Below are 43,233 nucleotides of genomic sequence, written 5' to 3'. Positions count from 1 at the left end.
ACGCGGCTTGTTGGTGATTGCGACTTTGACAGTTGCGCGGCGGTGGCCGGGGCGATCACGCCGGTGCCGGGTGGGGTCGGTCCGATGACCATTGCCTGCCTTCTGGCCAACACGGTGGTCGCCGCGGCGCGCGCCCATGGGCAGCCTGTGCCGGACGGGCTGACCTGAGCCTGATTTTCCATCCTGAACAGAAAGTACTCCTGCCGTGTCCAAATTTGCCCTGACGATCCAATCCCGATCCACGCGCGGCCTTGTGGCTGCTATCGCTGGATACCTGTCCGAGCATGGCTGCAACATCACCGACAGTGCGCAGTTCGATGATCTTGAAAGCGGTACCTTTTTCATGCGGATGAGCTTTTCTGCCGAGACGGGGGCAGAGCTTGGCGCGCTGGCCGAGGGGTTTGCCGCGGTGGCGGAGCCGTTCGGGATGGACTACGCGTTTCACGACGAAGCGGCGCGGATGAAGGTGATCATCATGGTGTCGCGGTTCGGGCACTGCCTGAACGATCTGCTGTATCGCTGGCGGATCGGGGCGCTTCCGATTGATATCGTTGCGGTGATCTCCAACCACATGGATTACCAGAAAGTGGTGGTGAACCATGATATCCCGTTCCACTGCATCAAGGTCACGAAAGAGAACAAGCCCCAGGCAGAGGCGCGCATGATGGATGTGGTGGAAGAGACGGGGGCGGACCTGATCGTGCTGGCGCGGTACATGCAGATCCTCAGCGATGCGATGTGCCGCAAGATGTCGGGGCGGATCATCAATATTCACCACTCGTTCCTGCCCAGCTTCAAGGGGGCGAACCCGTACAAGCAGGCCTATGAGCGGGGGGTCAAGCTGATCGGGGCGACGTCGCATTACGTGACCAGCGATCTGGATGAGGGCCCGATCATCGAGCAGGACACGGTGCGGGTGACCCACGCGCAAAGCGCAGAGGATTACGTGAGCCTTGGACGGGACGTGGAAAGCCAGGTGCTTGCCCGTGCGGTGCATGCGCATATCCACAAGCGAGTGCTGTTGAACGGAAACAAGACGGTGGTCTTCCCCGCCAGTCCGGGAAGCTACGCCAGCGAACGCATGGGGTAGAGCGCAAGGCAAGGGAGGCTCCCGCCCGTCTTCGACATCAAGTGATGTCTCATCCCGTTGGGCCGGGCAGGCTACGCCTGCGGGGGCACGAGGTGGCCTTTGGCGCGTTCTGGCGCGAGGTTCAGGGGCGTCACCAAGCAGAGTGCGTTGCGAGGGGCAGATGCCTGAGTTTCGAGTCACCCGGCTTTTGACTGCACTAAACCACAGGTGCACGGTGTCTGCGTTGGGAGGGCCCGCACCGAAGGTGCTGGGCCCAACGGGATGAGACATGTGTCATGTCGAAGACGGGCGGGAGCCCCCCGGTTCCATACATGTGACCCCCGCCTCAACCTTCTACAATGCGGGGGGCAAATTGTGATGCCACGTTCTGGGCGCAAATACCGGGGTAAAAGATGTGCTATCCGCGTCTTGTTGAGGTGCGATAACCCGCCGTCGGGCCTGTCGTAACGATATTCTCGCATACACAAACGACCCGGCCTCTGGTCATCACGCTCTCCTTGGACATTGGTGCGCCTAAATGGCTATCGGGCTTTTGGGACATGATCGGCTGGATGGGCTCTAGGGCACTCCCGAGGCAATTAACTGTGAGATGGTTGATCTTTACGTTTCGCGCCAACGAGTGCAGACGCGGCGCGAAGGCGGCATCAAGATCACTGAGAATCTATCCAGTCGCACGAGCCCCGGTGTGGGCCGGGCCCTGCGGCAGGTCGGCGCAGTGTTATTGTTCTTGCCGCAGTGCAGCCCCACCGCAATCTCATCGAGATGGCCTTTTCAAAGCGGAAAGCCTTGAAAAGGAAAGATACCGCACGACCAAATGATGAGCACTGGCAATCCGTCGGCCATGCATGCGGCCTATTCATCGAAGAGGATGGCTACAACTTCTTTAAGACCGCTGGATTGTTGGATGTCACTAAGAACTGACCCATCTGCAACCGTGCCTTTGATGGGATGTGTAGGGGGTATTGGAGTGAACGACATGGAATTTATGAGCGTTGTTCGACGTTGGGCGATGCGGGACAAGATGCCTATTCACGAAGTTTCACGGCGGACTGAGCTGTTTCTTAACCCAATCAGGAAGTAACTGGGGGCGGAAATTGTTGAACCGTAGTTTCAGGTGCGAACGCGGCCATGCAAGCTGGACCCCTACGCAGAGAAACTTTCAGGCTGGTTGCTGACGGAGCAGCGCAAATCGCGCCAGGATCGGCGCACGGCCAAACAGATGCATGCTGACTTGGTGCAGTTTGGTTTGGACGGATCGCATGAACGCGCGGCGGCCTTTGCGCACCCGGACGACTGATCGAAAGCAGGTCATGCACATCACTGGGCGCCGGACGTTTGCATCGCCGGTGTGCCCGCCGGGCGGTTCTTTCCAATTCGACTGGAGTGAGGATTGGGCCCATGTCGGCGGCGAGCGCATCAAGCTTCAGGTCGCTCATATCAAACTATCACACAGCCGTGCGTTTCTGGTCCTGACATATCTGTTGCAGATGCATGGGATGCTGTTCGACGCCCACTGGCATGCTCAAAGTGTGTTCGGCGGCATCTTAAGCCGCGACATCTATGATAGCGGGCATTGTCCGCTATTGGTCCAAGGTAAATGGACGCGCAGACAGCAGTGGACAGGGTCAGGCGCGGCAAGCAACGCGATGTGAACGCATGCTTTCTGGCCATGACCAGCCACTGCATTTGATCGCAATCGCTACTCTGTGCCCGCCAGCTTTGCTAACCGCCCCGTCAGCCTGCACATTTACACCGAACGGCTGGTGGTCGTGCTGGAAGCACGCCTTTGGCGCGACGTCGCTGAGGGCTGGTTGGCTGCGAACATCAGCGCATCATTGAACGGTCGCATCGTCAGCTTGGAGCGTTGCGCAACGGCGTGTGCTGCACCAAGATGTCAGGGTGTTCCGTTAATTGCTGTGTCTGATGCTGCGTAAGCCGGGCGGAGATCGTGAAATGGTCGATATCCTGTCGCTGGTCCTGCTTTATGACGAACGCGCCGTGCTCTGGGTCGTGGAAATGGCCCTGGAGGCGGAGGTGCCATTAAAGACCCATGTGCTGCACCTGCTCCACAGATTGGTGGATGGCACGCCGACCGACGGCCGGATGTGACACCGTCGGCAGCCCTCTTTCTGAACAAAGCACCTGAAGCCAATGTCGCGCGCTATGACAAGCGGCGGGGAGGCACACGCCATGCGTCATGATCCCGCCGGAGCCGCCATCGTCATCAAGCTGCGCAGCCTGAAGATGCCCGGCATGGCGGTTGAACGCGCCGGTGCTCATGCATTTCGCTTTACCCCAGCGCGAAGGGTGCGAGTGCGAGGATGGCTTCGTTGCCGAGGCATTGGAATGGCCTGGGCGTTGGGTCCCGTCAGAACCGCGATGGCGTCTGGCTTCATCAAAGCCATGAGGACAGGGTCCGTGGTCCACAAGCCGCCTGTGTAGGTTCCATAGGCGGGCATCACGATGCGCTGCGAATCAATTAAGAAACAGGCCCGGCTTACGGTACCACCTTTGAAGCCGAAGCGAGCTTTGGGGTGAAAATGCCCGGATACTTCGCTCTCGGTGTCCGGCATGGCAATGTGCCGAAAATGCAGCGGTCCGATGTTTGCCGACGGCGCATGCCGTCCCGGCAGGCCGAGAGGACCGGGATCGTGGTTGCCCTCTATCCACACCCAGTCCCGCACCGTGATCAGGCGGGCGAGCCAATCATTCAACTCTGTCGGGAGCTGCGCTGCTGCCGATATGTCGTCAAAACTGTCGCCCAAGCAGATCACATTTTGTGCGGCCGTTTCCGCCAGATCCGCATCAAGCCGGGCCAAGGTTTCATGCCCATCATAGGGCGGTAGAATGTTGCCCGTTCGGCGCGCCACGCGTTCCGACTTGCCGAAATGCAGGTCCGACACGCAAAGCATGCTTTCATCGGGCCACCATAGGGCCCCAGATGGCAAGGCCCGAAGCGCCGCCCCGCGGAACGTGAAAGCATAGTGGTTCATGCTCTGTTCACACATGAATTCTATCGTTTATGCAAGATGAGTATGGATGCGTTTGTTGCTTTTGAGAACAGACCGGGCACTGTCACAAATTCTACCAGCCGAGTTCTAGCAGGATAGTTCTGGCTCCCACGATTTTAGTGAAAAAGGAGCATCCCTCGCGAGATGTACTAAGGACAAGGAACCCGAGAGGAGCGGAGCCGAACAGACTATTCGGCTGCCGATCGTGTATTTTGAAGTCGATACCCGTTGATGTTGGCCCAATCAGAGAGTGATCACGCAGGAAGTCCGGCGGCCTTGATCAACTTTTGCGCGGCTTCGGCGAGTATTCTTTCCTGCCCGGCGCCTTTTACTGGCACGCGGTTTGGTTCCAACATCAAGGGGGCAGCCAACGGCGTAACACGGCCGAGTTGCACATGATCGACCCGCCCGCGCGTGCGAATGATCATGTCTTCGATGCGCCCAAAATCAACGAGACCGCGCCGTGCCTCTTCGCGGGTGATCTGTAGCAACAGGTGATCTGGATCATACTTGCGCAAAGTGTCGTACAGGATGTCGGATGAAAAGGTCGCTTGCCGACCCGTCTTCCGTTTTCCGGGCGATTGCCGGTCAATCAGCCCTGATATGACCGCCGATGCCTTGAATGTGCGTTTCATAACGGCGTTCCCGGCGAGCCATGTTTCGAAACCGGCGCGCAGGTCCTCTCCTTCGAACAGGGGGGCGGGATCATCGATCGGGTCGACTGACCATACCAGCACGGCATAGTCGGTGGCTGTGAACCCCAAGGGACCGAGGCCGAGGTCTTCCATTTTCTGTGTGACCAGCAGCCCGAGGGTTTGCATCGCGTTGCGCCCTGCAAATCCATAAATGCAGGTGTGCGGTCGACCGTCATAGGGAAAGCTCTCGATCAAAAGGCGGTCCCCGCGCGGCAATCGCGAGATGCGTCGTTGCAAGTGGAGCCAGTCGCGGGTGTGACCCGGCAGGCGCGGCCAGTCATCTTGCTGAAACATATCGAGAATACGTTCGGTGAGCCTTGTCGATGTCGCAAACTTGGTTCCCATGAAGGTGGCGATCTTTGGCGTGGTTCCGCCCCGGCGCGACACTTCAACGGTCATTTCTCGCAGGCCCTCATAGCGGACGATCTGCCCGCCAATCAGGAAGGTGTCGCCAGGGGTCAGCGTTGCGGCAAAGGCCTCTTCCACCTCGCCAAGGGGGGCACCACCGCGTCCGCGCATGCGCACTTTCAGGGTGTCGGTGTCCATGATCGTACCGATATTCATGCGTATTTGGCGGGCGGCGCGTGGGTCGCGCAACTGCCATAGGCCATCCGGTCGCTGCACCAGCCTTTGCCACCGGTCATAGCTGCGCAGTGCGTATCCTCCAGTGGCACAAAAATCGAGGCAGGCGTCGAATCCTTCTCTGTCCAGCGACGCATAAGCGCCGACGCTTGTTACTTGGGCAAACAGGGCATCCGCATGAAACGGCCCGGCGCAGGCGGCGATGAGAATGTGCTGACACAGAACATCGCGCGGACCATCGCCGCGCGGCTCGCCATCAAGGGTTCCCTCGCGCACGGCATCTAGTGCAGCGTGACATTCGACCAACTCGAACCGGTTCGCAGGCACCAACCGCGCTTTGGACGGGGCGTTGTACCGGTGATTGGCGCGACCGATCCGTTGCACCAACCGCTTGATGTTCTTGGGTGCGCCAACCTGGATGACCAGATCCACATCGCCCCAGTCGATCCCCAGATCAAGGCTTCCGGTACAGACGATGGCGCGCAGGTCACCGGCAACCATCGCGTCTTCAACGCGTGTGCGCTGTTCACGGGACAGCGAGCCGTGGTGAATCCCGATGGGCAAAGCCTTTGAATTGGCGAGCCAAAGATCATGAAAGAAGAGTTCAGCCTGTGCCCGGGTGTTGTGAAAAATCAGCGTCGTGCGATGCGCTTCGATCGCCTCTAGCACGGCGGGGATCGCATAGCGCCCGCCGCCGCCCGCCCAAGGGGGGCTCTGCGGGACATCCAAAAGCGCAATATCTGGGGTTGGGCCGGGATCGGCCAACAAAACGCGGCAAGGATCAGGGTGATATGCCAGATAGCGAGCGATGGCGTCCGGGTCTTCAACGGTTGCCGATAGTCCGACGCGGCGCAAATCGGGGCAAAGCGCTTGCAACCGTGACAGTGCCAGCATCAATTGATCGCCCCGTTTGCTTTCGGCCAGCGCGTGTATCTCATCCACCACTACCCGTTGCAGCCCGGCAAATATGCGCGGCGCGTCTTCATAGCTGAGCAACAGGGCCAGGCTTTCTGGCGTCGTGAGCAGAATATGCGGCGGGTCGGCGCGTTGCCGCTTGCGCGCGCTGGCGGATGTGTCGCCGGTACGGTCCTCCACCCGGATGGGCAAACCTGCCTCCGCTATCGGGGTTTGCAGGTTGCGGCGAATGTCCGCCGCAAGGGCCTTTAGTGGACTGACGTACAGTGTGTGTAGCCCTGCGCGGGGCTCCGCCGTTAGTTCCGCCAAGGTGGGAAGAAAGCCCGACAGCGTTTTGCCACCACCTGTAGGCGCGATCAAGAGCGTGGCCGGGTCTTGCGCCGCGTCCAGCATTGCTTGTTGATGTGGATGCAGAGCCCAGCCGCGGGCGTTCAGCCACTCTTGCAGAGGGTCGGGCAATGGCGCGGGGGAATGGATCATATCAAGCACTTAGGTCCGATAGGGCGCATTGGCCAGTCGCCGGACATGGAAAACCCCGCCCTTGGAAGGGGCGGGACCAATTCGTGTGCAGAATGAAGGGTGACTAGTCGACTATCGTGGCCTCGGTCGCGGCGCGCAGTTCGTCTTCGGTCACGCCATCGGCGGTTTCTATGATCTTCAGGCCACCTTCGACCACATCAAGCACGCCAAGGTTTGTGATGATCCTGTCCACGACGCCCGTGCCGGTCAACGGCAGTGTGCAGGCCTTCAGAACCTTGCTGTCGCCATGCTTGTTGGTGTGATCCATCACGACGATGACTTTGCCGACGCCGGCAACAAGATCCATCGCGCCGCCCATGCCTTTGACCAGCTTGCCCGGAATCATCCAGTTCGCCAAATCACCGTTTTCGGCAACCTCCATCGCGCCAAGAATGGCCGCCGCGATCTTTCCGCCGCGAATCATACCAAACGATTGCGCACTGTCGAAATACGATGTGCGCGCCAATTCGGTGATGGTTTGCTTGCCAGCATTAATCAGGTCAGCGTCTTCTTCGCCCTCAAACGGGAATGGGCCCATGCCCAGCATTCCGTTTTCGGATTGCAGCGTGATGTCCTTGTCGCCGACATAATTGGCGACCAGCGTCGGGATGCCGATGCCGAGGTTCACATACATTCCGTCTTCGAGTTCCTGTGCCGCGCGGGCGGCCATCTGATTACGATCCCAGGGCATTTATGCCTCCTCGCGCTTGCGCGTCGTGCGCTGTTCGATGCGTTTCTCGTGCGCGCCTTGGACGATGCGGTGCACATAGATGCCGGGCAGGTGGATCCCGTCAGGGTCTAACTCGCCGCGGGGCACGATTTCTTCGACCTCAGCGATGCAAACCTTCCCGCACATGGCTGCAGGCGGGTTGAAATTGCGGGCTGTCTTTCGGAACACCAGGTTGCCAGTGTCGTCTGCTTTCCAGGCCTTCACGATGCTCAGATCAGCAAAAATACCCTCTTCGAGGATGTAATCTTCGCCGTGGAATTGCTTCACTTCCTTGCCCTCGGCAATGACGGTGCCGACACCGGTCTTGGTGTAAAAACCTGGGATGCCGCAGCCGCCGGCGCGCATCCGTTCGGCCAGCGTGCCTTGTGGGTTGAACTCCAGTTCCAGCTCGCCCGACAGATATTGCCGCATGAATTCAGCGTTTTCGCCCACGTAGGACGACATCATTTTTTTCACTTGGCGCGTCTGCAAAAGAACACCCAATCCGAAATCATCGACTCCAGCGTTATTCGAGGCCACCGTGAGATCTTTGGTGCCCGCCTCGCGGATCGCGTCGATCAGAAGCTCGGGGATGCCGCACAGGCCGAAACCGCCAGCCGCGATTAGCATGCCGTCGAACAACAGCCCGTCGAGAGCCTCTGCTGCCGTGCCGTACACTTTCTTCATCAGAATTTTTCCTTCCAGCAATCTGCTGACTTTGTGACGTTGCGCCAATGTGCTGTCAACAAAATGCCGCAGCGCAGCGGCGTTGTGGGCAGCCTGCGCTGCCCCTTTGGGTCACTCAGTTTCTTTCGGCGCAGCCTTCTTTGCTGCCGGTTTCTTGGCAGTGGTCTTTTTTGCAGTGGTCTTTTTGGCGGCGGTCTTTTTCGCGGCCGGCTTCTTCTTTGGGGCGGCTTTTCTTTTGGTGCCAGACTTGGCTGCCCGTTCGGCAAGGATCGGCAATGCCTGTTCCAGCGTAATGCCTTCGGGATCAAGTTCTTTGGGAAGAGTTGCGTTTATCTTTTCCCATTTGACGTAAGGCCCGTAGCGGCCCTTCATCACGTTGACAGCACCGCCATCAGGATGCTCGCCAAGTTCCTTGAGCGGCGTTGTCGGGGCAGGTTTGCCGCGTTTCGGTTTCGACGCCAAAACTTCGACCGCGCGGTTCATGCCGACGGTGAAGACTTCGTCCACGTCTTCAAGATTAGCGTTCGTACCGCCCTTGTGGCTGATCGATTCGGCGTGCTTGAGGTAAGGCCCATAACGCCCGATATTCGCCCAGATGGTGACCCCGTCTTCGGGGTGCGGGCCGATTTCGCGGGGCAGGCTGAGCAATTTTAACGCTTTTTCCAAGTCGATCTGCTCTGTTGGCCAATCCTTGGGGATCGACTGGCGCGGCGGCTTCTTGTTTTCTTCCGTCACTTCGCCGCGCTGAACATAGGGGCCAAAACGCCCTTTGTGGGCATAGATATTGTCGCCCTGATCCTCGCCCAGCAACTTACCTTCTGGGGGGATGCCTCCGGAATCGGTGTCTTCCATTCCGGGGGGGCCAAACGGGCGGGTGTAACGGCATTCCGGATAGCTTGAGCACCCGATGAAGGCGCCCCCGGACCGTGCCGTGCGCATGGACAAGCGGCCCTTGCCGCAGTTCGGGCATAAGCGCGGGTCAGACCCGTCTGGCTTTGGCGGGAACAGATGCGGTTCCAGCACTTCGTTGATCTTTTCCAGCACCTCGGTGATGCGCAACTCAGCCGTTTCCGCAATCGCCGCAGAAAAGTCGTGCCAGAATTGGTGCAGTACTTCTTTATAATCCCGCTCGCCCGCTGACACATCGTCCAGCTGGCTTTCGAGATCGGCGGTGAAATCATAGCCGACATATTTGCGGAAATAGTTGACGAGGAAGGCCGTCACCAACCGCCCTTTGTCTTCTGGGATCAGCCGGTTTCCGTCTTTCACGACATAACCGCGATCCTGAATCGTTGTCACGATCGATGCATAGGTGGACGGGCGGCCGATTCCCAGTTCTTCCATCCGCTTCACAAGCGATGCTTCGGTGTAGCGTGGCGGCGGCTGGGTGAAGTGCTGTTGGCCAAGGACCCCGCCATCATCCGACAGGATCGCGGCAGAGCTTTTGCGGGCCTCGGCCACGGCATCGGTGTTTCCACTGGCCTTGTCATAATCGGATTGAAGCGCACCGCCGAAGGATTTCAGCGCATCGCCTTCGGCGACTTGCGGCAAACGCGCATCGTCTTCATCGCCGACGTCATCGCGGCCTTCTTCATACACTTTGAGAAAGCCGTCAAACATGATGACCTGTCCTGTGGCGCGCAAAACGACCTGTTCGTCTTTGCTGCCGACATCAATGGTCGTGCGTTCCAGTCGCGCAGCAGCCATTTGGCTGGCAATGGTCCGCTTCCAGATCATGTCGTAAAGCTTGCTTTGGTCCGGGTCAGAAATACGCAGATCGGCTGCGTCTTGGGACAAGTCAGTTGGGCGAATACACTCGTGCGCCTCTTGCGCGTTCTTGGCCTTGTTCTTGTAAATGCGCGGCGAGCTTGGCAGATAGCTGTCGCCGTAGCGACCCTTGATCGCGTCGCGCGCGGCGGTTACCGCCTCGGGTGCCATGTCGATCCCATCGGTCCGCATGTAGGTGATATGCCCTGCCTCATAAAGGCGCTGTGCCGCGCTCATGGTGTGGCGCGCGCCGAAGCCGAACTTGCGGCTGGCTTCCTGTTGCAGGGTGGAGGTCATGAATGGAGGGGCAGGGTTGCGGTTGCCCGGCTTTGCCTCGACCGACAGAACAGACAGCGCACGAGAGGACACGGCCTGTACCGCGAGTTCAGCAGCCTCTGACGTCGCCAGATCGAACTTGTCCAGCTTTTTGCCGCCCAGAGTTGTCAGGCGCGCGGTAAATGTTTGGCCGCGAGGCGTTTCCAATACGGCGCGGACAGACCAGTATTCGCGCGGATTGAACGCTTCGATTTCCATCTCGCGTTCGACGATGATGCGCAGGCATACAGATTGCACCCGTCCGGCAGATTTCGCACCGGGCAGCTTGCGCCACAGAACCGGGCTGAGGTTGAACCCCACAAGATAGTCGAGTGCGCGGCGGGCGAGATAGGCCTGAACCAATTCCATATCGACTTGGCGGGGGGCCTTCATCGCCTCGGTCACCGCGGATTTGGTGATCGCATTGAAGACAACACGACTAACTTCGGTCGTCTTCTTGATCGCTTTTCGCTTGGTCAGAGCCTCTTGAAGATGCCAGCTGATCGCTTCGCCCTCGCGATCGGGGTCGGTTGCAAGGATGAGGGCGTCATCTTCCGCCAATGCGTCGGCGATGGCTTTGACGTGTTTACGGCTATCGGCGGCGATTTCCCAGATCATCTCGAAATCATGATCGGTATCAACGGACCCGTCTTTTGGAGGAAGGTCGCGCACGTGCCCATAGGACGCCAAAACAGTAAACTGGTCGCCGAGATACTTATTGATCGTCTTGGCTTTCGCGGGGGACTCGACAACGACGACCGGCATAAGCAGGGCTCCAAAGACAGGGACATTCCGAACGGATGACCGCTAGATGTGGCGGCAGAGAGGGGGATGTCAATGTCATGCTGTGCCAACTGGCATCGTTACGCGGTCTCAGGTACGCGAAACCATACCCCCGGCATGACGGGTGATCCTGCCCTCAAGTTCCAATTCCATAAGGGCTGGAGCGACAACAGTCGCGGGCATTTTCAGGTCGCGAATAAGTTGATCCTCGGGCAACGGCGTTGGACCCAGCCGAGAGAGAATCGCCGATGTTTGTGCCTCTGCCGAATCTTTTGGTTTTGGTTTTGGCCCGGGCGGCGCTTTTCGAACTTGATGGGATTCTACGCCTTTGTCGTTTTTGGGCGCTGTCGGGGCGTGCACCCTTGATGCCGACCTCGCGGTACCATCAGCAGGCAGCGGAGAAAGCGGCGTAAACCCTTCAGTCGCTTCCCCCAAAGCTTCGATTGCGTCGGCGGCAGAGCGCACCAACGTCGCCCCGTCACGGATCAGCATATTGCATCCCGTGGCGCGGCCGTCGAACGGGTGGCCGGGCACGGCAAGCACATCTCGGCCTTGGTCGAGGGCGTTTCGGGCCGTGATCAAGCTGCCGGAGCGTGCGGCGGCTTCGACAACGATAAGACCGCGCGCGAGGCCCGAAATGATTCTGTTCCGTCTTGGGAAGTGCCGGGCTTGCGGCGCAAGGCCCATGGGTTGTTCGGACATCAAGAGACCTTGGTCCGATATGCGCCTGTAAAGCGGTTCGTTTTCTGCTGGGTAGGGGACGTCAATGCCGCCGCCCAAGATGGCGATTGTTCCTGTTTTCAGGGTCGCGCCATGCACCGCAGCGTCAATGCCGCGTGCGAGGCCGGACACGGTCACAAATCCTGCGTCACCGAGGTCTCTGGCCAGTTGTTTTGCCATACGTTCGCCAAGGCTTGAAGCGTTGCGGGCCCCGACCAATGCGACCAAAGGTTTGCCCAGCAACTCAGAACGACCGCGCACCCAAAGTACGGGCGGCGCATCTGATATCTGAGCAAGAAGTTGGGGGTAGTCGGAATCGCCGTGGCATAGCAGTCGCGCCCCCGCCTTTCTGCCTGCGCGCATTTCTGCTGCGACGGTATCGTGCGACGCGGCGATGTAATTGCTGACGCCCGCCTTGGCCGCGAGATCGGGCAGAACGTCAAGAACTTGCGCGGCGCTGCCGTGTTCTCCCATGAGGCGGAAGAACGTGTGCACACCGACCCCGCGGGACCGAAAGAGACGGAGCCACGATGACCTATCTTCATCCGTCTTGGGTGGGATGAGGGGTGTAATAGAGGAGGAAAACAGGGTCTGTGTCATCGCGGCTCCACCCGAGGGGTGAGCCAACATTCAGTTGCGCGGTCTTAACGCCAAGTAAAATTAGGCGGATATTTTTGGATTATTTGCAAAAAGACTTGGCGTTCCTGTTCAAGACGAACCGCCGACCGTCAATTTGCCGATGCGCAAACTGGGTTGCCCGACGCCCACCGGCACCCATTGTCCGCTTTTGCCACAATTCCCGATGCCGGGGTCCAAAGCCAGATCGTTGCCAATTGCCTGAATGTGCTGCATCGCTGTGGGGCCATCGCCGATAAGGGTTGCGCCTTTGACCGGGGCACCCACCTTGCCGTTTTTGACGCGATACGCCTCGGTACAGGAGAATACGAACTTGCCGTTGGTGATGTCGACTTGCCCGCCACCAAAGCCCACCGCATAGATCCCGTCATCCAGCCCAGCAAGTATGTCTGCAGGATCCTCTTTGCCGGCAAGCATATAGGTGTTGGTCATGCGTGGCATCGGCGGATGCGCATAGCTTTGTCGCCGCCCGTTGCCCGTGGGGGGGACGCCCATCAAGCGCGCATTTTGCCGGTCTTGCATATAGCCCACGAGAATTCCGTCTTCGATCAAGGTCGTTTTGTGGCTTGGCGTGCCTTCATCATCAATTGAGATTGATCCGCGCCGGTTCGGGATGGTTCCGTCATCCAGCACAGTCACACCGGGAGAGGCGACACGCTGTCCCATCAGCCCTGAAAAGGCCGAGGTCTTCTTGCGGTTGAAATCCCCTTCCAAGCCATGCCCCACGGCCTCGTGGAGAAGAATACCCGGCCAACCTGGGCCAAGCACGACGTCCATCACACCGGCGGGAGCGGCTTCTGCGGTCAAGTTGACAGCGGCGATGCGCAACGACTCCCGAACGGCGTCCTGCCAATGGTCCGGATCCGTCACCAACGACAGTGGCCTGCGCCCGCCAGCGCCGACACCGCCCGATTCGCGGCGCCCATTTTCTTCAAGAATCACCGACACGTTCAGACGGGTCATCGGCCGAATATCCGACACGATCATGCCATCTGGCCGCATGATCACCACTTCTTGCTGTCCGGCTGCCAGCGTGGCGGATACTTGAACAACGCGCGGATCCAAATCGCGGGCGAAGGCATCAATGTCTCTTAGCGTGGCCACCTTGGCGGCGAACGGTGCCTCGATAACCGGGTCTACATCGGAATAAAGCTGGGTATTTGTTCCCCGTGGCGGCTCTGCCAGAGTGCCGCCGCCCGCGCCAACGGCCAGCCGCGCAGTGTCCCCCGCGCGCTTCAACGCGGCTTCTGTAATCTCTGTCGAATGGGCGTAACCCGTTGTGTCCCCACGCACAGCCCGAAGTCCAAAGCCTTCCGAGGCATCAAAACTCGCGGTCCGTAAACGACCATCATCGAAGCTCAGCACTTCGGATCGACGCCGTTCCAGAAACAACTCGCCATCGTCCGCGCCATCGGTTGTTGCCCGCAACAGTCGCAGTGCCGTATCGGGGTCAAGACGCGTCACGAAGGGGTCAAACCGATCTGTCGTCATGGATTTTCGCCTTTTTGTCATTGATACAGATCAAAAATGACCTGTATGTCGCAGTGCCAGAAGGTTGTTCCGTCGCACGAGATATGATTTTTGGGCACATCACATCAACGGGTGAACACGCCCAAGGCGCGCTGCGCTATCGTGCGCCGTGCTCTGAGCGAGATCAACAGGAAGAGAACATGCAATTCAAACTGCCAACACTTGGCCTTGCTACTGTAGCGCTGACTTCGATTGCCGCGTCTGTGGCGGTGGCACAGGATGTTCTGGGCGATCTGCCGGTCATCGGAAAGCCGACACCGGGCGCAATGGGCTTTCAGCCGGCCGTTACGGAACTGGCCCGCGACCTGCAATGGCTTGACGGTTTCATCAATGTCATCATCATCGCGATTACAATCTTTGTGACGGCGTTGCTGGGCTGGTGCATCTTGCGCTTCAACGAAAAGCGCAATCCAGAGCCGGGCACGTTCACTCACAATTCTCCGCTGGAAATCGCATGGACGATCGTACCGATCATCATCCTTGTGTTTATCGGGGCTTTTTCGCTTCCAATCCTGTTCAAACAGCAAGAAATTCCTGAGGCGGACATCACGATCAAAACAACTGGCTACCAGTGGTACTGGGGTTATGAGTATGTTGACGAAGGTTTCGGGTTTGAAGCGTTCATGCTTGAGCGAGATGAACTTGCCGACGCTGGCTATTCTGATGACGAGTACCTGCTGGCGACAAACGAAGCCATGGTTGTGCCCGTGAATGCAACTGTTGTGGTGCAGGTGACTGGTGCAGACGTGATTCACTCTTGGGCAATTCCAGCCTTTGGCGTGAAGCAAGACGGTGTTCCCGGTCGCTTGGCGCAGTTGTGGTTCAAGGCAGAGAAAGAAGGCGTCTATTTCGGTCAATGTTCAGAACTGTGCGGTCAGGCTCACGCCTACATGCCGATCACGGTCAAGGTCGTGAGTCAGGAAAAGTATGATGCATGGCTTGAAGTGATGCGTGAAGAATATGCTGGCATTCCTGGCAGCTACACCGTCGCCGCCCGCTAAACCCCACGTTTGTACGTTTTGTCCGCCAGCCTTAGTGGTTGGCGGGCCGGAGTTTTCTGAATGACCGATGCAACGTCCAATCTGACAGGGCCTCAAACCGGCGAAGCCGGTTTCGGCGATTACGTCGCCCTGCTGAAGCCCCGCGTCATGACGCTGGTGGTGTTCACAGCGTTTGTCGGCCTCATGGTGGCGCCGGGATCGCATCACCCGATGGTGGTTTTTGCGTCCATTCTGTTCATTGCGCTTGGCGGCGGGGCCTCGGGCGCCCTGAATATGTGGTGGGATGCCGATATTGACGCGATCATGCGCCGTACGCGCGGTCGCCCCGTGCCATCCGGTGCCGTGCGCGGCGACGAAGCCCTTTCGCTTGGTGTCGCCCTTTCCGGTATTTCGGTTATAATGCTTGGGCTTGCGGCCAATTGGGTTGCGGCAGGGCTTTTGGCTTTCACCATCTTTTTCTACGCCGTGATTTACACGATGTGGCTCAAGCGTTGGACCCCACAGAACATCGTGATCGGTGGGGCTGCAGGGGCGTTTCCGCCGATGATTGGCTGGGCTGCCGCAACCGGCGGCATCTCGGTGGAAAGTGTCTTGATGTTCGCGCTGATCTTCATGTGGACGCCGCCGCACTTCTGGGCACTCGCCCTGTTCATGAAATCCGATTACGCTGACGCTGGCGTTCCGATGCTGACAGTGACGCATGGTCGTCCAGCCACGCGCCGTCACATTCTGATCTATACGGCTCTGCTGGCGCCGCTTGCGATTGGTACAGCGTTCTCGTCTATTGGCGGGCCTGTCTATCTTGCCGTTGCAGTTGTTATGAACGTTCGCTTCTTGATTGGCGCATGGGCCATTTCGCGCCGCGACGATGCTGCCGCCGAAGCAGACAGCTATAAGGTTGAAAAGACGTTCTTCCGTTTTTCCCTCTATTACCTCTTCGCTCACTTTGGGGCGCTGATGATTGACGCAGGTCTTGCGCGCTTTGGTTGGGGGCTCTGGTAATGGCATTTGGTAAAGACCACGAACTGCACACGCGCCGATTTGGACGAAACCTTGGCCTTGGTCTTGCATTACTCGGATTTGTCGCAGTGATGTTTGGGTTAACCATTGCCAAAGTGGAACGGGGTGCGCCGGTGCAACAGGGTTTTGACCATGTATTGCGCCCGGAAATGTTGCCGGAGGAAACGAAGTGAGCCAAGCGAACATTCGCAAGACAGCTTTAAGCGCCGTTGGCGTCGTGGTGGTTATGGCTTCCCTCGGTTTTGCAGCGGTGCCTGCATATGATCTTTTCTGCCGCGTCACCGGCTTTGGTGGTACGCCTTTGACCGCACAAACCGGGGCCGATACAGTTCTTGAACAGACTGTGCGCGTTCGCTTCGACGCCTCGACGTCCAAAGACATGGCATGGGAATTCAAGCCGGTGCAGCGCACCATGGATATCAAGATCGGCGAAACCGGCCTTGCATTCTATGAGGCTTATAATCCGACGGACCGGGTGATTGCGGGCTCTGCCAGCTATAATGTAACGCCCTATGCAGCTGGCGGGTACTTTACCAAGATTGATTGCTTTTGCTTCACCATGCAGGTTCTTCAACCCGGTGAGCGTGTGCAAATGCCCGTGACCTTCTTTGTAGACCCAGAAATTGTGGAGGATGATGAAGGCAAGTTCCTCCACGAGATCACCTTGTCTTATACCTTTTACGAAACGGATGTGCCGGATGACCGGCAGGCGGAACTTGCGCCTGCTGCCGTGGGCGCGACCGACCCCGCCCAAACAAAATCTTCCGTGAACTGACGAGCGACCGAGAGAGACAGAGCAAACCCATGGCCCACGAAAAGAATCACGACTACCACATCCTGCCGCCATCCATCTGGCCGCTTCTCGCATCTATCGGTGCCTTCCTGATGCTGTTCGGCGCCGTGCTTTTGATGCACGACAGCGGTCCTTGGCTGTTCCTGATCGGCCTGGTGATGGTCCTCTATGTCATGTTTGGCTGGTGGTCCGAAACGGTGACAGAAAACCAGGTCGGCGATCACACGCCGGTTGTTCAGCTTGGGCTGCGCTACGGCTTCATCTTGTTCATCATGTCTGAAGTCATGTTCTTTGCCGCGTGGTTCTGGAGCTTCTTCAAGCACGCCATGTACCCGGGTGGTCCGGAACAGCCCGCTGCCTTTCAGACATGGCCGCCTGTTGGTATCGAAACGTTTGATCCTTGGCATTTGCCACTGATCAACACGCTGATACTGCTTTGCTCTGGCGCCGCGGCGACATGGGCGCACCACGCACTGGTTCATGAGAATAACCGTAAGGACATGAAGAACGGTCTGATTCTCGCGATTGGTCTTGGTGTGATCTTCACGATCTTTCAAGCTTATGAATACAGCCACGCGGCCTTTGGGTTCAGCGGCAACATTTATGGCGCGAACTTCTTCATGGCGACCGGGTTTCACGGTGCGCACGTGATCATTGGTACGATCTTCCTGTTCATCTGCCTGATGCGACTTCAGGCGGGCCACTTCACGCCGGAAAACCACATCGGCTTCGAAGCGGCGTCTTGGTACTGGCACTTTGTTGACGTGGTCTGGTTGTTCCTGTTCGCGTCAATCTACATCTGGGGCGGTTGAACCTCCCCCGAAGACAGGCGTAAAGCGGGGCGCGGGCTGAAAAGCCTGCGCCCTTGCCCTTTTCAGTGCTTACCGGAGATTGCATGCGAAATCTGCTTCCCATCCTGTTTGGCATTGCCGGAACGGTGTTTCTGGTTTCGCTTGGCGTGTGGCAGATGCAGCGGTTGGAGTGGAAGCAGGGCATTCTCGCCGAAATGGACGCCCACATGACTGCCACGCCCGTCGCAATTCCGGCCAATCCAGACCCGGTCGGGGATGCGTTTCTGCCTGTACGTGCGACGGGTGCCATTGGGGCGCGCGAAATCCTTGTCCAGTCCAGCCTCAAGTCCATTGGTCCAGGATATCGTGTCTTGGCGCCATTCACCTTCGAGGACAGGACGATCTTGATCGATCGCGGCTTCATTCGCAGTACGGGCCGAGATACGATGCGACCTGCCGTCGAAGACGTCACGCTGATTGGGAACCTGCACTGGCCGGACGAGATTGATGGGTTCACGCCAGACCCCGAAGGCGCGCTGTGGTTTGCGCGCGATGTCCCGGTCATCGCGGCTGAGCTAGGCACCGAGCCGCTGCTTCTTGTGGTTCGACAAACCAGCGAAGATCCCCGCGCGGTCACCCCGCTGCCGGTAGATACAGCCGGCATTCCAAACAATCACCTGCAATATGCTGTCACTTGGTTCCTGCTTGCTATCGTTTGGGCCGGGATGACCGCGTTTTTCGTCGCACAGCAGCGGCGCAATCGTGAAAGCCAAAGCACATGAAATACGTCTCAACGCGCGGTAAGGCGCCTATCCTTAGTTTTGAAGAGGCGATGCTGACCGGTTTGGCCCGCGACGGCGGGCTTTACGTGCCTGAATCCGTACCAGAACTGAGCAAAGCGGACATAGCTGCATTGGCTGGGCTGCCCTATGAAGAGGTCGCATTCCGAATTATGCGCCCTTTCATCGGCGACACCTTCACCGAGTCCGAATTCGCAGACATTATTGCACGGGCTTATTCTGGCTTTGGCCACGCCGCCCGCGCACCATTGGTGCAGACAGGCGCGAACCAATTTCTGTTGGAACTGTTCCACGGGCCGACCCTTGCGTTCAAAGATTTCGCAATGCAGATGATCGGCCAGATGTTCGAGGCGGCCCTCAAGCGACGCGGCGACCGGGTAACCATCATCGGGGCCACGTCGGGTGACACTGGTTCGGCAGCAATCGAAGCTTTCCGTGGTCTTGATGCAGTCGATGTCTTTATCCTGTTTCCCTATGGCCGCGTGTCCGAAGTGCAGCGCCGCCAGATGACCACGCCGTCCGAAGACAATGTGCATGCCTTGGCGCTTGATGGCGATTTCGATGATTGCCAAGCGCGGGTCAAAGATGCCTTCAACCATTTCGACTTCAGGGACCGCGTTCGTTTGGCCGGAGTGAATTCGATCAACTGGGCGCGCGTTCTGGCGCAGGTCGTCTACTATTTCACAGCCGCAACCGCCCTTGGCGCACCGTACCGCAAGGTCAGCTTCACGGTGCCAACCGGTAACTTTGGCGACATTTTTGCTGGCTATATCGCGCGGCGTATGGGATTGCCGATCGACAAGCTTGTGATTGCAACGAACCGCAATGACATCTTGCACCGCACAATGGAAACCGGCGCCTATACCAAGGCAGGGGTCGATCCGACGATCAGCCCGTCCATGGACATTCAGGTATCGTCAAACTTTGAACGTGTGCTGTTCGACGTTTACGACCGGGATGGGTCAGCAGTTGCAGATCAGATGAAGATGCTGTCAGACACCGGCAGTTTCCCCATCAGCCAAGGCGCGCTTGGACGCCTGCGCGAGCTGTTCGAAAGCGGGCGCGCGTCCGAAGACGAAACGACCGCGACCATTGCGGCCATGTTCCGCAACTCGGGCGAAATCCTGTGCCCGCACACCGCTGTTGGCGCGAAAGTCGCCTTGGAAAAAGCGGATCCGTCCGTGCCCATGGTGACATTGGCTACCGCGCATCCGGCCAAGTTCCCTGACGCGGTTGAGGCGGCGATGGGTCTGCGCCCGCCGCTTCCCAATCGCATGTCCGACCTGTACGAGCGTCCGGAACGTGTGACCCGCGTTACCAACGATCTGGCCGCCATCGAAACCCTCATCGAGGAGAAGATTTCAGCGTGAGTGTCGAAATCCACAAATTGTCAAACGGCTTGCGCATCGTGACTGAACGCATGCCCGGTCTAAAATCCGCCTCGATCGGCCTGTGGATCACAGCGGGCGGTCGGCACGAGCGTTTGGAACAGAACGGCATCGCGCATTTCCTTGAACATATGGCGTTCAAGGGCACAAAGCGGCGGTCGGCATTGCAAATTGCCGAAGCGATCGAGGATGTGGGCGGCTACATCAACGCGTACACCTCTCGAGAGATGACCGCCTATTACGCACGCGTTCTGGAAGACGACGTCATGCTTGCGCTTGATGTGATTTCCGACATCATCCTGAACCCTGTTATGGACCCGGCTGAAATCGAAGTCGAACGCGGCGTGATCTTGCAAGAGATCGGGCAGGCGCTGGATACTCCGGACGACATTGTGTTCGACTGGCTGCAGGAAGTGACGTTCCCGGATCAGCCCATCGGCCGCACAATCCTTGGTGAAACCGACCGGGTGAAAGGGTTCTCTCGCGACGATCTGTTTGGTTTTGTCGGGGAACGTTATGGCCCGGATCAGATGATCCTGTCTGCGGCGGGGTCGGTGGATCACGATCAGATCGTGGCCGAAGCTGAAAAGCTGTTTGGCCATCTCAAGCCATCGCTGTTTACCGCTGCAACACCCGCCCGCTTTACGTGTGGCGAGCATCGGACCGACAAGGCCCTTGAACAGGCGCATCTGGCTATCGCCTTGGAAGGACCAAGCTATCGCGACGAAGATATCTACACGGCGCAGGTGTTCGCGACAGCGCTGGGTGGGGGCATGTCCTCGCGATTGTTCCAGGAAGTTCGTGAAAAGCGTGGGCTGTGCTACACGATCTTCGCGCAAGCATCAGCCTATTCCGACACGGGCATGACGATGATTTATGCGGGGACAAGCGGCGAGCAATTGGGCGAGCTGGCCCGCATTACGGTTGATGAATTGCGCAAGGCGACGGACACACTGAAAAGCGAAGAACTGGCCCGTGCTCGCGCGCAGATGAAGGCTGGTTTGCTGATGGGGCTGGAAAGCCCGTCGACGCGTGCTGAACGTTTGGCCCGGCTCGTGGCAATCTGGGATCGGATTCCCCCGTTGGAAGAAACAGTTGACCTGATCGAAGGCGCTACGGCGGCGCGCATCCGCGATTACGGCACACAGCTTGTGGCCCGGGCGCCAGTGTCCATGGCAGTGTATGGCCCCGTCTCAGGCGCGCCAACGCTGGAGGAACTCAGGGGGCGGCTTGCGGCATGATCCGGCTGAACCGGACCCGGATTCAGATTGTGTCAGAGCGGATGCGCCTGCGCCCACCGGTGCATGCGGACTTTCTGATCTGGTGCAATCTGCGGCGGGAAAGTCTGGATTTCTTGCAACCGTGGGAGCCGACCTGGGCAGGCGATCACCTGTCCCGGCGTGGCTTTACCAATCGCGTGCATTGGGCGCGCCGCAGCATCGACAACGGCACGGCGATGCCCTTGTTTCTATTCAGCGCCGACAGCAATGAATTGCTGGGGGCGCTGACGCTTGACAATATCCGTCGCGGGCCGGCGCAGGCGGCGACCTTGGGCTATTGGATCGGCAAACAGCATGCCCGCAAAGGATACATGCGCGAAGCGATCCGCGCGGTGACGCATCACGCTTTCAAGGTGATGGATCTCAGCCGGATCGAGGCGGCGTGCCTGCCGGAAAACACCGCATCACGCGGGGTTCTTGAAAGTTCCGGGTTCAAATACGAAGGCGTCGCCCAAAGCTATTTACAGATTAACGGACGGTGGCGAAACCATGTGCTCTATGCCAATCTTCGCGGCGATCGACGCGGCCGGACCGACGTCGTGTGACCGTGGTGCGGCAATAACGTGATTTTGGCGCGAACCATGCTACCCTCTTGATTGCGAAACGGAGGATGTCGAATGCGTTTCATCGCCTTGTTCTTGGCCTGCACCGCTTTTGCTGTGCCGGCATATGCCCAGCAAAACCGTAAACCCAGCCACTGTATTTCGCTCGTTCATAACACACCTGGCCTTGCCGTTGTGCAAAAGGCGGCCTTTCGCGATCCGTTACCCGACTACACTGTGCGGCTCAACTTCATCGCGCATGCCATGTTTCTGCTGGAAACGCCCGGCGGCCAAAGCGCGGTGACAGATTACACCGGGTTTCTGGGCGGCGTTGATTTCGTGCCTGATGTCGCCACCATGAACCGGGCCCATTCCAGCCACTGGACCACGGACCCGGACCCTCGCATCCCGCACCTGCTGCCCGGATGGGATTTTGAAACGGGCCGCGCTGATCACTATGTCGAAACTGGCGATTTGGTCGTGCGCAATGTGACCACTGACATTCGAAGCTATTCTTCGGAAGATGGCAAAGACGGAAATTCGATTTTTGTGTTCGAAACGGCGGGACTGTGCATCGGCCATTTGGGACACCTGCATCACGTGCCGACACCCGAGCAATACGCGGCACTGGGGCGGTTGGACGTCGTCATGGTGCCCGTTGACGGTGGATACACGATGGATGTGAACGCCATGATGGATGTGGTTGACCGGTTGCGGTCCTCGATCGTGGTGCCGATGCATTGGTTTGGCGCTTCAACGCTGGAATACTTCATCTCAGAGATGTCCGGCACTTTCGCAGTGGAACGGCTGGGTCAATCGTGGCTGGAAGTGTCGCTGCGTACGCTGCCAAGCCGCCCGACCATCATGGTGCTGGACCCCGTGTATTTGCGCCGCGATGAGTGAAACCCTGTCCCCTCATCCGGTTGTCGCCAAATTGGAAGCCGTGCTGCCGAAGGCGGCTTTTCGCGACATGTCGCCGGGTTATTTCGAAGAGCCGCGGGGGAAGTATCACGGGCGCGCCGTGACCGTCGTTGCGCCGGGCAACGTTCACGAGGTGGCCGAAACTGTGCGCGTTGCGCGGCAGTTGGGCGTGGGGATTGTCCCCTATGGTGGGGGGACGGGCTTGGTTGGCGGGCAGGTCATGCCGGACGGTGGGCCGCCGATCTTGCTGTCGCTGGAACGCATGAGCCGGATCCGCGCGGTGCATCCTGCCGAAGGGGTGCTGATCTGCGATGCAGGGGCAATCCTGCAGACCATTCAAGAGGCCGCCGCCGCGCACGGGCTTCTCTTTCCGCTTGCACTTGCGTCGCAGGGATCATGCAGGATCGGCGGCAATCTTGCGACCAACGCGGGTGGTGTGAACGTTTTGCGATATGGCAATGCGCGTGATCTGTGTCTGGGACTAGAAGCGGTTTTGCCCGACGGTACGATTTGGAACGGGTTAAAGCGGCTGCGCAAGGACAACACGGGCTATGACCTGCGCAATCTTCTGATCGGGTCTGAAGGCACGCTGGGGGTGATCACCGGTGCCAGCTTGCGCCTGTTCCCGCGACCGACGTCTGACGCGGCGGCCTTTGTCGCGCTGGAAAGCCCTGCCGCCGCGCTGGACCTGCTTGTTCAGGCGCGCTCTGAACTGGGTGAGGGGATCAGCGCCTTTGAACTGGTTGCCCGGCAGAGTTTCGACTTTCTGGCTGAAACCATGCCCGAGGTGCGCCAACCCTTTGCATGCGCGCCAAATTGGGCGGTCTTGATCGATATCGGTTTGCATGGCGCACATGATGCGGCCCATGCCATGGAAGTGTTTCTTGAGCGCGCATTCGATGCGGGCTTGATCACTGATGGCGTTATCGCCGCTAACGAGGCACAGCGCGCGGCGTTTTGGTCGGTCCGGGAATCTATTCCCGATGCCAACCGCCGGATTGGGTCCATCGCGTCGCACGACGTGTCCTTGCCACTTGAAGTGCTGCCAGATTTCATCACCCGCGCGCAGGCCGCTGTGGCATCACTTGGCCCGTTGCGAGTGAATTGTTTCGGCCATCTGGGGGATGGGAATTTGCATTTCAATGCATTCCCCCCCAGCGGCGAAAGCCGCGATGCGTACAAGGCTATGGCACCGCAGGTCACACGCGCGGTGCATGATTTGGTTAACGACATGGACGGGTCCGTCAGTGCCGAGCATGGCATCGGCCGCCTTAAAGTGACGGACCTTGAACGCTATGGCGACCCGGCAAAACTGGCCGCAATGCGTAGTATTAAAGGTGCACTGGACCCTGACGGGATCATGAACCCCGGCGCGGTCTTGCGCGGCTAAGGCGGCATTACGCCGTTCCGCTGTGCGTTTTGACACATCACACAGGTCTGGATTCCTCAACTTTGAGTAATGTGAAGAATCGGTTAACCATAATTCACACACACAAAATGAGAGGACGGACTGATGAAAACTGCCATTTTCGCGATCTTGATCTGCTGCTCAGCGCCAGTCTTCGCGCAGACAACCCCGAATTGTCCCGATGGCTACAAAGCCTGCGGCAATGTCTGCTGCCCCAAATAGCCCCCAACAAGGAGAGTGATTATGCTGAAACGTATCTCAATAATGCTCGGAGTGTTGGCCGTGTTGCTTGGCAGCGGTTTCGTGCTTAACAAGGTCGCCGCCGTCACGATCGATGATGTTGCCTCGCACTTCTCGCTTGGCCGAACCCAGGCGACGGTCGGTGTTTCCGGTGGGGATATCTATGCTATCGCGCCGGACGGGCTTTCCGAAACGCGGCTGTGTTCGTTGCAGTTGCAGGAAGACTTCGTCACCCGTGTTCGGATTGAGGCCAAGTTTTCGAATACGATTGGATCGACGTTGCCATTCCTGGTGAAGTTTGTGTCCTTTGGCGCAGATGAAGATATCGCCGGCGCAAGTGACTTTTCAGGTGCGCGGATGCGTTTTTCGGGTGAGTTTACCGAATTGCAGGCCAATGCCCCAATGGGCGCCCCGGCGGATTGTGAACAAAAAATGGCGCAGTTCATGAACCGTCGCCACAAGATTTGCATGGTTCGGTCGTCACTGGTGCCAACAAATAATGCTGTGTTCAGCGCGTACCGCTTTGACCGTTTGCAAATGTTCTTGCCAGACTCGATTTTCGCCATGCACAAGATGGAGAAAAGCGATGCAGCCAAAGAACTTCAAACCCAACCGTGCCCACAAAGCTCTGCTGTGCCTTGGGACGTTGCATTCCGCAAATCGCTTCGGGTGATCAACATGGAAGATATCACAGACACCTGAGGGTCAGTTCACAACCCCACGCTCTTGTCATCACTGGTCAGCCAAAAGTTGACCGGTGATTTCGTTTTTGGATCTGGTCATTCTCCGTCATAGGTGCACAGCGCGTGGATGTTCATGCCCAGTGCATCAAGCCGTGCCCGTCCGCCAAGATCGGGCAGGTCCACGACGAAGGCGCATCCGACAATGTCACCGCCAAGGCGTTCCACCAGTTTGATCCCGGCCTCTGCGGTGCCGCCAGTCGCCAGAAGATCATCGACAATCAGCACGGTCTGCCCTGCGTTGATGGCATCATCATGCACCTCTACGGTCGCTTGGCCGTATTCCAGCGTATAATCCTCTGACAGGGTCGCTGCGGGAAGTTTGCCCTTTTTACGAATGGGAACAAATCCGGCAGAAAGTTGATGGGCCACAGCCCCGCCAAGGATGAACCCGCGCGCCTCAAGCCCGACGACCACGTCGATTTGCGCGCCGGCATAGGGTTGCAAAAGCTGGTCCACCGCCATGCGAAAGCCACGCGGGTCCGCAAAAAGGGTTGTGACATCGCGAAACATGATCCCCTTGTGTGGGAAATCCGGGATTGTGCGAATGAAGTTTTTTACTGAAGTCATACGTCAGCCTCCCAGAACGCGGCCGGCGACCGCGCCAAGTTGTTCCACAAGTGCCGGATCGCGGCTTGCCGGTGCTGTCAGGATCGCATGTTCCAGCGCCCGGTCGCAGCCGTGAGGGCAAGGCGCGCGATCTGGCCCAAGAAGGTCGGGCAAGCGCGCCACAAGGGATCGGGCATTCCCGGCGTTGGCGGCCAGCGTTGCGATGATGTCAGTGATGTCAACGGCGCCGTGATCTGGATGCCAACTGTCAAAGTCGGTGATCATCGCAACAGAGGCATAGCAAAGTTCCGCTTCACGGGCGAGTTTTGCTTCGGGCATGTTGGTCATACCGATCACGTCACAGCCCCAAACATCACGGTACAGTTTGGATTCGGCCATTGTGCTGAACTGTGGGCCTTCCATGGCCAGATATGTGCCGCCCATGTGGACAGTGATCCCCGCATCTGTCGCGGCCGTGTGGCAAGCCTCTGCGAGGCGCGGGCAGGTGGGGTGCGCAACCGACACATGCGCAACGCATCCGGTCCCGAAGAATGATTTTTCCCGCGCGAATGTGCGGTCGATAAACTGATCTATGATCACGAAATGACCGGGTGCCATGTCTTCGCGAAACGACCCGCAGGCCGAGACCGAGATGACGTCAGTCACACCCAGCCGTTTCAGCGCATCGATATTCGCGCGATATGGCACAGTGGTGGGGCTGTGCACATGTCCGCGCCCGTGCCGCGGCAGAAACGCCATGCGCACCCCGTTAAGCCGGCCGGTCAGGATGGCGTCAGATGGCGTGCCGAACGGGCTGGCCACAGTCACCCATTCCGCCCCATCAAGGCCGTCGATCTCATAGACGCCCGATCCGCCAATCACTCCGATAAAGGTATCCATGTGCTGCTCCTGCTGCTGGCATACACACGCGAGACTAGGGGCAATCGGGATCGGGGAAAAGTGCGCTTACAGTCCGGCCAGAGCACGCACATGGGGCATGGCGGTTGCGGCAAACACGCCAAGCACCGCACCGAACATCAAGCGCCCATACCATCTGCCAAATCTCGGCGAGAACAGCCCAACCAGACCGCACAGCAGCGCATAAAAGGTGATGGGGAACATATCCATGGCTTACAGGGTATCACCGCATTCCGATATAACGAAGAAAAAATGCCCTCAATCGTCGGGACGGGCGAGTTCAAAAACGTCGCGCACTGCGGCATAATCGCGATATCCCAAACGCGCAAGCGGCTGAAAACGGGTGACATCGAACCGGCCGTCCACGATGCAATCGTCGCGCAGGTGAACGCCGGTCACTTCGCCGAACACCACGAAATTCGCGGCGCCGGGCAATTGAACGATCTGCGTCAAACGACATTCCAAGTTGGCAGGCGCATCCGCAACGCGGGCGCAGTCGATTGTTTCACACGCGGCTTTGCTCGCACCACTATGGGCAAATTCATCCACCTCGCGCGGAAGCGCGGCAGACGACGCGTTCATCGTATCACGCGCGGCGTATTCGACGATGTTCACGCAAAACACCCCGGTTTCGCGGATATTGCCGACGCTGTCCTTCGTGCCGTCCCGGTCCGGTTTGACCGAAGTGGATGAAAACATGACCTGCGGAGGGAAATACGCGACCGCGTTGAAGAAGGAATAGGGGGCGAGGTTGTCAGCGCCATTGGCATCCCGGCTTGAGATCCAGCCAATGGGGCGGGGCGTGACGATGGCACCGAAGGGATTATGCGGCAGGTCATGTCCGGCTTCGGGGGTGTAGAACATCGTGCTGGGCTCCTTTTCACTCGTCCTTCGGTGCCTTGCCGCTGCGCGATTTGCAAGGGGCTGCGCCTTTGTTTTGTCTTGCGGTATCGCACACGCTTGGGTGAAGTTGGTGCGAGAACATGTCTTGGTAGGGGCCGATCATGCAGACAATTTTCGAAGATGGGCTGGGCCAGACCCAAGCCAATCACGAACCTCTCACGCCGCTCGCCTTTTTACGAAAAACCGCTGCGGTCTACCCCGATCAACTGGCGGTGGTGTATCACGGGGTGCGCCGCAACTGGGCACAGACATATGCGCGATGCTTCGCCTTGGCGGGGGGGCTTTCGGCACAGGGTATTGGCCGGGGCGACACGGTGGCGATCGTTGCGGCCAACATCCCGGAAATGTTCGAAGCGCATTTCGGTGTCCCCATGGCGGGGGCCGTCCTGAACACCATCAACACCCGCCTTGATGCCGAAACGATCAGCTTCATTTTGAACCACGGCGAAGCAAAGGCGGTTCTGGTCGATCCAGAGTTTTCCGATGTCGTGCAACGCGCCGTGCGCATGTCCGGGCGTGAGATGCTTGTGATTGATATCGAAGATGTCAGTTACGAGGGCGGCACAAAGATTGGTTCAATGACCTATGACGAAGTTCTTGCAAGCGCCTCGCCCGATTTTCAGTGGGTCGTCCCCGACGATGAGTGGGACGCGATATCGCTCAACTACACATCCGGGACCACAGGCAACCCAAAAGGCGTAGTCTATCATCATCGCGGGGCGCATCTGAACGCAGTTTCCAACATTGTGACATGGACGATGCCGCGCCACGCCTCCTATCTTTGGACGTTGCCGATGTTCCATTGCAACGGCTGGTGCTTTCCTTGGACACTGGCGGCACATGCGGGCACGGCCGTGTGTTTGCGGGCGGTTCGGGCCGAGGATGTGTTTGATCTGATCTATCGGGAAAAGGTCACCCATTTTTGCGGCGCTCCCATCGTGTTGAACCTGCTTGCCAACGCCCCTGACCGCTTGAAGCGGCGATTGGATCATCCGGTCAAGGCGATGACCGCAGGGGCGGCCCCGCCCGCCAGCGTCATCGCCGCGATGGAGGAAATGGGTGTGGAGGTGACCCATGTGTACGGGTTGACTGAAACCTATGGCCCTTCGGTGATTTGCATGCCGCAAACCGCTTGGTCTGGTTTGCCGGGGGACGAGCTTTCCCGCCTCAAGGCGCGGCAGGGCGTTCCGAACATGGCGCTGGACGATCTGATGGTCGCGGACCCTGAAACGCAAAACCCGGTGCCGCGCGACGGCTTGACGATCGGTGAAATCTTCATGCGCGGAAACTGCGTCATGAAAGGGTATCTGAAGAACCCAAGCGCGACGAACGGATCATTTCGCGGCGGGTGGTTCGCATCCGGTGATTTGGCGGTGCAGCACCCCGATGGATATGTCGAGATCAAAGACCGATCAAAGGACATCATCATTTCCGGGGGCGAGAATATCAGCTCAATAGAGGTGGAAGACGTGCTTTATCGTCATGGGGACATCATGGCCGCTGCCGTGGTCGCCAAGCCTGATGAAACATGGGGTGAAACCCCCTGCGCGTTTGTCGAACTGAAAGAGGGACGTCACCTCAGCGAGGCCGAGCTGATCGCCTTTTGCCGCAATCAAATGGCGCATTTCAAAGCCCCTCGCTACGTGATCTTTGGCCCGTTGCCCAAGACATCGACGGGCAAGATACAGAAATTTCTCTTGCGGGACCGCGCGCGGCAATTTTGACGACACAGGTTTAGTCCGGCTGGACGAACCGCCACCGTGTGATCTGGCGCACCGCGGTGCCGCTTTCGACACGAACCGGCGGGAAGCCAGGGCGGTTTGGTGCGTCAGGCCAGCCCTGCGGTTCAATCGCCAGCCCGCAATAGGGACCGATTGGGTGACCGCAATGCCCCATGATGCCGCCGCCGCCGCCATGCGCCGCGTCGTAGATTTGAACGCCTGGTTCTGATGTGGCTACATGCAGCGAAAGGCCCGACGCCCCTGTCAAAACAACAGCAGGTTCCGGGTCTCGGCGGATGCGCGATAAACAGAAGTTGTGGTCAAGTTCAGGCGTGGTGCCGGGCCCAATTGGCCGGGCTGCCCGAAAGTCGAAATCGCTTTGCGCGACCTTGGCGACCGCGCCTGTCACCAATCCTGTGGGATCGGCTGGCAAATAGTAATCTGCAGCGATTTGCAGGCTGTGACCCGACAGATCCGGCCCGCCATCAAGGTTCCAGAACCCATGTGGCGCGAAGTTGATCCACGTGGCCGCATCGGTCGCTGCAATGACAGTCAACTCAAGCGTATCTGGCCCTGTCAGCGCGTATTGTGCAGCCACCGTTCGATTGCCGGGAAAGCCGCCTGTTCCATCCGGAAGGCTTAAGGTGAACGTCACCCGGTCAGCCCGCGCAATGTCGATGTCCCAGTTGCGTGTGTGGGTGCCTGTGCTGCCGCCGTGCAGTGTGGCTTGCCCGCCATCGTTGCGGTCAAACTCGTACTTCGATCCTTTTAGCGTCGCGGTCCCACCTGCGATGCGGTTGGCCACTGGCCCGACGAGCGCCCCGAAATAGCAAAGCGGCCCGGCATAGGCGGCTGTATCGGGGCTGCCGACTGTCAGACTGTGCGCCACGCCTTGCAGCCGCAGGTCTTGCAAGATTGCGCCGCGCGTCAGAAACGATGCACTGAGGGTTCCATTGCTGATTGTCACACGCTGCACGGCGGTGCCGTCGCAGGTATCGGGCAGGGGCGTCACGCCGGGGGCAGGGATTTGGGTCATGGCGTCACCTAAGCGGCTGCATCATGCTCTGGCAAGGGATCAAAGCGCCCGCCACGCGACACCGGCAGCGGGCAACACTTGTCCCTCCCATGTGACGGGCGTTTTCCCATAATTGAACGCAAAGCGGTGCGAACCGGTGTCACGCAGGCGAAGCCCGTCTGGCAAGGGGTCTGCCGCGATACCCTGCTCGGTGCAGGCCGCAGCGATCAAGCGGCGCAATGCCGTGTCATCGGGCCAGCCGCCCAAATACGTCAATGCCCCCATACGTGCGATCAAGGGTGCCCCTGCGGCGTCGGTTTCCAGAATGTCAGCTGCGCCGTCCAGATGTTCGCGCCAATGCACGATGGTTCCGCCGCCCGACAGCGGCTCGGCTACACCGGGCGGAAGGCTTTCCACGGCGCTGACTCGCAAGTCCATGCCCGGCAGGTTCGGCGGAAGTGGCACAGGCGTTGCCATGCCAGCCCCCTTGGCGTTGCTGCGCGGCCCGACAAGCGCGCGCCCTTCATAGCTTTCCAGCGCCGCAAGCATCGGTGCTGAGAGCTGCGCAAGGCCGGGCATCAGTACCACGGCGTAGTCTGACAGGTCGTTCGTGTCGGGCGGTAGAATATCAAGGGACAGTCCCAATTCACGCGCGGCCCGATACCAGCACAGCACCATGCGGAAATAGTCGAAATCGGCGCCTTGCGGCTGTACCTGCCACGCCCAGGCGCTTGCATAATCGAAGACCAGCGCGACGGGCGCACGGGTCGGTGCAACATCGGGCATGGCTTTCAGTTCTGTCGCGACCTGCGCGGCCTCGGCCAGACCCGGCGCATCGCTGCTGTCGGGAAAGAGCAGCCCGGCATGCATCTGCTCCTGCGCAAAGGGGGCTTGCCGCCAGCGAAAATAGGTGACGGTTTCGGCACCGTGGGCGAATGCCTCCCATGTCCAAAGCCGAACCATACCGGGCAGCGGGGCGGGGTTCCATGGTGCCCAGTTCACCGGGCCGGGCTGCTGTTCCATCACCCACCAGCGCCCCCGTCCGACCGCGCGATACAGGTCATGATGCAGTGCCTGCATGTCGGGATCACCCTGGCGCAGGTAGTGGCGCTTGTGGTTGTCCGACGCTTCGATCCGGTCGGACAGGAACCCGATTGGGTAACTGTCCCAGCTCGCGATATCGAGATCAGCGCCTACGGCGAAATGGTCAAACGCCACCTCGCGCCCCATATAATTATGCGTCAGCGGGGCAGCGGTGTGACGGCGCAGGATGCCCACCTGCATCCGGTTGAAGGCGACCACCTGTTCGCTTGAAAACCGCCGAAAGTCGAAAGCATGGGCGGGGTTCGGTTCTGTTACCGTCAGGTTCGGCAACCCGATCTGGTCAAAGCTGTCATAGGCCATGGACCAGAACACATTTCCCCAAGCGCGGTTCAGCGCCTCGGGCGACTGGTACTGCTGCGCCAGCCAGTTGCGGAACGCGGACAGGGCGGCGGGCGAATAGCTCAGAACCGTATCGTGACATCCATATTCATTGTCGGTCTGCCATGCGATGATGCGCCCGTCGCGCCCGTATCTGCGGGCCATGGCCTCTGTGATGCGGGCGGCCTCTGCGCGGTATCCGGCATGGCTGAAACAGTAGTGCCGCCGCGACCCAAAGCGGCGCGGGTGCCCAGTCGCGTCCACCGCCAACATGTCCGGGTGGCGATCCAGCATCCAGCGTGGAGGCGTTGCAGTCGGGGTGCCCAGGATCACCTCAAGCCCGGCGTCTGCCAGAACGTCGATCGCCCGGTCGAGCCAACCCCAGTCCATCACGCCCGGCTTCGGCTCGATCAGGCCCCAGGCGAATTCCCCAATCCGCACGCGGCTGATCCCGGCAGAGACCATGCGGGCCGCGTCGTCTGGCCATTGGTCTTCCGGCCAGTGTTCCGGATAATAGCAAACCCCAAGGCTGCGTTTCATGCGAAGGCAGCGCCATTTGCGGTGCCGCGATCCCACGCGGCGACCAGTTCGGCGGCGCGAATGGCCACGTCTGCGGCGCTGCGGCCGGGTTTATAAAGCGCGGTGCCAATGCCAAAGCCCGACGCTCCGGCTGCTTGCCACGCGGCGAAATTGGCCGGGCCAACGCCGCCCACCGCAAAGACCTGTGTCGTGGCGGGCAGAACGGCGCGCAGGGCTGATAGCCCGTCTGGCCCCATCAGGCTGGCCGGGAAAATCTTGAGCCCGTCTGCACCGGCTTTCAAAGCGGCGAAGCACTCGGTTGCGGTAAACACGCCCGGAAAGCTGGCCAGCTTCGCCGCCTTGGTGGCGCGGATCACCTCAGTGTCGCAATTGGGCGACACGATCAGGCGGCCACCCGCAGCGCCGACACGGGCGACATCCTCAGCGGTCAAAACAGTGCCAGCCCCGATCAAGGCTTGCGTGCCAAATGCAGCGGCCATGGCGGTAATGCTGTCCAACGCATTTGGCGAATTCAGCGGCACTTCAATCCGGTCGACGCCCGCATCAATCAGGGCCTTTGTCACGGGCAAGGCTTCGGGCGGCGTGATCCCGCGTAGAATGGCGATCAGAGGGCGGCTCATGCAGGTCCCTTTCAGGTGTCGATGTTGCGATGGGCGGCTATCAACCCCGCGCGGGTCATGGCGGCGGCGTCCGCCTGAACGGGCGTATTTCCTTGCCGTGTCAGGGCAGTGACATAGGGTGCGGCAACGGCCGAAGCGCCGATCACGCCCACTTGTTGGCCCAGCCAATATGGTTTTGCAGCAGCCAGTTCCGCGCCGATCAAAAGACCGGACAGACGCGCGCGCCCTTGCGTGCCACTGGTATCATTGAGCAAAGCATCTGCGCGTAAAGTGAACAGGCGGGCGGCAAGCCGGTCTGGCCGCGACAACGCATCGTCAAGCGCGTCGGCAAAGGTGCCTTCATCCCAGCCGCAAGGCGCAACGGTATGGCGCAGCACGCTGTTCTCGGCCAAGGACGCGAACAATTCACCCGTCATAAACGATTGGAAACTGACGACCTCACCCGCCGAAACCTGTGCCCATTTTGTATGGGTTCCGGGCAGGCATAGCACACCGTCAAAATTTGGGTTCAGCGCAAGGAACCCGGCGATCTGCGTTTCCTCGCCGCGCATGACGTCTGGCGGGCTTTGCTGCTTCAGGCCGGGCACAACCCAAACGGCAAGGCGCTGATCTGCCGCTTGCGCGCGCACCGGGGTCACGGGCAGGGGGGTGCAAGGCACAGCCGTGTAGGGGGCTTCCACCCATCCCTGCCGCGCACCGACCATGCCACAAGCGACAACAGGCGTCGTGCCCGCGCCAAGCCAAGGCTCGATCAACTCAAGCAGCGCGGCCTCAAACCCGCCCGGTGACAGTCGGTTCATGCCTTGGTCGGACTGTGCCTGCGCAATATCTGCGCCATCGGCCATGGCCCAAACACGCAGGTGCGAAGTGCCCCAGTCGGCGGCGATCCAGTCGGCGGTGATGGGGGGCTGGGTCATCCGCTGACCACCACGCCGCCATCGACAGCCATGGCTTGCCCGGTCATGGCGCGGCTGGCTTCGGACGCAAGAAATAACAATGGTTCGACCATTTCATCAGGCTTCAGCATCCGCGGCAGGCATTGGCGGGCCAGATGCGCCGCGACGCCCTCTTCTGTGGCCCAAAGGGCAATCTGTTTTTCTGTGAACACCCAGCCCGGTGCGAGCGCGTTAACGCGGATACCGTCAGGCCCGAATTCCCGCGCCAGAGAGCGGGTCAGCGCGGTGATGCCGCCGTTTGCCGTGGTGTAAGCAGGATAGCCCGCATTGCCCATCATGTAGCTGATTGATGACAAGTTCACGATGCTGCCGCGCCCAGCTTTGCGCATGCCCGGAAGAACGGATTGAGCCGCAAAGAAATAGGATTTGAGATTGATGGCTTGGGACCAGTCCCAGAACGCCTCATCCACCTCCATTGTGCTGTGGCGTTTGTCATTTGCGGCATTATTGACCAGTACGTCAATGTCACCATGCTGAGCAGCCGCCTGTGCGATGGCAGCTTGCAAGGCGGGGGTGTCAGTGATGTCGCACGGCAGAAACAACGGCCGCGTGCCGTGCGCACGTTCCATTGCGTCGCAAAAGGCCGTGCCGTCTGACCGCTGTACAAAGGCCACCTTTGCGCCCTGTGCCATCAGTCCGTCCGTGAAGGCCGCGCCAATTCCGGACCCGCCGCCGGTGACAAAGACAGACGCGCCATCAAGATCGGGAAATCGGGCGTGTCTGGTCATGCGGCTGTCCTTTCGTCGTGGCACCATGCAGGAAGCCAATCACCGTGCGCGGTGATGAGGTCATCCATCAGTGCCCGGATTTGCCGCAGATCAAGCTCTGCGGCGGTGTGGGGATCCATCATTGCGGCGTGATAGATGTGGTCCCGGTTTTCTTCAAGCAATGCGCGCACCACAAGTTCCTGAACATTTATCTGACTGCGCATCAGGGCGACGAGCTGTGGGGGAATATCGGTAACCACACTTGGTTGCACACCGTTGGCGTCAACAAGGCAGGGTGTTTCTACGGCAGCCCCGAGCGGCAGTTGCGGAATTTGCCCGTGATTGGGCAGATTGCCATAAACAGTCATCGGCGTATCTGTGAGTATGGAATTCATCATGTCAGCGGCAAATTCATGGCTTTTCTCAACGCTGACCGTATCCGTGCGCCGAATGGCTTCTGCCTGAGCAGCCCATTCAGCCATCTGAATTTCGCAGCGTGCCGGGTATTCATCGAGCGGAATTCCAAACTGCTCAATCAGATCAGCGCGGTCCCGCTTGATGAACCAAGGAACATACTCTGCCAGATGTTCCGAACTTTCGGTGCAGAAGTACCCCAAATGATCCATCACCTCATAGCGAACCTTGTTTAGGCAATGCGGCCGTTCCAGAGGTGTCTTCGGCAGGCTGCCATCGCGGTAGCCGGCCCGGAGGGCTGGGTAAAGATCGACGCCGGCATGTTCCAGTTTCAAGAAAAACGCGACATGGTTCACACCCGCCACCCGGTGCCGAATTTCGGACGCTGGGATGTTCAGATCATAGGCCATTTCCGCGACGGTGTTCTGGACCGAATGGCAAAGCCCAACCTGTCTTAGGGCAGGAAAGCGTTCGGCCAGAGCCCAAGTGTTGATCGCCATCGGGTTCACGTATTGCAGCAACAGCGCATCGGGACAAAGTTCGGCCATATCTTGCGCAAGCGCCCACAGATGCGGGACGGTTCTGAGCCCGCGCATAATGCCGCCGACGCCCAGCGTGTCGGCGATGGTCTGGCGCAGGCCGTGCGCTTTGGGAATTTCGAAATCGGTAACCGTGCAGGGCTTGTACCCGCCGATCTGAAAGGCGGTAATGACGAAATCTGCCCCGTCCAGCGCGGCGCGACGATCTGTGTGTGTGGTGACAGTCGCGCCAACCTTCATCGCGCGCACCATTTGGCGCGCAACAAGGGCGGACTCGGCCAACCGCGCTTCGTCAATGTCCATCAACGCGATATCCGCCCCGGACAAAGCCGGAAAGTGCAGCGCGTCGCCGACGATATGTTTCATGAAGATGGTGGAGCCAGCCCCGATGAAGGCGATTTTGGGCATCTTGGTAAGTCCTGCTACTTGACTGCGCCCAGCGTGAGCCCAGCGATAAAGTGGCGTTGCATGGCGAAAAACATCACGACGGGTGGAAGCGCGGCGACAAGGCTTCCCGCGCTCATCAGGTGATAGGCAGCCCGGTACTGGGCATTAAAGCTTGTGATGCCTGCCGTAACCGGCTGACTGTCTGCCCCTTGAGTGAGCACGATCGCCCAGAAGTAATCGTTCCATATGAAGGTGAAAATCAGCACGGACAGCGCCGCAATCGCCGGTTTCATCAGCGGCAGAATGATAAAGGCGAAAATCCTGATCTCGCTGACGCCTTCGACCCGCGCCGCTTCGATCAGGGGGCGGGGAAGCGCGCGGATGAAGTTTCGCATGAAGAGCGTGCAGAACCCGGTTTGAAAGGCAATGTGGAACAGCACCAGCCCGGTCTTTGTGTCATAGAGTCCCATCGCGAGGGTCAGGTCCCGCACGGGGACCATCAAGATCTGGAATGGCACAAAGTTCCCAGCGACGAACATGAAGAAAATCAGAAGGTTGCCACGAAAGTGATAAACGCCAAGCGCAAAGCCTGTCATGCAAGACAAGGCTACCGCACCTATCACGGTTGGAACGGTGATCAAGACGGAATTCATCAGATATCTGGGCATGTCTGAGCCGGTAAAAACCAGCGTATAGTTCTGGATGCCGCTAAAGGTCGATGGCCAGCCCCAATAGTTGCCTTGTGCAAAATCCGCAGCGGGCTTGAGCGAAAAAATCGCCACGCCGATCAATGGCAAAAGCCAAAGCACAAGCGCGACCGGCAGTAGCGCCTGATAGCTTATTTGCCATGCCGGAGAGGTCTTTGCGATGGGGGTGGGGTACATCTCAGACCTCTGGTGTTGGAGTGGAGTGGGGGGCGATGTGCGGGTTTTGGATGCGGGGCTGGGGCGCGGAGTGCATGGTCACGCGCCTTTCTCGTCGCGGTACATTTTCCAAAGGAATCCCGCGATATAGACCATCATGATCGAAAACAGGACCACCGCGATTGCGGCGCCGTACCCCATGCGGAAGCCATATTCCGACAATGCGACTTCGAACATGTAGAACGCAAGCACACGGGAGGTTCCGAACGGGCCGCCTTGAGTCATGATCGAAATAAGATCGAAGCTGCGCAACGCGCCGATGATTGTCACGACGAAGCAAATGAAGGTTGCCGGGCGCAGTTGAGGCAAGATGACATGCCAGAGCATTTTCAACCCTTTGGCACCGTCTAGCCGACCTGCCTCCACCTGTTCCGGATCCACTGCGTTGAGACCCGTCAGGTAGAGGATCATGCAATAGGCGGTTTGGGGCCAAAGCCCGGCAGCAATGATGCCATAAGTCACTTTGGAAGGATCGCCAAGGATGTTCACCGGGTCCAGTCCGACCGCTTCAAGGACAGTGTTGAGCAGTCCGAAGGTGGGGTCATAAAACCAAGTGAAAACCAGGCCGACAACGACTTGGCTTACCACGAACGGAAAGAAAAACAGGGACTTGTATATTCTGATGCCTGTGACGGTCTGGTTCAGGAACAACGCGATTGCCAACCCTGCCGGGATCGCCAGAAGATACAGAAACAGCCAAATGACATTGTTGCCAAGCGACGTGTAAAAGGCTGGGTCTTCAAAAAGCTGGGAATAGTTCTGCATCCCGACGGGCTCTGCCGGGCTCAGCCCATCCCATTTATAAAACGAAATCCGAAAGGACTGAAGGATCGGGAAGATCACATAAAAGGCAAAAAACAGGATGCCCGGCGCGAGGAAAAGAGCGGGGGCAAGGCGCTGCTGATTGCGTCGCCAGAAACTGCTGGTCATCAAGCCACTCCACATGTCTTTGCAGCCGGGGCCGATCGGGCGGGTGCGGGAAAGAACGATGGAACGGGCGGTGCCATGAGCGGTTTCCTCGGCTTGGGCTGGGCGGCGATCCGGACCGTGGCATCGCCGCGGACCGGATCAGGGTCATGTCGGGCGCGGCACGCGCCCGGCCGCTGGATCAATAGATCCGCTGGCGTCCAGCTTCGAGCCGGTCAAGAACGCGATCAAGATTGTCTGGCAGAACCATGAACTCCTGAAAGCCTTCCATAGCCAACTTGGCCATTTCCGCCGGCGCATCACGGTCAAAGAACTGCGCGATCCCGCCAGGCGCGCGGTTGCTCAGAACGTCGAACCCTTCTTTGAGGAACTTGTCATCATCCACCGAACTCAGAGCATTCACCGGAAGCTGACCAAGCGCATCGCCCGCGTTGATCTGTGTCTGGTTTTCCGCCGATACGACAAATCGCAGGAACGCGCGCGCTGCCTCTTTGTTCTGCGCCTGTGCCGGAATGTGGAACGTATCCGTCGGCGCGTCTTCGCCCAGTTCGACATCTGCGTTGATTGCGGGGAACTGGTAATAGTCCAGCTTGCTATCGTCCAAACCCGCATCGCGCAGCGGTGCTACAGCGAAGTTGCCCATCAGATACGCCGCCGCATCCCCCTGTGCCATGAACGGAAGCGCTTCTTGCCAGCTATAGGCGGTGTGGTTGTCGATGAAGGCTCCCATGTCGATCAGCTCGTGCCAATTTGCAAAGGTCTGGCGCACGCGGTCGTCGGTCCATTCCACCTCGCCTGCAGTCAGCGCCATATGGAAATCATATCCATTGGTGCGCATGTTCAAATAGTCAAACCAACCTGCCGCGGTCCACAGGAACTTGGTCCCGATCGTGTAGCATTTGACGCCATCGTCCAGAAGTGCCTGACAATTGGCCTTCATTTGATCGAAGGTTTCCGGCTCGGAAAGGCCCAGACGGTCATAGATGTCTTTGCGGTAGTACACGCCCCATTGATAATAGGTGTAAGGCACGCCCCATTGCTTACCGTCCAACGTCATCGCGCCTTGGGTTGACGCCAGTTCTTCGCCGATCTGCCCATCCCACAGGTCGCTTACATCCTCAAACAGACCCGCATTCACATAAGGTGCCATGCGGTTGCCGGCGTACCAATTCGCTACGTCAGGCGCATTGGCCGTCAGGAAGTTCCGGATCTGCGTCTTATAAGCTTCCCGGTCGATAATTGTCAGCTCAACATCAAGATCCGGGTGCATTGCGTCGAAACGTTCCGCCATGCCTTCCATGACCGCGCGCGGCGCTGGATTAGACATGTCCGAGAATATCTTGAGCGTCCCTGATAAACTGTCCTGAGCACTGGCTGCGCCGGTCAGCGCAGTTGTCAGGACGGCTGCAACAAGCGGCAGACGTGTGGTGGATAGCATGTGGTCCTCCCTGAATTTCATGCTGGGATGTTCCATTATTTGGAACTATGTTTCTTATATTGAAATCATAACCGCGACTCGCCTAGTGTTGTCAACACCAGAGGCGGGGAACACTCAAGGATGGGACGGCGGGAGGAACAAGCATGGCTAATCCGGCGCACAGTGGCGCATCTGTACACAGTGGCGCATCTGTACAAAGTGCCGAACCGGGACCGGGCACTGTAGGCAAAGCGCTGGAGGTGCTTGACGCAGTCGCGGCCCATTCGAACGGTATCCGCTTCGCTGAACTTCAGGCCCAAAGTCGCTATCCCAAAGCCACACTTTATCGTCTTGTGCAGACACTCGTGCGCGAGGGTATGGTGCGGCATGATCCCGATACGGGTCTGTACGCCCTTGGAATGCGCCTCGTGCGACTGGCCCATGTGGCATGGCGTCAATCGTCATTGGGCCCCATTGCGCGTCCGCATCTCGACCAACTCAGCGCTGAAGTCGGGCAGACGGTTCATCTTGCGCAACTTGATCATGCACAGGTTCTGTATGTGGACAAACGCAACGCTGCACAGCCCGTGCAGATGTATTCCGAAGCGGGCAAAGTCGGCCCGGCTTATTGCACTGGTGTTGGCAAGGTGATGCTGGCCCATGTGCCGACATCCGATCTGGATGGGCTTGTCTCGCAGCAGTCGTTTCATCGGTTCACGCCAAACACCCTGACAGATGCGCCCGCACTGTTGGCCGAACTGGCGCAGATCCGCGCAGATGGCGTGGGCTTCGACCGCGAAGAACATGAACCCGGCATCATTTGCATTGCCGTTCCTGTTCTAAGCCGTCGGGGGCGCCTGTTGGGCGCGATGTCGGTGACTGGGCGAGCGGACAGTATGACCGAACAGGATCTCGCCGCGTATCTGCCCGCGCTCAGGGCGGCCGCGACCCGAATAACAGAAGACACTGAGGCCTGGCGCTTTCCGGATGCGCAAGGGCCCGCTTGAGGGAGGAAACAGGATGTCGGGTGTCACACTTGGTGGTGTCGTCAAGTCTTATGGCGAACTTGAGGTCATCCACGGGATCGACCTGTCTGTGGAAGAGGGCGAGTTCTGCGTCTTTGTCGGCCCATCCGGGTGTGGAAAGTCCACGCTGCTGCGGATGATCGCGGGCCTTGAGGAAACAACCGGAGGCGAGATCCGGATTGGCGCGCGCGACGTGACCCGCCTTGATCCGTCCGAGCGCGGGGTAGCGATGGTGTTCCAGACCTATGCGCTTTACCCGCACATGACGGTGGCGCAGAATATGGGCTTTGGGCTGCGCATGACAGGGCACCCAAAGGCCGAAGTCGCCGCCAAGGTCGCTGAAGCCAGTCGGATTCTGAAACTGGATGATTATCTGGCGCGCAAACCCAAGGCGTTATCAGGGGGGCAACGGCAAAGGGTGGCCATTGGGCGCGCCATCGTGCGCGGCCCTGATGTGTTTCTTTTCGACGAGCCGTTGAGCAATCTTGACGCAGAGCTCAGGGTTGAGATGCGCGTTGAACTTGCCCGTTTGCACCAAGAGATTGGGGCAACCATGATTTACGTGACTCATGATCAGACCGAGGCCATGACGCTGGCGGATAAGATCGTCGTGTTACGCGCCGGCAAAGTTGAGCAGGTTGGGGCGCCAATGGATTTGTACCGTGATCCAGATAACCGTTTCGTCGCCGGGTTTATTGGCAGCCCAGCGATGAATTTCCTCTCGGGTGAGGTGGCCAGTGGCGGTGTCATTGCGCCGGGTTTGGGGGATGACCCGGTCCATGTTTCTGTGCGTGTGCCCGAACCTGGATGCAAGGTGTTGCTGGGCCTGCGACCCGAGCATCTGGCACTGGACGGCAGAAAAGATACGCACCTGGTCACACTGGCCGAAGCCCTTGGCGGCGTATCCTATGTGCACCTGCGCTGTCCCAGCGGTGAAACGCTGGTTATAGAAGAACGCGGCGCGCATCGATCGCGTATCGGCGACCGTGTCGGACTGATTGTTGATCCTGAGCAGATGCTGGTCTTTGATGCGGAAACTGAATTGCGTTTGCGCTAAGCTATGGGTGCCGGTCTTGGGCCAGCGTCCGTCAAGCTATCTTGCCCAATGGTAACTCTCTGTGATCCGTGAGTTTTGTTTGACCTATGCGTGGCGTTGGTGCTGTCTTCGGTCCCGGCGTCTTGGATAGATGCGGTGCGCGATCAGCCGCGCGAAAGTGCTCCACTTCCGATCTGACTCTACCCGGCGGCGCACTGCCACTTGCCGTCCCAACGGATATGGACTGTTTCGGAGGGGCAAACTCGCGTCGCGTGTATTGAATGTCTGATAGGTTGCGAGTGCGGATAGACATGCGCTTTGTCCTGCGCCAGCCACAGGTATTTGGTAGATGGTGATATTGGCGATGCAAGACAGATTACGACAACGAAAAACATCAAGAAATGGCAGAGTTCGATACACTAACGAAAAAGCATGACGGCATTCCGAAGATACACAAAACAATGAAGAAAGGGGAGCAAAGCGCTCTCCGGCACTTTCTGTCGTGCCGTTCCTATAGCCCGGTATACTTGGGCTTGATTATGTTTCGCGCAGCGATCTGGAGTGCCTCAAGAACCGAAGTCTCAAGCGAGCGTTAATCACCTCGAGCAGAAGCCGTAAGCCGCGCTGTTACGGATTTGGTGTCAACATCTTGAACCTGAACGTGTCTCAACGCGCCAAAGTCATTTGCTTCATCCCAAAGCGTCAAGAGACACGGCATTTGCGCCCGCGAAACGTTCTCATTTCAAAACCAGCTAAATATCCCCAGTGGCCAACAGGATTTGGGTCCAGATTGCGCAATCGTCGATGAGTGTCCAATCGCGCCGAATACCCGTGGGGCCGAATTCCACATGAGTCATCCCCATCACATGCAAATAGACCCCAGTTGCAGGTCCAAATCGACCGGCGCCGTCGTGCCGCCCATAAAGCGACCAGCGGACCGCAGCCCGTGGGGCTTGCCCAACTTCCACAGATGCGCTGCGATGCTCCACGCGAAAGGCTGCAGAAGGCAGCGCGCTGCGCAGTCCCGCCCAGAAAGCCTGCGCCGCCGCCGAGCCGATACACTGTCGATTTCCGGGCAAAACGTGGGTGCAGGGGTGACTTCGATCCCGTCCCAACGTCAAGAAATCGCCATCCATTAACCCGCGTAGCCGCTCCACTAGGTCATCGGCATGGGGGCTAGAATTGCCCCGACCGGTGTAGGGTCCTTCAAGGTCGGTGTCCGGTGACAAGGGTTGGTCGCATAGTTCCGGCCCGCCTGCGGCGCGAATGCGGGCGCGCGCCCACTGCTGCGGGGTAACCGTGCCTGCTTGTGCCAATGCGCCTGCGGTGTCTCGCAATATCCAGGCGTCACGCACTTGCCCTTGAGCGCACCACAGATCGGCCATGCCACGCAGTCGCACCTCTTGTCCTTGCGGCGCCCCCAACCAGCCATGGCTTTCATGGCGTCCTATCAGACTTCCTCGTACCACCACAAAGTGACCCGTATCGCTGTGCAAGCCGCTCTGCGCTTCGGCTGCTTCGTGGCACAGTTCCTTTGAAAACGTTTCTGTCTGGATCGAATCTTCGGCGTAAAATCGAGGCTCATGAAGTGCAGCCAAATCTCCCAAAGCGTCCGCCATCAATCCGCCTGGCCCTTGAAACACCCGAAGGGGAAGGCGGATACATGCCGCGGGATGAATGGCAGCTTCCAGTGTAGCGACATCCCCTTCCGCTCCGCCTATCCCAAGGTGGGCAAGAGCAGTCGTGTCATGGTCTGGCTCTGGGCGCGGGAATGCCCTCGCGGGTCTGCGAAACAAAGGTGCTGGGGATTCAGGCGGTTGATCGACCTCGACCTGCGCCGAAAACTGCGATGCACGGCCACGGTTGGATAGGGGAAATGGCGGCAACTTGATGGCTCCACGGGATCAAACTAGGGTCATGAATCCCTGCTTACCGCCAACATGGTTAAAGGGGTCTCAACCGAAACGTGGGATGCGCGAATTGGGCATGTCTTTCGGTACGTGTGCCCCAAGTCTGCCAAATAGTGCGCCCAGCACGGTCGCGCTTTGAAAAAGCGCGTGCGTGCTGCCGGGCCCAACGGGATGAGATATCGCAAGATGTCGAAGACGGGCGGGAGAGCACGGTTCCCACAGTGGCCGTTTAGGGGGCGATCCACTCCCCGCGCCACCCATCCCGGCGTCGAAAGGCAGCCCGGTGATGCACCTCATGGCCAAGGTGCAACGCATCGATTTCGCGAAGCGTGCATGTCATCACCGCAAAGCGGCTTTGGTCCGGGGTGACGGTTAACGCTTCCGGGCACTCCAGCCCCCATCCCGGCTCGGGCGCATTGCC

The 43,233-nt window shown here is 59.0% G+C and carries 39 protein-coding genes and 2 pseudogenes (1 of these 41 only partly in view); 19 read left to right on the top strand and 22 right to left on the bottom strand.

The features are described 5' to 3' along the window. The 4 genes and pseudogenes from E2L05_RS02510 to E2L05_RS21405 all read left to right on the top strand — a co-directional run. Positions 1-168 (top strand): annotated as a pseudogene (locus tag E2L05_RS02510) (bifunctional methylenetetrahydrofolate dehydrogenase/methenyltetrahydrofolate cyclohydrolase); the annotation flags it as partial. A gap of 37 nt (positions 169-205) precedes the next feature. Continuing rightward, positions 206-1,090 (top strand): formyltetrahydrofolate deformylase, encoded by an 885-nt coding sequence (gene purU, locus E2L05_RS02505; RefSeq protein WP_133341314.1) that lies wholly within the window; start codon positions 206-208, stop codon positions 1,088-1,090. Positions 1,091-2,033: 943 nt separating this feature from the next. Next, positions 2,034-2,966: pseudogene (locus E2L05_RS02500) on the top strand (Mu transposase domain-containing protein); the annotation flags it as partial. 77 nt (positions 2,967-3,043) lie between these two features. Continuing rightward, positions 3,044-3,199, top strand: coding sequence for a hypothetical protein (locus E2L05_RS21405; protein ID WP_449288511.1), 156 nt, complete (start codon positions 3,044-3,046; stop codon positions 3,197-3,199). A gap of 167 nt (positions 3,200-3,366) precedes the next feature. On the opposite strand, the gene pdeM is transcribed toward E2L05_RS21405, so the two are convergent. The 7 genes from pdeM to tldD all read right to left on the bottom strand — a co-directional run bounded on the left by pdeM (position 3,367) and on the right by tldD (position 13,920). After that, positions 3,367-4,083: a ligase-associated DNA damage response endonuclease PdeM gene (pdeM, locus tag E2L05_RS02490; protein ID WP_133341313.1), complete on the bottom strand. Its 717-nt coding sequence runs from the start codon at positions 4,081-4,083 to the stop codon at positions 3,367-3,369. Positions 4,084-4,355: 272 nt separating this feature from the next. Further along, positions 4,356-6,773 (bottom strand): ligase-associated DNA damage response DEXH box helicase, encoded by a 2,418-nt coding sequence (locus E2L05_RS02485; protein ID WP_133341312.1) that lies wholly within the window; start codon positions 6,771-6,773, stop codon positions 4,356-4,358. Positions 6,774-6,876: 103 nt separating this feature from the next. Then, complete coding sequence (locus tag E2L05_RS02480; protein ID WP_133341311.1) at positions 6,877-7,503, bottom strand: 3-oxoacid CoA-transferase subunit B; 627 nt, start codon at positions 7,501-7,503, stop codon at positions 6,877-6,879. Continuing rightward, positions 7,504-8,208, bottom strand: coding sequence for a CoA transferase subunit A (locus E2L05_RS02475; RefSeq protein WP_133341310.1), 705 nt, complete (start codon positions 8,206-8,208; stop codon positions 7,504-7,506). Positions 8,209-8,319: 111 nt separating this feature from the next. Further along, positions 8,320-11,055 (bottom strand): type I DNA topoisomerase, encoded by a 2,736-nt coding sequence (gene topA, locus E2L05_RS02470; RefSeq protein WP_133341309.1) that lies wholly within the window; start codon positions 11,053-11,055, stop codon positions 8,320-8,322. 108 nt (positions 11,056-11,163) lie between these two features. Further along, entirely contained in the window at positions 11,164-12,393 is a 1,230-nt protein-coding gene (dprA, locus tag E2L05_RS02465; protein WP_133341308.1) for a DNA-processing protein DprA, read from the bottom strand. A 108-nt stretch (positions 12,394-12,501) separates the two neighbouring features. Continuing rightward, positions 12,502-13,920, bottom strand: coding sequence for a metalloprotease TldD (gene tldD, locus E2L05_RS02460; RefSeq protein ID WP_133341307.1), 1,419 nt, complete (start codon positions 13,918-13,920; stop codon positions 12,502-12,504). Between the two features lie 179 nt (positions 13,921-14,099). On the opposite strand from tldD, the gene coxB reads away from it, so the two are divergent. From coxB to E2L05_RS02400, 12 genes are all read left to right on the top strand, one after another. Further along, on the top strand, positions 14,100-14,960 hold the full coding sequence (coxB, locus tag E2L05_RS02455) for a cytochrome c oxidase subunit II (RefSeq protein ID WP_133341306.1): 861 nt from the start codon (positions 14,100-14,102) through the stop codon (positions 14,958-14,960). Positions 14,961-15,020: 60 nt separating this feature from the next. Beyond that, complete coding sequence (gene cyoE, locus E2L05_RS02450) at positions 15,021-15,962, top strand: heme o synthase (RefSeq protein ID WP_133341305.1); 942 nt, start codon at positions 15,021-15,023, stop codon at positions 15,960-15,962. Next, complete coding sequence (locus E2L05_RS02445; RefSeq protein ID WP_133341304.1) at positions 15,962-16,153, top strand: hypothetical protein; 192 nt, start codon at positions 15,962-15,964, stop codon at positions 16,151-16,153. The genes cyoE and E2L05_RS02445 overlap by 1 nt, the downstream gene beginning before the upstream one ends. Next, on the top strand, positions 16,150-16,755 hold the full coding sequence (locus tag E2L05_RS02440) for a cytochrome c oxidase assembly protein (RefSeq protein ID WP_133341303.1): 606 nt from the start codon (positions 16,150-16,152) through the stop codon (positions 16,753-16,755). Before E2L05_RS02445 ends, E2L05_RS02440 begins: the two co-directional genes overlap by 4 nt. 29 nt (positions 16,756-16,784) lie before the next feature. Further along, on the top strand, positions 16,785-17,585 hold the full coding sequence (locus E2L05_RS02435) for a cytochrome c oxidase subunit 3 (protein ID WP_133341302.1): 801 nt from the start codon (positions 16,785-16,787) through the stop codon (positions 17,583-17,585). A gap of 83 nt (positions 17,586-17,668) precedes the next feature. After that, complete coding sequence (locus E2L05_RS02430) at positions 17,669-18,346, top strand: SURF1 family protein (protein ID WP_133341301.1); 678 nt, start codon at positions 17,669-17,671, stop codon at positions 18,344-18,346. After that, the gene (thrC, locus tag E2L05_RS02425; protein WP_133341300.1) at positions 18,343-19,734 is read left to right on the top strand and encodes a threonine synthase; all 1,392 of its coding nucleotides are present in this window, start codon (positions 18,343-18,345) and stop codon (positions 19,732-19,734) included. The genes E2L05_RS02430 and thrC overlap by 4 nt, the downstream gene beginning before the upstream one ends. Then, positions 19,731-20,993: a M16 family metallopeptidase gene (locus E2L05_RS02420; protein WP_133341299.1), complete on the top strand. Its 1,263-nt coding sequence runs from the start codon at positions 19,731-19,733 to the stop codon at positions 20,991-20,993. Before thrC ends, E2L05_RS02420 begins: the two co-directional genes overlap by 4 nt. After that, complete coding sequence (locus E2L05_RS02415) at positions 20,990-21,577, top strand: GNAT family N-acetyltransferase (protein ID WP_133341298.1); 588 nt, start codon at positions 20,990-20,992, stop codon at positions 21,575-21,577. The genes E2L05_RS02420 and E2L05_RS02415 overlap by 4 nt, the downstream gene beginning before the upstream one ends. Positions 21,578-21,649: 72 nt before the next feature. Next, positions 21,650-22,477: an MBL fold metallo-hydrolase gene (locus tag E2L05_RS02410; RefSeq protein WP_133341297.1), complete on the top strand. Its 828-nt coding sequence runs from the start codon at positions 21,650-21,652 to the stop codon at positions 22,475-22,477. Beyond that, positions 22,470-23,885, top strand: a complete 1,416-nt coding sequence (locus E2L05_RS02405) for an FAD-binding oxidoreductase (protein ID WP_133341296.1) — start codon at positions 22,470-22,472, stop codon at positions 23,883-23,885. The genes E2L05_RS02410 and E2L05_RS02405 overlap by 8 nt, the downstream gene beginning before the upstream one ends. A 261-nt stretch (positions 23,886-24,146) precedes the next feature. Beyond that, positions 24,147-24,845 carry a hypothetical protein gene (locus E2L05_RS02400; RefSeq protein WP_133341295.1) on the top strand — a complete coding sequence of 233 codons (699 nt, stop codon included), beginning with the start codon at positions 24,147-24,149 and terminating at the stop codon, positions 24,843-24,845. A gap of 77 nt (positions 24,846-24,922) precedes the next feature. Here the strand turns inward: E2L05_RS02400 and E2L05_RS02395 are convergent, their stop codons facing one another. The 4 genes from E2L05_RS02395 to E2L05_RS02385 all read right to left on the bottom strand — a co-directional run bounded on the left by E2L05_RS02395 (position 24,923) and on the right by E2L05_RS02385 (position 27,214). After that, the gene (locus E2L05_RS02395) at positions 24,923-25,453 is read right to left on the bottom strand and encodes an adenine phosphoribosyltransferase (RefSeq protein WP_133341294.1); all 531 of its coding nucleotides are present in this window, start codon (positions 25,451-25,453) and stop codon (positions 24,923-24,925) included. 3 nt (positions 25,454-25,456) lie between these two features. Beyond that, on the bottom strand, positions 25,457-26,332 hold the full coding sequence (locus tag E2L05_RS02390) for an S-methyl-5'-thioadenosine phosphorylase (protein ID WP_133341293.1): 876 nt from the start codon (positions 26,330-26,332) through the stop codon (positions 25,457-25,459). A gap of 66 nt (positions 26,333-26,398) precedes the next feature. After that, positions 26,399-26,554: a hypothetical protein gene (locus E2L05_RS20680; protein ID WP_164685098.1), complete on the bottom strand. Its 156-nt coding sequence runs from the start codon at positions 26,552-26,554 to the stop codon at positions 26,399-26,401. A gap of 54 nt (positions 26,555-26,608) precedes the next feature. Then, positions 26,609-27,214 carry a flavin reductase family protein gene (locus tag E2L05_RS02385; RefSeq protein ID WP_133341292.1) on the bottom strand — a complete coding sequence of 202 codons (606 nt, stop codon included), beginning with the start codon at positions 27,212-27,214 and terminating at the stop codon, positions 26,609-26,611. Positions 27,215-27,354: 140 nt separating this feature from the next. On the opposite strand from E2L05_RS02385, the gene E2L05_RS02380 reads away from it, so the two are divergent. Continuing rightward, positions 27,355-28,977: an acyl-CoA synthetase gene (locus E2L05_RS02380; protein WP_133341291.1), complete on the top strand. Its 1,623-nt coding sequence runs from the start codon at positions 27,355-27,357 to the stop codon at positions 28,975-28,977. Positions 28,978-28,987: 10 nt separating this feature from the next. Here the strand turns inward: E2L05_RS02380 and E2L05_RS02375 are convergent, their stop codons facing one another. The 9 genes from E2L05_RS02375 to E2L05_RS02335 form a co-directional block, all read right to left on the bottom strand. Further along, positions 28,988-30,010, bottom strand: a complete 1,023-nt coding sequence (locus tag E2L05_RS02375; protein WP_243721838.1) for an aldose epimerase family protein — start codon at positions 30,008-30,010, stop codon at positions 28,988-28,990. A 39-nt stretch (positions 30,011-30,049) separates the two neighbouring features. Then, positions 30,050-31,951 (bottom strand): beta-galactosidase, encoded by a 1,902-nt coding sequence (locus E2L05_RS02370; protein WP_133341290.1) that lies wholly within the window; start codon positions 31,949-31,951, stop codon positions 30,050-30,052. Beyond that, entirely contained in the window at positions 31,948-32,571 is a 624-nt protein-coding gene (locus tag E2L05_RS02365; RefSeq protein WP_133341289.1) for a 2-dehydro-3-deoxy-6-phosphogalactonate aldolase, read from the bottom strand. Before E2L05_RS02365 ends, E2L05_RS02370 begins: the two co-directional genes overlap by 4 nt. A gap of 11 nt (positions 32,572-32,582) precedes the next feature. Then, positions 32,583-33,488 (bottom strand): 2-dehydro-3-deoxygalactonokinase, encoded by a 906-nt coding sequence (locus E2L05_RS02360; protein WP_133341288.1) that lies wholly within the window; start codon positions 33,486-33,488, stop codon positions 32,583-32,585. After that, the gene (locus E2L05_RS02355; protein ID WP_133341287.1) at positions 33,485-34,255 is read right to left on the bottom strand and encodes an SDR family NAD(P)-dependent oxidoreductase; all 771 of its coding nucleotides are present in this window, start codon (positions 34,253-34,255) and stop codon (positions 33,485-33,487) included. Before E2L05_RS02355 ends, E2L05_RS02360 begins: the two co-directional genes overlap by 4 nt. Then, entirely contained in the window at positions 34,252-35,595 is a 1,344-nt protein-coding gene (gene melA / locus E2L05_RS02350) for an alpha-glucosidase/alpha-galactosidase (protein ID WP_133341286.1), read from the bottom strand. Before melA ends, E2L05_RS02355 begins: the two co-directional genes overlap by 4 nt. 14 nt (positions 35,596-35,609) lie before the next feature. Then, positions 35,610-36,458: a carbohydrate ABC transporter permease gene (locus E2L05_RS02345; protein ID WP_133341285.1), complete on the bottom strand. Its 849-nt coding sequence runs from the start codon at positions 36,456-36,458 to the stop codon at positions 35,610-35,612. Positions 36,459-36,536: 78 nt separating this feature from the next. Beyond that, positions 36,537-37,427 carry a carbohydrate ABC transporter permease gene (locus E2L05_RS02340; RefSeq protein ID WP_243721837.1) on the bottom strand — a complete coding sequence of 297 codons (891 nt, stop codon included), beginning with the start codon at positions 37,425-37,427 and terminating at the stop codon, positions 36,537-36,539. Between the two features lie 178 nt (positions 37,428-37,605). Then, positions 37,606-38,862, bottom strand: coding sequence for an ABC transporter substrate-binding protein (locus E2L05_RS02335; RefSeq protein WP_133341283.1), 1,257 nt, complete (start codon positions 38,860-38,862; stop codon positions 37,606-37,608). 143 nt (positions 38,863-39,005) lie between these two features. Here E2L05_RS02335 and E2L05_RS02330 point away from each other — a divergent pair, with 143 nt between their 5' ends. Both E2L05_RS02330 and E2L05_RS02325 read left to right on the top strand, forming a co-directional pair. Then, positions 39,006-39,848: an IclR family transcriptional regulator gene (locus E2L05_RS02330; RefSeq protein WP_133341282.1), complete on the top strand. Its 843-nt coding sequence runs from the start codon at positions 39,006-39,008 to the stop codon at positions 39,846-39,848. After that, positions 39,829-40,923 (top strand): ABC transporter ATP-binding protein, encoded by a 1,095-nt coding sequence (locus tag E2L05_RS02325; protein WP_449288510.1) that lies wholly within the window; start codon positions 39,829-39,831, stop codon positions 40,921-40,923. The genes E2L05_RS02330 and E2L05_RS02325 overlap by 20 nt, the downstream gene beginning before the upstream one ends. Positions 40,924-41,654: 731 nt before the next feature. Here the strand turns inward: E2L05_RS02325 and E2L05_RS02320 are convergent. Continuing rightward, the gene (locus E2L05_RS02320) at positions 41,655-42,788 is read right to left on the bottom strand and encodes an ester cyclase (RefSeq protein ID WP_133341280.1); all 1,134 of its coding nucleotides are present in this window, start codon (positions 42,786-42,788) and stop codon (positions 41,655-41,657) included. Between the two features lie 253 nt (positions 42,789-43,041). Then, positions 43,042-43,233: the final stretch of a pyridoxamine 5'-phosphate oxidase family protein gene (locus E2L05_RS02315; RefSeq protein WP_133341279.1), read on the bottom strand. Its footprint extends 369 nt past the window's final position; 192 of the gene's 561 nt are visible here — the last part of the coding sequence; the start codon falls outside the window, past its right edge; its stop codon occupies positions 43,042-43,044.

The organism is Meridianimarinicoccus aquatilis (assembly GCF_004358675.1).
Classification (GTDB): domain Bacteria; phylum Pseudomonadota; class Alphaproteobacteria; order Rhodobacterales; family Rhodobacteraceae; genus Meridianimarinicoccus; species Meridianimarinicoccus aquatilis.
Note: the sequence above shows the minus strand (reverse complement) of the source record. Positions and strands in the feature narration are given on the sequence as shown.

Excerpts from the sequence above, each read along its gene's own strand:
- E2L05_RS02405 (WP_133341296.1), top strand. The coding sequence starts at position 22,470 with ATGAGTGAAACCCTGTCCCCTCATCCGGTTGTCGCCAAATTGGAAGCC.
- cyoE (WP_133341305.1), top strand. The coding sequence starts at position 15,021 with ATGACCGATGCAACGTCCAATCTGACAGGGCCTCAAACCGGCGAAGCC.
- E2L05_RS02480 (WP_133341311.1), bottom strand. The coding sequence starts at position 7,503 with ATGCCCTGGGATCGTAATCAGATGGCCGCCCGCGCGGCACAGGAACTC.
- E2L05_RS02345 (WP_133341285.1), bottom strand. The coding sequence starts at position 36,458 with ATGTACCCCACCCCCATCGCAAAGACCTCTCCGGCATGGCAAATAAGC.
- E2L05_RS02410 (WP_133341297.1), top strand. The coding sequence starts at position 21,650 with ATGCGTTTCATCGCCTTGTTCTTGGCCTGCACCGCTTTTGCTGTGCCG.
- E2L05_RS02430 (WP_133341301.1), top strand. The coding sequence starts at position 17,669 with ATGCGAAATCTGCTTCCCATCCTGTTTGGCATTGCCGGAACGGTGTTT.
- tldD (WP_133341307.1), bottom strand. The coding sequence starts at position 13,920 with ATGACGACAGATCGGTTTGACCCCTTCGTGACGCGTCTTGACCCCGAT.
- E2L05_RS21405 (WP_449288511.1), top strand. The coding sequence starts at position 3,044 with ATGGTCGATATCCTGTCGCTGGTCCTGCTTTATGACGAACGCGCCGTG.
- E2L05_RS02355 (WP_133341287.1), bottom strand. The coding sequence starts at position 34,255 with ATGACCAGACACGCCCGATTTCCCGATCTTGATGGCGCGTCTGTCTTT.
- melA (WP_133341286.1), bottom strand. The coding sequence starts at position 35,595 with ATGCCCAAAATCGCCTTCATCGGGGCTGGCTCCACCATCTTCATGAAA.
- E2L05_RS02415 (WP_133341298.1), top strand. The coding sequence starts at position 20,990 with ATGATCCGGCTGAACCGGACCCGGATTCAGATTGTGTCAGAGCGGATG.
- E2L05_RS02390 (WP_133341293.1), bottom strand. The coding sequence starts at position 26,332 with ATGGATACCTTTATCGGAGTGATTGGCGGATCGGGCGTCTATGAGATC.
- E2L05_RS02340 (WP_243721837.1), bottom strand. The coding sequence starts at position 37,427 with ATGACCAGCAGTTTCTGGCGACGCAATCAGCAGCGCCTTGCCCCCGCT.
- E2L05_RS02380 (WP_133341291.1), top strand. The coding sequence starts at position 27,355 with ATGCAGACAATTTTCGAAGATGGGCTGGGCCAGACCCAAGCCAATCAC.
- E2L05_RS02395 (WP_133341294.1), bottom strand. The coding sequence starts at position 25,453 with ATGACTTCAGTAAAAAACTTCATTCGCACAATCCCGGATTTCCCACAC.
- coxB (WP_133341306.1), top strand. The coding sequence starts at position 14,100 with ATGCAATTCAAACTGCCAACACTTGGCCTTGCTACTGTAGCGCTGACT.
- E2L05_RS02365 (WP_133341289.1), bottom strand. The coding sequence starts at position 32,571 with ATGAGCCGCCCTCTGATCGCCATTCTACGCGGGATCACGCCGCCCGAA.
- E2L05_RS02485 (WP_133341312.1), bottom strand. The coding sequence starts at position 6,773 with ATGATCCATTCCCCCGCGCCATTGCCCGACCCTCTGCAAGAGTGGCTG.
- E2L05_RS02370 (WP_133341290.1), bottom strand. The coding sequence starts at position 31,951 with ATGAAACGCAGCCTTGGGGTTTGCTATTATCCGGAACACTGGCCGGAA.
- E2L05_RS02335 (WP_133341283.1), bottom strand. The coding sequence starts at position 38,862 with ATGCTATCCACCACACGTCTGCCGCTTGTTGCAGCCGTCCTGACAACT.
- topA (WP_133341309.1), bottom strand. The coding sequence starts at position 11,055 with ATGCCGGTCGTCGTTGTCGAGTCCCCCGCGAAAGCCAAGACGATCAAT.
- E2L05_RS02375 (WP_243721838.1), bottom strand. The coding sequence starts at position 30,010 with ATGACCCAAATCCCTGCCCCCGGCGTGACGCCCCTGCCCGATACCTGC.
- E2L05_RS02445 (WP_133341304.1), top strand. The coding sequence starts at position 15,962 with ATGGCATTTGGTAAAGACCACGAACTGCACACGCGCCGATTTGGACGA.
- E2L05_RS02400 (WP_133341295.1), top strand. The coding sequence starts at position 24,147 with ATGCTGAAACGTATCTCAATAATGCTCGGAGTGTTGGCCGTGTTGCTT.
- E2L05_RS20680 (WP_164685098.1), bottom strand. The coding sequence starts at position 26,554 with ATGTTCCCCATCACCTTTTATGCGCTGCTGTGCGGTCTGGTTGGGCTG.
- dprA (WP_133341308.1), bottom strand. The coding sequence starts at position 12,393 with ATGACACAGACCCTGTTTTCCTCCTCTATTACACCCCTCATCCCACCC.
- E2L05_RS02325 (WP_449288510.1), top strand. The coding sequence starts at position 39,829 with ATGCGCAAGGGCCCGCTTGAGGGAGGAAACAGGATGTCGGGTGTCACA.
- E2L05_RS02360 (WP_133341288.1), bottom strand. The coding sequence starts at position 33,488 with ATGACCCAGCCCCCCATCACCGCCGACTGGATCGCCGCCGACTGGGGC.
- E2L05_RS02435 (WP_133341302.1), top strand. The coding sequence starts at position 16,785 with ATGGCCCACGAAAAGAATCACGACTACCACATCCTGCCGCCATCCATC.
- E2L05_RS02475 (WP_133341310.1), bottom strand. The coding sequence starts at position 8,208 with ATGAAGAAAGTGTACGGCACGGCAGCAGAGGCTCTCGACGGGCTGTTG.
- pdeM (WP_133341313.1), bottom strand. The coding sequence starts at position 4,083 with ATGAACCACTATGCTTTCACGTTCCGCGGGGCGGCGCTTCGGGCCTTG.
- E2L05_RS02330 (WP_133341282.1), top strand. The coding sequence starts at position 39,006 with ATGGCTAATCCGGCGCACAGTGGCGCATCTGTACACAGTGGCGCATCT.
- E2L05_RS02385 (WP_133341292.1), bottom strand. The coding sequence starts at position 27,214 with ATGTTCTACACCCCCGAAGCCGGACATGACCTGCCGCATAATCCCTTC.
- thrC (WP_133341300.1), top strand. The coding sequence starts at position 18,343 with ATGAAATACGTCTCAACGCGCGGTAAGGCGCCTATCCTTAGTTTTGAA.